58 protein-coding genes, 3 pseudogenes, 1 riboswitch and 1 other annotated feature (1 of these 63 only partly in view) are annotated in these 57,506 nt (G+C 40.9%); of the genes and pseudogenes, 15 read left to right on the top strand and 46 right to left on the bottom strand.

Annotated features, from left to right (window positions below; genetic code table 11):
• Positions 1-196: 196 nt before the first annotated feature.
• Together AUO94_RS11180 and AUO94_RS11175 are read right to left on the bottom strand one after the other, a co-directional pair.
• Positions 197-916 (bottom strand): YebC/PmpR family DNA-binding transcriptional regulator, encoded by a 720-nt coding sequence (locus AUO94_RS11180; protein WP_058384287.1) that lies wholly within the window; start codon positions 914-916, stop codon positions 197-199.
• Between the two features lie 162 nt (positions 917-1,078).
• Positions 1,079-2,184, bottom strand: a pseudogene (locus tag AUO94_RS11175) (nitric oxide synthase oxygenase).
• 138 nt (positions 2,185-2,322) lie between these two features.
• Here AUO94_RS11175 and AUO94_RS11170 point away from each other — a divergent pair.
• Positions 2,323-3,111: an HAD family hydrolase gene (locus tag AUO94_RS11170; protein WP_058384286.1), complete on the top strand. Its 789-nt coding sequence runs from the start codon at positions 2,323-2,325 to the stop codon at positions 3,109-3,111.
• A gap of 138 nt (positions 3,112-3,249) precedes the next feature.
• On the opposite strand, the gene serA is transcribed toward AUO94_RS11170, so the two are convergent.
• Positions 3,250-4,836, bottom strand: a complete 1,587-nt coding sequence (serA, locus tag AUO94_RS11165) for a phosphoglycerate dehydrogenase (RefSeq protein ID WP_058384285.1) — start codon at positions 4,834-4,836, stop codon at positions 3,250-3,252.
• On the bottom strand, positions 4,837-5,997 hold the full coding sequence (locus tag AUO94_RS11160) for a pyridoxal-phosphate-dependent aminotransferase family protein (protein ID WP_058384284.1): 1,161 nt from the start codon (positions 5,995-5,997) through the stop codon (positions 4,837-4,839). It abuts the gene before it with no gap.
• Positions 5,998-6,090: 93 nt separating this feature from the next.
• Positions 6,091-6,315: a binding site (T-box leader), on the bottom strand.
• Positions 6,316-6,550: 235 nt separating this feature from the next.
• On the opposite strand from AUO94_RS11160, the gene AUO94_RS11155 reads away from it, so the two are divergent.
• Both AUO94_RS11155 and AUO94_RS17850 read left to right on the top strand, forming a co-directional pair.
• Positions 6,551-7,984: a M20 family metallopeptidase gene (locus AUO94_RS11155; protein WP_058384283.1), complete on the top strand. Its 1,434-nt coding sequence runs from the start codon at positions 6,551-6,553 to the stop codon at positions 7,982-7,984.
• 17 nt (positions 7,985-8,001) lie between these two features.
• Positions 8,002-8,175 (top strand): annotated as a pseudogene (locus tag AUO94_RS17850) (IS5/IS1182 family transposase); the annotation flags it as partial.
• 212 nt (positions 8,176-8,387) lie between these two features.
• On the opposite strand, the gene AUO94_RS11150 reads toward AUO94_RS17850, so the two are convergent.
• The 12 genes from AUO94_RS11150 to AUO94_RS11095 form a co-directional block, all read right to left on the bottom strand.
• Positions 8,388-9,686, bottom strand: a complete 1,299-nt coding sequence (locus AUO94_RS11150; protein WP_269465411.1) for an amidohydrolase — start codon at positions 9,684-9,686, stop codon at positions 8,388-8,390.
• Positions 9,687-9,715: 29 nt separating this feature from the next.
• Positions 9,716-11,245: an AbgT family transporter gene (locus AUO94_RS11145; protein WP_179946120.1), complete on the bottom strand. Its 1,530-nt coding sequence runs from the start codon at positions 11,243-11,245 to the stop codon at positions 9,716-9,718.
• 124 nt (positions 11,246-11,369) lie between these two features.
• A complete protein-coding gene (locus AUO94_RS11140) occupies positions 11,370-12,536 on the bottom strand; it encodes a M20 metallopeptidase family protein (RefSeq protein ID WP_058384281.1) in 1,167 nt (388 codons plus the stop codon).
• A 643-nt stretch (positions 12,537-13,179) separates the two neighbouring features.
• Positions 13,180-13,758: a TerD family protein gene (locus AUO94_RS11135; protein ID WP_058384280.1), complete on the bottom strand. Its 579-nt coding sequence runs from the start codon at positions 13,756-13,758 to the stop codon at positions 13,180-13,182.
• A gap of 18 nt (positions 13,759-13,776) precedes the next feature.
• Entirely contained in the window at positions 13,777-14,859 is a 1,083-nt protein-coding gene (locus AUO94_RS11130; RefSeq protein WP_058384279.1) for a toxic anion resistance protein, read from the bottom strand.
• Between the two features lie 20 nt (positions 14,860-14,879).
• Positions 14,880-16,493, bottom strand: a complete 1,614-nt coding sequence (locus AUO94_RS11125) for a YceG family protein (protein ID WP_058384278.1) — start codon at positions 16,491-16,493, stop codon at positions 14,880-14,882.
• Positions 16,494-16,517: 24 nt separating this feature from the next.
• A complete protein-coding gene (locus AUO94_RS11120) occupies positions 16,518-17,333 on the bottom strand; it encodes an HAD family hydrolase (protein ID WP_058384277.1) in 816 nt (271 codons plus the stop codon).
• Positions 17,330-18,439 (bottom strand): cysteine protease StiP family protein, encoded by a 1,110-nt coding sequence (locus AUO94_RS11115; RefSeq protein ID WP_058384276.1) that lies wholly within the window; start codon positions 18,437-18,439, stop codon positions 17,330-17,332. Before AUO94_RS11115 ends, AUO94_RS11120 begins: the two co-directional genes overlap by 4 nt.
• Positions 18,436-19,719, bottom strand: a complete 1,284-nt coding sequence (locus AUO94_RS11110; RefSeq protein ID WP_237150109.1) for a phosphoribosyltransferase domain-containing protein — start codon at positions 19,717-19,719, stop codon at positions 18,436-18,438. Before AUO94_RS11110 ends, AUO94_RS11115 begins: the two co-directional genes overlap by 4 nt.
• 19 nt (positions 19,720-19,738) lie before the next feature.
• Positions 19,739-20,884, bottom strand: coding sequence for an HpcH/HpaI aldolase/citrate lyase family protein (locus tag AUO94_RS11105; RefSeq protein ID WP_058384274.1), 1,146 nt, complete (start codon positions 20,882-20,884; stop codon positions 19,739-19,741).
• A gap of 108 nt (positions 20,885-20,992) precedes the next feature.
• Positions 20,993-21,571, bottom strand: coding sequence for a TerD family protein (locus AUO94_RS11100; protein WP_058384273.1), 579 nt, complete (start codon positions 21,569-21,571; stop codon positions 20,993-20,995).
• Positions 21,572-21,585: 14 nt separating this feature from the next.
• The gene (locus AUO94_RS11095) at positions 21,586-22,200 is read right to left on the bottom strand and encodes a TerD family protein (protein ID WP_058384272.1); all 615 of its coding nucleotides are present in this window, start codon (positions 22,198-22,200) and stop codon (positions 21,586-21,588) included.
• Positions 22,201-22,511: 311 nt separating this feature from the next.
• Between AUO94_RS11095 and AUO94_RS11090 the strand changes: the two genes are divergently transcribed.
• The 5 genes from AUO94_RS11090 to AUO94_RS11070 all read left to right on the top strand — a co-directional run bounded on the left by AUO94_RS11090 (position 22,512) and on the right by AUO94_RS11070 (position 28,347).
• Entirely contained in the window at positions 22,512-23,450 is a 939-nt protein-coding gene (locus AUO94_RS11090) for a glycosyltransferase family 2 protein (RefSeq protein ID WP_058384271.1), read from the top strand.
• Positions 23,440-23,835 carry a GtrA family protein gene (locus AUO94_RS11085; RefSeq protein ID WP_058384270.1) on the top strand — a complete coding sequence of 132 codons (396 nt, stop codon included), beginning with the start codon at positions 23,440-23,442 and terminating at the stop codon, positions 23,833-23,835. Before AUO94_RS11090 ends, AUO94_RS11085 begins: the two co-directional genes overlap by 11 nt.
• 20 nt (positions 23,836-23,855) lie before the next feature.
• Positions 23,856-26,459, top strand: coding sequence for a YfhO family protein (locus tag AUO94_RS11080; protein ID WP_058384269.1), 2,604 nt, complete (start codon positions 23,856-23,858; stop codon positions 26,457-26,459).
• A gap of 229 nt (positions 26,460-26,688) precedes the next feature.
• Positions 26,689-27,324, top strand: a complete 636-nt coding sequence (locus AUO94_RS11075) for a superoxide dismutase family protein (RefSeq protein ID WP_058384268.1) — start codon at positions 26,689-26,691, stop codon at positions 27,322-27,324.
• Positions 27,325-27,471: 147 nt separating this feature from the next.
• A complete protein-coding gene (locus AUO94_RS11070; RefSeq protein ID WP_058384267.1) occupies positions 27,472-28,347 on the top strand; it encodes an SDR family oxidoreductase in 876 nt (291 codons plus the stop codon).
• Between the two features lie 50 nt (positions 28,348-28,397).
• Here the strand turns inward: AUO94_RS11070 and ytvA are convergent, their stop codons facing one another.
• Positions 28,398-29,249, bottom strand: coding sequence for a YtvA family blue-light photoreceptor (gene ytvA, locus AUO94_RS11065; RefSeq protein ID WP_058384266.1), 852 nt, complete (start codon positions 29,247-29,249; stop codon positions 28,398-28,400).
• Between the two features lie 103 nt (positions 29,250-29,352).
• Between ytvA and AUO94_RS11060 the strand changes: the two genes are divergently transcribed.
• Positions 29,353-30,057 (top strand): type 1 glutamine amidotransferase domain-containing protein, encoded by a 705-nt coding sequence (locus AUO94_RS11060; RefSeq protein WP_058384265.1) that lies wholly within the window; start codon positions 29,353-29,355, stop codon positions 30,055-30,057.
• A 54-nt stretch (positions 30,058-30,111) separates the two neighbouring features.
• Positions 30,112-30,315 carry a hypothetical protein gene (locus AUO94_RS11055; RefSeq protein WP_058384264.1) on the top strand — a complete coding sequence of 68 codons (204 nt, stop codon included), beginning with the start codon at positions 30,112-30,114 and terminating at the stop codon, positions 30,313-30,315.
• Positions 30,316-30,414: 99 nt separating this feature from the next.
• Here AUO94_RS11055 and AUO94_RS11050 read toward each other — a convergent pair whose 3' ends face one another.
• From AUO94_RS11050 to AUO94_RS11025, 6 genes are all read right to left on the bottom strand, one after another.
• Positions 30,415-31,608 carry a S1C family serine protease gene (locus AUO94_RS11050; protein ID WP_058384263.1) on the bottom strand — a complete coding sequence of 398 codons (1,194 nt, stop codon included), beginning with the start codon at positions 31,606-31,608 and terminating at the stop codon, positions 30,415-30,417.
• Between the two features lie 13 nt (positions 31,609-31,621).
• Positions 31,622-32,488, bottom strand: coding sequence for a peptidylprolyl isomerase (locus AUO94_RS11045; RefSeq protein ID WP_058384262.1), 867 nt, complete (start codon positions 32,486-32,488; stop codon positions 31,622-31,624).
• Positions 32,489-32,613: 125 nt separating this feature from the next.
• Positions 32,614-34,017 (bottom strand): sensor histidine kinase, encoded by a 1,404-nt coding sequence (locus AUO94_RS11040; protein ID WP_237150108.1) that lies wholly within the window; start codon positions 34,015-34,017, stop codon positions 32,614-32,616.
• The gene (locus tag AUO94_RS11035; RefSeq protein ID WP_058384260.1) at positions 33,998-34,678 is read right to left on the bottom strand and encodes a response regulator transcription factor; all 681 of its coding nucleotides are present in this window, start codon (positions 34,676-34,678) and stop codon (positions 33,998-34,000) included. The genes AUO94_RS11040 and AUO94_RS11035 overlap by 20 nt, the downstream gene beginning before the upstream one ends.
• Before the next feature lie 103 nt (positions 34,679-34,781).
• Positions 34,782-35,795 carry a GTPase gene (locus AUO94_RS11030; protein ID WP_082707538.1) on the bottom strand — a complete coding sequence of 338 codons (1,014 nt, stop codon included), beginning with the start codon at positions 35,793-35,795 and terminating at the stop codon, positions 34,782-34,784.
• 61 nt (positions 35,796-35,856) lie between these two features.
• On the bottom strand, positions 35,857-37,677 hold the full coding sequence (locus AUO94_RS11025; RefSeq protein WP_058384259.1) for an LTA synthase family protein: 1,821 nt from the start codon (positions 37,675-37,677) through the stop codon (positions 35,857-35,859).
• Between the two features lie 263 nt (positions 37,678-37,940).
• Here AUO94_RS11025 and AUO94_RS11020 point away from each other — a divergent pair, with 263 nt between their 5' ends.
• The gene (locus tag AUO94_RS11020) at positions 37,941-38,561 is read left to right on the top strand and encodes a flavodoxin family protein (RefSeq protein WP_058384258.1); all 621 of its coding nucleotides are present in this window, start codon (positions 37,941-37,943) and stop codon (positions 38,559-38,561) included.
• A 45-nt stretch (positions 38,562-38,606) separates the two neighbouring features.
• Here the strand turns inward: AUO94_RS11020 and AUO94_RS11015 are convergent, their stop codons facing one another.
• The 5 genes and pseudogenes from AUO94_RS11015 to AUO94_RS10995 all read right to left on the bottom strand — a co-directional run bounded on the left by AUO94_RS11015 (position 38,607) and on the right by AUO94_RS10995 (position 41,332).
• Positions 38,607-39,137: a histidine phosphatase family protein gene (locus AUO94_RS11015; RefSeq protein ID WP_058384257.1), complete on the bottom strand. Its 531-nt coding sequence runs from the start codon at positions 39,135-39,137 to the stop codon at positions 38,607-38,609.
• A 157-nt stretch (positions 39,138-39,294) separates the two neighbouring features.
• A complete protein-coding gene (ribH, locus tag AUO94_RS11010) occupies positions 39,295-39,759 on the bottom strand; it encodes a 6,7-dimethyl-8-ribityllumazine synthase (protein WP_058384256.1) in 465 nt (154 codons plus the stop codon).
• Between the two features lie 35 nt (positions 39,760-39,794).
• A pseudogene (ribB, locus tag AUO94_RS11005) lies at positions 39,795-40,403 on the bottom strand (3,4-dihydroxy-2-butanone-4-phosphate synthase); the annotation flags it as partial.
• A gap of 17 nt (positions 40,404-40,420) precedes the next feature.
• Positions 40,421-41,050, bottom strand: a complete 630-nt coding sequence (ribE, locus tag AUO94_RS11000) for a riboflavin synthase (RefSeq protein ID WP_058384255.1) — start codon at positions 41,048-41,050, stop codon at positions 40,421-40,423.
• On the bottom strand, positions 41,051-41,332 hold the full coding sequence (locus AUO94_RS10995) for a hypothetical protein (protein WP_058384254.1): 282 nt from the start codon (positions 41,330-41,332) through the stop codon (positions 41,051-41,053).
• Positions 41,333-41,394: 62 nt separating this feature from the next.
• A riboswitch (FMN riboswitch) is annotated at positions 41,395-41,565 on the bottom strand.
• A gap of 157 nt (positions 41,566-41,722) precedes the next feature.
• On the opposite strand from AUO94_RS10995, the gene AUO94_RS17095 reads away from it, so the two are divergent.
• Positions 41,723-42,046: a CHY zinc finger protein gene (locus tag AUO94_RS17095; RefSeq protein WP_082707536.1), complete on the top strand. Its 324-nt coding sequence runs from the start codon at positions 41,723-41,725 to the stop codon at positions 42,044-42,046.
• A 66-nt stretch (positions 42,047-42,112) separates the two neighbouring features.
• Here the strand turns inward: AUO94_RS17095 and AUO94_RS10990 are convergent, their stop codons facing one another.
• The 7 genes from AUO94_RS10990 to msrA form a co-directional block, all read right to left on the bottom strand.
• Positions 42,113-42,601 (bottom strand): GNAT family N-acetyltransferase, encoded by a 489-nt coding sequence (locus tag AUO94_RS10990; RefSeq protein ID WP_058384253.1) that lies wholly within the window; start codon positions 42,599-42,601, stop codon positions 42,113-42,115.
• Positions 42,602-42,713: 112 nt separating this feature from the next.
• Positions 42,714-43,538 carry a metallophosphoesterase gene (locus tag AUO94_RS10985; protein WP_058384252.1) on the bottom strand — a complete coding sequence of 275 codons (825 nt, stop codon included), beginning with the start codon at positions 43,536-43,538 and terminating at the stop codon, positions 42,714-42,716.
• Between the two features lie 61 nt (positions 43,539-43,599).
• Positions 43,600-43,986: a VOC family protein gene (locus AUO94_RS10980; protein WP_058384251.1), complete on the bottom strand. Its 387-nt coding sequence runs from the start codon at positions 43,984-43,986 to the stop codon at positions 43,600-43,602.
• Positions 43,987-44,065: 79 nt separating this feature from the next.
• The gene (locus AUO94_RS10975) at positions 44,066-44,851 is read right to left on the bottom strand and encodes an ABC transporter permease (RefSeq protein WP_058384250.1); all 786 of its coding nucleotides are present in this window, start codon (positions 44,849-44,851) and stop codon (positions 44,066-44,068) included.
• Positions 44,848-45,729, bottom strand: a complete 882-nt coding sequence (locus AUO94_RS10970; protein ID WP_058384249.1) for an ABC transporter ATP-binding protein — start codon at positions 45,727-45,729, stop codon at positions 44,848-44,850. The genes AUO94_RS10975 and AUO94_RS10970 overlap by 4 nt, the downstream gene beginning before the upstream one ends.
• Positions 45,726-45,920 (bottom strand): PLD nuclease N-terminal domain-containing protein, encoded by a 195-nt coding sequence (locus AUO94_RS10965; protein ID WP_049693140.1) that lies wholly within the window; start codon positions 45,918-45,920, stop codon positions 45,726-45,728. The genes AUO94_RS10970 and AUO94_RS10965 overlap by 4 nt, the downstream gene beginning before the upstream one ends.
• A 98-nt stretch (positions 45,921-46,018) precedes the next feature.
• Complete coding sequence (gene msrA / locus AUO94_RS10960; RefSeq protein WP_058384248.1) at positions 46,019-46,699, bottom strand: peptide-methionine (S)-S-oxide reductase MsrA; 681 nt, start codon at positions 46,697-46,699, stop codon at positions 46,019-46,021.
• Positions 46,700-46,858: 159 nt separating this feature from the next.
• Between msrA and AUO94_RS10955 the strand changes: the two genes are divergently transcribed.
• Together AUO94_RS10955 and AUO94_RS10950 are read left to right on the top strand one after the other, a co-directional pair.
• Entirely contained in the window at positions 46,859-47,443 is a 585-nt protein-coding gene (locus AUO94_RS10955; RefSeq protein ID WP_082707534.1) for a protein-L-isoaspartate(D-aspartate) O-methyltransferase, read from the top strand.
• 201 nt (positions 47,444-47,644) lie between these two features.
• Complete coding sequence (locus AUO94_RS10950) at positions 47,645-48,340, top strand: Na-translocating system protein MpsC family protein (RefSeq protein ID WP_058384247.1); 696 nt, start codon at positions 47,645-47,647, stop codon at positions 48,338-48,340.
• 90 nt (positions 48,341-48,430) lie between these two features.
• On the opposite strand, the gene AUO94_RS10945 is transcribed toward AUO94_RS10950, so the two are convergent.
• The 3 genes from AUO94_RS10945 to AUO94_RS10935 form a co-directional block, all read right to left on the bottom strand.
• Complete coding sequence (locus tag AUO94_RS10945; RefSeq protein ID WP_058384246.1) at positions 48,431-48,634, bottom strand: hypothetical protein; 204 nt, start codon at positions 48,632-48,634, stop codon at positions 48,431-48,433.
• A 265-nt stretch (positions 48,635-48,899) separates the two neighbouring features.
• Positions 48,900-50,099, bottom strand: coding sequence for a MalY/PatB family protein (locus AUO94_RS10940; protein WP_058384245.1), 1,200 nt, complete (start codon positions 50,097-50,099; stop codon positions 48,900-48,902).
• A 126-nt stretch (positions 50,100-50,225) separates the two neighbouring features.
• Positions 50,226-52,334 carry a type IA DNA topoisomerase gene (locus AUO94_RS10935; protein ID WP_058384244.1) on the bottom strand — a complete coding sequence of 703 codons (2,109 nt, stop codon included), beginning with the start codon at positions 52,332-52,334 and terminating at the stop codon, positions 50,226-50,228.
• A 136-nt stretch (positions 52,335-52,470) separates the two neighbouring features.
• Between AUO94_RS10935 and AUO94_RS10930 the strand changes: the two genes are divergently transcribed.
• Positions 52,471-53,148: an NAD(P)H-binding protein gene (locus tag AUO94_RS10930; protein WP_058384243.1), complete on the top strand. Its 678-nt coding sequence runs from the start codon at positions 52,471-52,473 to the stop codon at positions 53,146-53,148.
• A 40-nt stretch (positions 53,149-53,188) separates the two neighbouring features.
• Here AUO94_RS10930 and AUO94_RS10925 read toward each other — a convergent pair whose 3' ends face one another.
• From AUO94_RS10925 to AUO94_RS10890, 8 genes are all read right to left on the bottom strand, one after another.
• The gene (locus AUO94_RS10925) at positions 53,189-53,965 is read right to left on the bottom strand and encodes a sulfite exporter TauE/SafE family protein (RefSeq protein ID WP_058384242.1); all 777 of its coding nucleotides are present in this window, start codon (positions 53,963-53,965) and stop codon (positions 53,189-53,191) included.
• 58 nt (positions 53,966-54,023) lie between these two features.
• On the bottom strand, positions 54,024-54,251 hold the full coding sequence (locus AUO94_RS10920) for a sulfurtransferase TusA family protein (RefSeq protein WP_049693148.1): 228 nt from the start codon (positions 54,249-54,251) through the stop codon (positions 54,024-54,026).
• Between the two features lie 43 nt (positions 54,252-54,294).
• Positions 54,295-55,419 carry an MBL fold metallo-hydrolase gene (locus tag AUO94_RS10915; RefSeq protein WP_058384241.1) on the bottom strand — a complete coding sequence of 375 codons (1,125 nt, stop codon included), beginning with the start codon at positions 55,417-55,419 and terminating at the stop codon, positions 54,295-54,297.
• A gap of 39 nt (positions 55,420-55,458) precedes the next feature.
• The gene (locus AUO94_RS10910; protein WP_058384240.1) at positions 55,459-56,016 is read right to left on the bottom strand and encodes a sulfurtransferase TusA family protein; all 558 of its coding nucleotides are present in this window, start codon (positions 56,014-56,016) and stop codon (positions 55,459-55,461) included.
• Between the two features lie 42 nt (positions 56,017-56,058).
• Positions 56,059-56,355 carry a rhodanese-like domain-containing protein gene (locus AUO94_RS10905; RefSeq protein WP_058384239.1) on the bottom strand — a complete coding sequence of 99 codons (297 nt, stop codon included), beginning with the start codon at positions 56,353-56,355 and terminating at the stop codon, positions 56,059-56,061.
• 14 nt (positions 56,356-56,369) lie between these two features.
• Complete coding sequence (locus AUO94_RS10900) at positions 56,370-56,735, bottom strand: rhodanese-like domain-containing protein (RefSeq protein WP_058384238.1); 366 nt, start codon at positions 56,733-56,735, stop codon at positions 56,370-56,372.
• A gap of 29 nt (positions 56,736-56,764) precedes the next feature.
• Positions 56,765-57,247 carry a DsrE/DsrF/DrsH-like family protein gene (locus tag AUO94_RS10895; protein WP_049693153.1) on the bottom strand — a complete coding sequence of 161 codons (483 nt, stop codon included), beginning with the start codon at positions 57,245-57,247 and terminating at the stop codon, positions 56,765-56,767.
• A gap of 140 nt (positions 57,248-57,387) precedes the next feature.
• Positions 57,388-57,506 carry the 3' end of a metal-sensitive transcriptional regulator gene (locus AUO94_RS10890; protein WP_049693154.1) on the bottom strand. It continues 142 nt past the right edge of the window, so 119 of the gene's 261 nt are visible here — the last part of the coding sequence; the start codon falls outside the window, past its right edge; its stop codon occupies positions 57,388-57,390.

Genomic DNA, 57,506 nt, shown 5'->3' with positions numbered 1-57,506 from the left:
AAGTCAAATTCCAAATTATCAGATTATAATCCGTAAAAAAGAAACACTTTGATTTTACTCAAAGTGTTTCCTTAGATCGTTAAACAAGGTAATACCTCACTCTTACTTATAAAAAGAAGATAAGAAGACTCGGTTCCAGCCTCGCGGAACCGTAAGATAAGCTTCGGAAAATATCGTTAACTATACTTTTTCAGAATTATCCATCTAAATCTACATTGTGATAAACTTGCTGAACATCTTCCAGGTCTTCAATTGCATCAATCATTTTCTCAAATTGTTCCTGTGCATCTTCCGTCAAGGGTAATTCGTTTTGAGCAAGCATTGTCAATTCAGCTACAGTGAATTCTGTAATGCCGGCAGTTTTAAACGCTTCTTGCACTAAATGATATTGATCAGGTTCTGCATAGACAATAACTCCGTCTTCTTCTTCCATAATGTCACGCACGTCAACGTCCGCTTCCATCATCAACTCAAGAACTTCGTCAGCTGTTTTGCCTTCAATACCAAATACCGCTGTGTGATCGAACATATAAGCAACTGAACCACTGACGCCCATATTGCCTCCGTTTTTGCCAAAAGCTGCACGGACGTCTGAAGCCGTACGGTTAACGTTATTTGTCAAAGTATCTACGATGACCATTGAGCCGTTTGGTCCAAATCCTTCATAACGTAATTCGTCGAAGCTTTCTTCTGATCCACCTTTAGCTTTGTCCACTGCTCGATCGATAATTGCTCTCGGAATGCTATACGTTTTTGCTCGTTCCAACACTACTTTTAAGGCTTGGTTTGATTCTGGATCTGGTTCGCCTTGTTTGGCTGCTACATATATTTCACGTCCGAATTTCGCGTAAATTCGGCTTGTGTTGGCATCTTTAGATGCTTTCTTTTCTTTAATATTATTCCATTTACGTCCCATTAAATTTCCTTCTCTCTATAATGTCTTACACTAGATGATAGTTACTAACTACTATTATAATACAAATCATTTAAATGTAACGTATTTCGCGGTTAAAAAAAGCAGTTTTTATCCATTTAAAGGATATCACTGCCCGTTCTAACGTATGGTTGTAGAATTTCTTTAGTTTATTTGATAAGGAGTTTGTTGATGAAAATAATTTGGTTTAACCACGTTGTTTCTGTAAGGTTTATGAAAAATGTGAGTTGTTGCTGGAGACATGGGCGGAATCAGCCAAGCCCAGTTGCCGGTTACATCTCGTCCTTCTGCTTGTTCTTTTTTCTCAAAATTTTTAAATTGCTTTGCTGCTGTATGATGATCGACAATGGTCACACCAGCTTTATGAAATGATTCCAATACCGCGATATTCAATTCAACTAAAGCCTTGTCTTTCCATAGAGAACGGTTTGACTGTGTATTTAAGTTCATCAATTTTGCTAGTTCTGGCAAGGCATTATACCGATCTTCATCCGCTAAGTTTCTCGCACCAATTTCTGTTCCCATATACCAGCCGTTAAAAGGCGCTACTTGGTATTTAATGCCTCCAATTTCAAGCAACATATCCGAAATAAGCGGTACTCCATACCATTTCAAACCGAGCTGTGAAAATGCTAAGATTTCTGGATGATCGATTTCAACTTCTTTAATCGATTGTCGTGGAATTTCTTTTAATGCAGGCTCACGGTTTGGCATTTCTATCACTAATGGCAAAATATCAAAAGCTGTTCTTTCTCCTTGCCAGCCAAGCTTTTGACATTGTTTAGTGAATTCTATCGAACTTGAATCTCCAATAATACCGTTTTCAGTTTCATATCCTGCATACCGAACGAGCTGATGGTTCCATAACCTCATCGGTTGCTCATTTTTTGTGGCCGGTCGAAAAATGGTAATGGCTGGACGAATCTTTCCATCGTTTGTTGCAAAATCAATATGGCGAATTAGTGCATCGAAAACACCTTCTGCAGATGTTTGATGTCGTTCATCAAAATTGTTAGTGAATTCCAAAATAACCTACCAATACAGCGATTGTTATTACGCCACGCCATCCGTGCACCGTGTTCTAATTCTTCATAACTGTGTGTATAAGTCCCCGTATTGGTGATTTCCATTTTGACTTCAAGCAATCTATCTGCTTTTTGGTGTTCACTCTTGCCCAGTTCATCAAAACAAATACTTATATAGTCAATGGCTTCTTCCCATAAAGACATAGTCAAATTGCTGATTGTCATTGTTTTCACTCCCTGCACATATAATAGCATCCACGCTTTGTAATGTTCAGTGACAGAATTCTGAACTCCCTATGTTTTTGTTCATTTTTCCAGTACACTTGAACAAACTAAAGAACTTGTCAGGAGGAGCTTACACTGATGGTCAAAGCGATTTTTTTCGATTTAGACGATACCTTGTTGTGGGATAAGAAAAGTGTTGAAAAAGCGTTCCAGGAAACGTGTAGTTTTGCCGAAGAACTAACTGGTCAAGACTGTTCCGGTTTGGAAACAGCGGTAAGAATGGTAGCAACTGAGCTTTACGCAGGATATGGTACATATGCTTTCACCAAAATGATTGGCATCAATCCTTTTGAAGGTCTATGGGGAAACTTTGACGATCAAGGTACAGATTTTCAACAGATGAAAACCATCGTGCCAACTTATCGCCAAGATGCTTGGACGCTTGGTTTACAGCATATTGGTATTGAAAACTGTGCTAAGATCGGTAGTCAACTAGCCGACTTTTTTCCGAAAGCACGTAAAAGAAATCCTGTACTGTATGAAGAAAGCTTAAAAGTATTGGCAGACTTGAAAGAACATTACCAATTGCTCTTATTGACCAACGGCTCGCCTAGCTTACAGCAGCTCAAACTTGAAATCACACCTGAAATCGCACCATTTTTTGACCACATTATTGTCTCTGGTGCGTATGGAAAAGGCAAACCCGATCCGAGTATTTTCCAGTATGCCTTATCGAAATCTAATGTTCTAGCCGAAGAAGTGCTGATGGTTGGCGATAACTTAATGACGGACATCATCGGTGCTGAAAAAGCAGGGATTCGCTCTGTTTGGATCAACCGCGAGCAGAAAGCGCCCCATGAAACAATCATTCCAACTTACGAAATTCAACATTTAGAAGAATTGCTTCAGTTATTAGAACAACTGTAATCAAAAAGCGAGAAATACGTGACTATTCATAACAAAGCGTTTGTTACACTAGCAATTAGCCGATCTTTCCAGGAATAGCAAAAGGGCTGTCACCAAATGTCATAAAAAATGACTTATGGTGACAGCCCTTTCTATTTATTATAAGTTGATAGCAGTAACGCCTTGGATTTCATCTAATTTTGCTAATTTCGCTAAACTACTTGTGTCTGCTGGTTTATCAATAGACAACATCATAATCGCATCTCCACCAATAATTGAACGCCCTACTTGCATAGTAGCAATGTTGACATCCTCAACGCCTAGTAGCGTACCCACGCGACCAATGACACCTGGACGGTCATTATGGCGAACGTACAAGAGATGACCTTCTGGCACGACATCCACTAAATAATCATCCACTTTAACGATGCGAGCTCCTTGTCCATTTAATAAAGTTCCAGCCACTTTTCTAACGCCATTCGCAGTCTTTACTTCTACTGTGATTAACGTCGTAAAGCCTTTTGATTCTGTAGTCTTTTGTTCAGTAACGACAATACCTTTTTGATTGGCAAGGTACAAGGCATTCACATTATTAACTTGTTTACCAAGATGACGCTTCAACATGCCTTTTAACATGTTACGCGTTAACGGCCTAACATCCATATTAGCTAATTCTCCAGCATAGCGTATGGTGACTTCTTCAGCAGTGGCACCTGTCAGATCCGTCAAAAAAGCACCCAATCGCTCTGACAAATCAAAATAAGGTTCAATTTTTTTCATAATTTCTTTCGGTACGGATGGCAAATTCACTGAATTCCGGACAGTTCCTGTTGTAAAGTAACTGACGACGTCCATACTGACATCCACTGCTACGCTTTCTTGCGCTTCAAACGTACTCGCACCCAAATGGGGTGTTGCAATAATTTCAGGCAAATCCAATAAACGAAAATCAACCATCGGCTCTTGCTCAAATACATCAAGCGCGGCTCCAGCCACTTTGCCAGACTTCACAGCATCAAACAGTGCATTTTCATCAATAATTCCACCACGTGCACAATTAATAATCTGGACGCCATCTTTCATAATTTCAAATGCTTCTTTATTAATCAAGTGCTTTGTATCTTTCAAAAGTGGTGTATGAACTGTAACAAAATCCGCTACTTTCAGTACATCCTCAACCGACCCAAAATCCACTCCAAGCTTTTCCGCTTTTTCAGCCGTTAGAAAAGGATCATAGGCAATGATGTTCATCCGTTGTCCTTTAGCGCGTGCTGCTACTTCCTGACCAATTCGACCAAATCCAACTACTCCAAGCGTTTTATTTTTTAGCTCGACACCTACGTAAGATTTACGGTCCCATTGCTGGTTGCGCAAGGCATGGAAGGCTTGCGGAATTTTGCGCGCCATCGACATCATCATGGCCATCGTATGCTCTGCAGCTGAGTTTGTATTGCCGTCCGGTGCATTAACGACGATAATCCCATGTTCTGTCGCAGCTTCTAAATCAATATTGTCTACGCCAACACCTGCACGTCCAATAATCTTCAAGTTAGACGCTTTTTCAATCAATTCACGCGTTACTTGCGTCTGGCTTCGAACAAGCAAAGCGTCAAACCCATCAATACGATCTTCTAGTTGTTCCGGCGTTAAGGTGGTTTCGATCACAATATTTACGCCGTTTGCCTGACGCAAAGGATAAATGCCTTCTTCGCTAAGTGGATCGCTGATTAGTATGTGAAAAGTCATTTAGTTATTCTCTCCTTCTGTCAAAAAGACTCGCTGTGCAGCGGCAATTCCTTTGCCAAGTTCGATTTTCTTGCCAATTTTCATTAAACCGATTTCCATTGCAGCCAATGTTTGCAACATGTCTGCCGGAGAACAATAGCCCATGTGACCGATTCGGAAAATCTTTTTCGCTAAATGCTGTTGGCCACCTGCTATTTCAAGAGCAAATTCTTTTTTCATCACGTGGCGGAATTGTTCTGCATCAAAGTCATCCGGCTTTACAGCTGTGACGGTTGGTGATGCATCTTTGTCAGAAGTCAGCAACGGTATGCCGAGTGCCTTGAATGCAGCACGTGTCATATTTTTCATCAGACGGTGCCTCGCATATACTTGTTCGAGTCCTTCCTCTTCTAACAACTCTAATACTTGCTGCAAGCCGAATAAAATCGACAGTGCCGGAGTAAATGGTGTTGTATCTTTTAATAGATTGTCGCGATGTTTTTGAAGATCTAGATAAAATCGTGGTTGCGGATTAGCTTTGATTTTCTTCCAAGCACGATCACTTGCTGCGATAAACGATAGACCTGCAGGTAACATAAAGGCTTTTTGTGAACCCGTCACCACAACATCGATTCCCCATTTATCCATTTCAGTTTCTGTACCGGCTACACAAGAGACGCCGTCGACGATAACAAGTGCGTCAGACACTTCTTTAACTGCAGCAGCTAACTCCTTGACTGGGTTCAAGACACCTGTTGATGTTTCACAGAAAGTCGAGAAAATCACTTTGATTTCAGGATGCTCCAATAAGAAGCTTTTTACTGCTTGTGGGTCAACTGCTAAGCCCCATTCCACTTCGAAAACATGAGTTTGAATGCCATATGCTTTACAAATTTTTGCAAACCGTTCTCCGAATGCTCCTGTTACAAGAACTAAAACTTCTTCGCCGGGAGCTACTGTATTAACAACCGCCGCTTCTAGTCCCGCGGTTCCGCTACCCGTTAAAATCATAACTTCCTGTTTGGTTCCAAAAACACGTTTTAATCTTGGTCTGATGTCGCTGATCATTTCGGATGTACTTTGTCCGCGGTGCCCGATCATTGGTTGAGCCATAGCGCGTTGCACGCTTGGTGGAATTGGCGTTGGTCCTGGGATTCGCAAAATATGTTGGTCTGTTAGCATAATAAACTCTATTCCCCTCTCGATTACCCAATATTTGGGCCAGTAATTGTAGAAAGACGACAAAAAAGACTCCTCGCCCCTCACATAAAAAATGTAAGGGGCGAAGAGTCTGATTCGCGGTACCACCCTAATTCACTGTCACAAAATAGACAGCCTCATTGGTTCACATGCGTAACGGACATGAAACGGATGGACCTACTGGGGTATTCAATCCATCTATTCAGGAGTGCTGCTAAATGTCGAAATCACTGATTCTCACCAACCATCAGCTCTCTTAAGATTTCTCTACACGAAGCGTATCTCCATCAACATAGTTATTCTGTATATTTGAATTGACTCCATCATATACAGGTGAAAATCCATTGTCAATATATAAAAAATAATTAGTTTTCTTTGGAAACGTTTCCATCCTATATAAACCTAGAAGGCACTAAGTGTAGAAAAAAGAAAATATTTTTATAATTCAACAAAATATATCAATTCAATTTTCATTTTAGATTTACATGTCTTTTTGCTATACTGAGTATAAATTTATTCCAAAGGAGATGCCGGCATGTCCACTGATTTTTCTGTTCATCAATATTTATTAACTAACAGAAATCATTTTGAATCAATTAGCCAATACATTTGGGAACATCCCGAAACACGCTATTTGGAATTTGAATCTGCTTCTTTTTTAGCTAATGAACTAGAAAAAGAAGGGTTTTCCGTTCAATATGGCGTTGGCGGTATTGAAACCGCGTTTATCGCATCCTATGGTAGCGGTAAACCAGTCATCGGGTTTCTTGGTGAATTCGATGCCTTATCTGGACTTAGCCAAAAAGCTAACTCAACAAAACAAGAACCCATAAAATTAGGCGGCATTGGCCATGGCTGTGGTCATAACTTGCTTGGAACTGGCGCTCTGGCAGCAGCATTTGCCGTAAAAGCGTTTCTTATCGATAATAATACTAACGGAACAGTGAAATTCTATGGCTGTCCAGCAGAAGAAGGCGGTTCCGGCAAAACTTTTATGGTACGTGAAGGAATATTTGATGATCTGGATATCGCTTTAACCTGGCACCCTTCTTATGCTAATTCCATCATGAGTTTATCGAGTCTTGCTAATTACCAAGTCTATTTCCGGTTCAAAGGTGTAGCTTCACATGCAGCTAACTCTCCACATTTAGGACGCAGCGCCCTAGACGCAGTTGAGTTGATGAATGTGGGCGTCAATTACTTGCGTGAACACGTCGTCCAAGAAGCAAGAATGCATTACGCCATTACCAATAGCGGCGGATTTTCACCAAACGTTGTTCAGTCAGAAGCGGAAGTACTATACTTAATTCGCGCGCCTAAAGTCGCTCAAGTTGATGATATTTATAAACGCATCTGTAAAATCGCTCAAGGTGCCGCATTGATGACGGAAACTGAAATGACCATCATCTTCGATAAAGCTTGTTCCAACTACGAACCAAATCGAAGATTGGAATTAATTCTAAACGAAAAATTACATGAAGCTGGAGCTATCCAGCCCACCGAAGAAGAACAGCAATTCGCCAAAGACATCTGGAAGACTTTATCTGAAGGCGAAAAAGAAAATTCCCTTGCTGGTATGAAGTCGTTTGGCTATAGCGGAGACAGTAGCGAGTTCAAGGGCAAATACCTGTCGGATATTATTTCTGAGTATATTCCTTCCGCTGAAGTTATGGCTGGCTCCACTGATGTATCTGATGTTAGTTGGGTTGTTCCGACTGCTCAATTAACGACTGCTACTTCAGCTATCGGTACTCCTCTTCATACTTGGCAGATGGTAACACAAGGCATTAGTTCATTTGCACATAGTGGCATGTTGTTATCATCTGAAGCTATGGCAAACACCGCCATTCATTTATTTACCCACCCTGAAGATCTTCAGGCAATCAAAGCCGAACATACGGAAAAGCGAAAAAAAGAACCCTATATTTGTCCTATTCCTAAAGACGTCAAGCCTTCTGCTGTGAAATAAAAAAAGAGCAAGCAGTCAAAAGCTGTCTGCTGAGAGAAGGCTGTTACAAAGAAAGAGCTAAAAGTAAGACCTATTCCATAACCATTAAATCAACCGAGTATGTAAATCAACTTGCATTCCAAGAAAGTGAATTCTTCAGGCAGACCGCCAAAGAGCGATATAAAACTGAAGCTAAGAACACTGTAATTGAAGAATTGGTATGGACATCGCACGTCATCCGAAGCTACACTCAACGGCATGACAATTTTACTGTGAAATTGAAATGAAGACTTGAGTTACTCAGCGCAAAATAAAAAAAGGAGACAGAAGACAGGATAATCTGCCAATCTGTCTTCTTTTTTTTGTCTCTCCTAGTTTCGAGAGAAGAATTTTCAGTGGCCTAGGAAATCCTGCCGTCTTTTCTTTATACCTTATTTAATTTCAATGCAGAACGGTATAGTATGTCGACGGCTGACAGCATCGACTTTTCATCAAAGTCAAACCGTTCATTATGATGCCCAGCTGCCAAATCACTACCCACGACACAATATGTGGCCAACCCTCCATTTGCTTTAACATGTTCCATATAATACGTTGCATCTTCGGAACCTGCCGAATCGGTAGACCAGTCAATTGTTTTAGTGAAATATGGTGAACTTTGGGCAACATCGTACAACATGTCGACAAGTTCTTTACTCGGAATGCTACTTTTGGCTTCCCCAACAACTTCTGTTGCTACTTCTACGCCGTACATTGCCGCAGCACCTGATAACACTGCAAACGCCTGCGATCGAATATAGTCATTAATTTCAGAAGTTTCTCCCCTCGTTTCAATTTTCATTTGAGCAGACCCTGGAATAATATTACGACCAGAGCCCGCATTCAGAACCCCGACATTGACTCGTGAAGCCCCTGCTGAGTGGCGAGGAATACCATATAAACCAAGAACTGCAGAAGAGGCCGCCATTAGCGCATTGCGCCCGTCTTCCGGTTTACCACCTGCGTGAGAAGTTTCACCTTTAAAAATAACATCGATTTTTGTAGTTGCTAAGAAACCCGAATTGCCTGCCACAAATTCACCTGTTGGAACTCCAGTACCAAGGTGCATAGCGATGAAGACATCAACATCGTCAACGACACCTGCCGCTACCATTGATTTTGCTCCACGTGTCCCTTCTTCTGCTGGTTGGAAAATCAATTTGATTGTACCTGTCAGCTTTTCTTTATTATTCATTAAGGTTTTCGCAAAGCCAAGCCCAATCGAAGTATGACCGTCATGTGCACAGGCATGCATTTTATCAGCGTTGACTGATTGGAAACCTTGATCGAATGGAAAATGACCTTCAGCCATTTCCTCCTGAATATCCAACGCATCCATATCAAAACGGTAAGCAATGACCGAACCTGGTTTTCCAGTTTCAAGCACAGCGACGACTCCTGTCATGCCATTCTTGAAGTTCGGCAACCATTCCAGATCGGCTCCATTTTGTTCAGCCCATTTATAATGCTCATCCAATTTTTGGGGACTTGGCATACCCATTCGCTGGTCAGCTTTCATCACTTCTTCAGCTATTTTTAGTGAATACCCAAGTTTGGACAGTTGCCTTGCAACAAGAGAAGCAGTGCGCATCTCTAAAAATCCAGATTCTGCATGCTTATGGAAATCACGTCTCCATTCAATCATATGTTCTTGCAGCTGGTCATCGATTACTATTTCTACCACTTATTATCCTCCTCATAAAGTAAATTTTTTTATAAATAAGGTGTGATTCCTGGGCCAAATTGCCATCCTGCATAGAAGAAAATTAGGAACATGATAATCCAAACAATAAGGAAAGACAGTGTATAGGGAATCATCAACGAAATTAAAGTTCCCATTCCTGCTTTTTTATCGTATTCTCTTACAAACGACAAGACGACGATAAAATATGGATTTAGAGGAGTCACAATATTGGTGGAAGAATCTCCAATCCGATAAGCCATCTGCGTGAATGCCGGATGATAACCCAATTGCATAAACAGTGGCACAAAAACGGGTGCTTCTAGAGCCCATTTAGCAGATCCTGAAGAAATCAGGAAATTCAGCATGGACGTAAAGAGGATATATCCGATAATGAGATATATTCCAGTGAAATTGATTTGAGTCAATAATTCTGCACCATTTACCGCGATCCATGTTCCAATATTTGTCCATGTGAAGTAAGCGATAAATTGAGAAGCTGCAAATATAAGTACAATAAATCCTGACATATCTTTAATAGATTCGCCCATAAAGTTTACTGCATCACGAGAGTTTTTAATGACACCAACGGTTTTCCCATAAGCAACACCAAGCACAATAAATAAGCCTAGTATAAACGGTACAATTCCAGTCAAGAACGGGGATGGTATCAATCCACCTTCTTCGTTACGCAAAGTTGAATCTGGCCATGCAATTAGGATGATTATCATCATAATATAAGCCAGTCCAGCTAATCCCGCGTTCCGCAATCCTTTATTGGCTTTCGGATTTTCTTCAGCACTGACATCAATTATTTTGTCGCCTTCATATTCCCCAAGTTTTGGTTCAATGATTTTTTCTGTCACTAAAGCCGCAACCACCGTCAGCACAAAAACTGAAACAATATTGAAGTACCAATTATCCGCTGGTGTAACAATAATCTGATCGTTAAGAATAGCTGCTGCTTCTGTCGAGATACCCGACAGCAACGCATCTGTTCCGACAATCAATAAATTCGCTGTAAATCCAGCTCCAGCACTGGCAAATCCAACGGCCAAGCCCGCAAGTGGATGACGACCAATCTTATAAAACACCATTGCTGCTAGAGGCGGTATTAAAATCTGAGCCGCGTCAGATGCGATATTCCCCATAATTCCTACGAATGCAATAGCATATGTAACGAGCGATGCGGGTGCTTTTAAAATAGTTTTACGGATTACGATTTCCAATAAACCCACTTTTTCAGCTAAGCCGATTCCAAGCATAATAGCCAATACAGTTCCCAACGGAGCAAATCCTGTAAAGTTCTCCAACATGGAAGTTACAATATATTGAAGTCCTAGTCCCGATAACAAGTTCTGAATAGCCAAGGTTTCTCCAGTTCCTGGATGGACAACAGAAGCATCGAATAAGCTAAAGATAAAAGATGCGATTATGACAACGACTGCTAAATACACAAAAATCATGAACGGATCAGGTAGTTTGTTGCCCAACTTTTCAATGATATTGAGAAAGCGGATGAAAATTCCTTGCTTGTCTCCATTTTGTACCTGTTTTTTCATAATAGGCCCCCTCTTCATCTAAAAACTTAATATTTTGAACATTATAGCCAAATAACGAACGAATAATCAAGTGTTTCCGGTAATAAACTTTTCCTAACTACTTATTATTGGCTCTCGAAAAAAATTATTTTTTCAATATATTTAGTGCATTAACTGTCACTTTCGTCATCGTTTCGACTCCAATTTCTAAAGCTGCTTCCTCAAAAAAGAATTCCGGATCATGCAAAGGTTTAGGTTGTTCCACGTCCTCCTTCGAACAACCAAGCCAATAAAAAGCTCCCGGTACTTTTTCTAGAAAACGAGAGAAATCTTCTCCGGCCATAGATGGATCCAACACAGGCAACGCATCATCTCCGTATAGTTGAGCTGCACTTCCGCGTACTAACTCTGCCCATTTAGGAGTGTTTATCGTGGCTCCGTAGCCATCGACATAATCAAAATCGATTTCTACTTCGTACGCAATTTCAAAACCTTTCACAAGATTTTCTAGACGACGTTTTACTGTCTCTTTAGCTTTCTTGCTATAGGTACGAACTGTCCCTTTTAAGACTACTTGATCTGCTATTACGTTGTAGCGATATCCGCCATTGATTGTGCCAATAGTAATTACTGCAGATTCTAATGGATTTACATTACGGCTGACAATCGACTGTAGCGATGAGATGAACTCTGCTGCTATAACAATAGCGTCTTTTCCCTGATGAGGCATACTGGCATGTCCCCCGGCACCTGTTATTGTGAAAGATAAGGTATCAGAAGCCCCCATCATTTCCTTATCACGCACGCCAATCTGTCCGACTGGCAGATCAGGCCAAACATGCTGTCCAAAGATGACATCAGGCTGAAATTCATCAAACAATCCATCTTCCATCATTGGTCTTGCTCCACCGATTGGTGATGTTTCTTCATTGGGCTGAAAAATAAGTAGAACACGACCAGACAATTGATCTTTCATTTCTTGTAGCTTAAAGGCAGTTCCGAGTAACATTGAAGTGTGCGCGTCATGGCCACATGCATGCATTTTGCCATCGACTTTAGATTTAAAGTCGATAGCCGTCTTTTCCAAGATTGGCAGGGCATCAATATCAGCACGTAATGCGACTGTTCCACCTTTGCTGCCACCTTCGATTACACCTAAAACACCCGTTTTTGCAAAACCTGTTTTGAATGAAATACCGGCTTTTTGCAACTCTTCTTGTATCAGTGTTGAAGTTGCCCACTCTTCTCCACCCAACTCTGGGTTTTCGTGAAGAGTTCGCCTGATTTCTCTGATTCGATCGATCGTTGCCATCGCTTGTCACCCTCTCAGTTTTATATCTTTCTTTTCGAGGATAGCATAGATAAAAAAACTTGTATCGAATATTCATAATTTAATGTTAATTAAGTTGCTGTAAGAGGATGATTTTACGTCAATGGACGTGTACACATCAATCAATCGATTGATAGTGAACATCAAAGGCTACGCTAAGTATGTACAGAATAAAAAGGAGATTGTAAATCGACCTAGTTGCTTACCTGCTGTTTATAAGGTAAACAAATGTTTCACTAAGAGTTTTGTGGAAAGCTCAATTTAGAGGATTTATTTGATGTAATGGACTCGACAGATAGAATCTTAGCCATGGCTGTCAAAAAAAGCCGTTAGTAATCCTTCATACGGGGAAGTCTGCTTTGGATTTTACATAAAATCGGCCTTTCTGTAACGATAGTATGGAAATTTTCACTTTAAAGAAATGAACGGTTTTTTTATATCCTGATTTAGGTTTCGAATGGCTGATGGGAACGGAGCGACGCGTGGTGAAGACGGCGTAGCCGGCTGAGGCCGTGCCCGCGGAAAGCGTCCGTCGAAATGGACATCAGCCTTTTCTCATAAATGTAAAATGGGGCTGTCCCGAAAAGTCATTTTTTCATGACTTTTGGGACAGCCCCATTTTCAATTAATTTAACCCAAAATCATTTACTAATGCCGCAAGGCCGCCTTGATAGCCACTGCCAATTGCGTTAAATTTCCATTCGTTGCCGTGGCGATACAATTCTCCAACCACTAACGCCGTTTCAATCGAAAAATCTTCTCCAAGATCATAACGGATTAATTCTTCGTTCGAGCTTTCATTCATAATACGGATAAAAGCATTGGAAACCTGACCAAAGTTTTGGCTGCGGCTATCTGCTTCATGGATGGTTACGGTAAACACCACTTTATGGATGTCTGCAGGAACGTTCGGCAAATCAACGATTACTTGCTCATCATCGCCGTCGCCTTCTCCAGTTAAGTTATCCCCCGTGTGGACAACCGAACCGTTGCCGCCTTCAAGATTGTTGTAAAAAACAAAATCTTCCGGTCCACGTGATTTGCCATTTTCGCCTACAAGGAAAATGGATGCATCTAAATCGAAGTCTCCTCCGCCGCTATATTTGTTCGTATCCCAGCCTAAACCAACGACCACTTTCGTGAGTCCTGGATTTGTTTTAGTCAAGTCGATCTTCTGTCCTTTTGAAAGGTTGATTGCTGACATTGTAATTTTCCTCCTCGATTAGTTAGCTTTACGTTGAGTATCTTCATACTTCTTCTGTAATTCTTCGATGCGGAGACGTCCTTCTTCACGCATTTTGCGATTTTCTTGCTCAATCTCGCGCGTGTCATTCATCCCTTGCATAATAGTCTCCCATGTCTGCTCAATGGTTTCAATCTTGATGCTCGGTTGACCGGACATTCTTGCAATGTCTACACTTTGACGTGAAATATCATTCGCGTTGTTGAGTAGCATTTCGTTCGTACGGCGATCTAATTCACTCATCGATTCAGCAACTAGGTTTTGACGTTTTGCCGCGATCGCATTAATTAAACCAGTTTTAAAAATCGGAATGGTTGTCACGAAAGCCGAGTTGATTTTCCCAATTAGTTTCGTATTACCACGCTGGAGCATACGGATCTGAGGTGCCGACTGGTAAGAAACTTGTTTCGCCATTTCCAGGTCGTAAACACGCTGTTCTAGAAGTTCAATCGCATTTTGCAAGGAGTTTAATTCCATCAAAGCCATTTGATCACCAGATTCCGCTTTTGCACGGACTGCTGGCTCTTGAGCTCTCAATTCCTCCACTTTAATGTCACCTGCTGCGATATATTTTTCCAGTTCCATAAAGTAATTAAAGTTTTGATTGTATAGTTCTTCTAAAGTCGTCGTTGACTTTTTCATTTCGCCTTCATACTTTGTAATTTCAACGTATACTTTATCGATTTCAGATCCCATCGTCTGATACTTGTTAAACAATTGTTCAATCACTTTATTTCCTTTATTGAAAATCTTACTCATGAAACCTTTCTTTTCGACAAAATCCTTTTTATCGAATTTATCCATGATTTTACCTAATTGTTTTAGTAACTCACTAGACTCTTCCATGCTATTTGCTTGAACAGAATTCAATACTTTTCCAGTAAAAGCTGAAATTTCATTCGCTGGTTCACGACCAAATTCCAGTAAAGCGATTTGGTTTTTGGGATCGATTTTCGCAGCCAACTGAAGAACTTCGGGATCTTTTTTCAGTTGAACCTTTAATTGGTTTTCATCTTTCATTACTAATTCCTGTTGTTCAATTTGTTCTGGCATATTGGTCATCGGTTTTCACTCCTTTTTGGCTATAGCCATTTTTTTAATATTTTTTTCACGACAGAAGGCTCTCGGTAAGGCTCGTTAAAGCTCCGTTCATCAAGCCAGTGTGTATCGAACGATTCGGAATCGATCCAGCGTTCAATATCTTGATGCCCCTGTGGATTGATGATAATGACGTCGAGTCCAAATATATGAATCAACGCAATCGCATTGGCGTCGGCACGGCTCAACTCACCGTCTTTTTCTTCGTTATAAAAGAGCATTGTGGGTACGAACTGCGGATAATCGAATAATTGAATCAACTGAATTACCGAATCTGGCAGCGACATCGATTGCGAAAAAGCATAAAGCTGCAATTCTTCAAATGATTCGCCATGTTGAGGCACGAGAATTGGCTTTTCCGCATGTCTCGCGATTGCTGCTGCAATTGCTGTCTGAACACCATCTGGCAATTTATTGTATTTCCACCAATGCGCAGCTTTTATTTTTTCCGGATCCAACAGTCCGTTTTTTCCAAGAGCAGCACGGTAATGGAATTGCTGATTGCCTTTTCGTTCTTCCGCAAAAGGAAAGCTTCGAACTAGTTTTGTGTCTTCCCGCTCAGTCAATTTATGAACATTGTCCCAAAAGCGTTTGCGGTCCTTTTCAATACCCATCAGCTTAGAAAAAACGACAGGAATGTTGACACTTCCACTTGCTACAGAAAAAGACGGCCGCACCATTGCACGTTCTTTAGCAAGCATGAAAGCTTCGTCCATCGTCGTTTTAAGTCGAACCGAGCGAGTCAAATACGATTTAAATTGGAAGGGTTTATAAAGTCCAGAATCATCGTGATGCAAAAGACGGTCTACTTCTTGAGTTGCACGATATGCGACCGTTCCCACACGTTTCGGCTTTTCATCTGGAAAAGGAAGAAGTGCTTCGGCGTTCACTTGAAAACTGTGGCTATGAAGCCCTTCAGCTCCAACTGCTTTTTCAAACCAACGCTCTCCTTTAGGATCATAGACAACGACATGGAAGCCAAACGCTGCCGAAAGCTTCAAAAACCAAGTTTCACTTTCTGAAACGCTGCCATACCATAAAAAGCCAGGCAAGCCTTTTTCCAACTCTAGCTTTTCAATTTCTGGTGCTATGTGATTAAACATCCACTTAACTAAGTCAGTCGTTACGCGACGAAAAGAGGAATGTGTTGTATTTCCTCCGGATTGCATTTGAAAAGCTTTCAAAATATCAATCAATACAAGTCGTAGACGTCTGTTCAAATCCGCGTCTTTTAATCTAGGTAGCAGTCCTTTGCCATCAAGAAACGCTACCATTCGATTGGGTGACAACCCATTTTCTTTTTTATTCATTTCGAACAAATCTTGAAGTGTCCGAAGACGATCCTGCTCAATATGTTTGTTCATTCGGTCAGAAAGTCGAATTATCCGTCCATCTGATGCTTCGATGACGTCATAAATAGACGCGAAATAGTCATCGGCATCAAGTGTCATCCCTATAACTTGTCCGAGTAGCTGTGGATACGTAATGCGGTCTTCTTCAATTTTCGTTTCGCTGTGATCCACAATCGGTTTTTTCAGCCACTCCCCGATTTTTTCTGGATCCCAGGTTTTAGCGGGGATTGGATTCAATTGAACCATCGGAATCTCTCCTTGCTTTGTTGCTTACTGACGCTGCAATGAAATCTCAGCAACACGAGCTAAGATTTCCTCTCCGACTTTAATGCCGTGTGTATCGGTCTTATGAATATGTTCGGACATTGAAACTCTACTTTTTACTGCTTCGCCGTGAGATGCCACCATGCCATAATCGGCACTTTCTAGTAAATCCAGATCGAGTAGCGAATCTCCAGCTGCCAGAACGTAACTGGCACCTATACGTTCCTTAATGTACAACGCGGCAGCTGCTTTCGTAATGCTTTCTGGCATAAAATAAAGCTTCCTACCTTGCAGGGACATTCCCCATCCAAGCTCTTTAAATACGGTTGTGTAGAAATCCAGCTTGTCTATTGGAAAACGTGCACGATCGACAATCAGATAAACAAACCACTCTTCCGCTTCTTTAACTTTCAGTACCCAGTCCTCCGAAAAATGACGTTCAATTTCCGGTAGCAATTCTGAAATAATGGTTTTCCGACTGACACACTGCTGGCGAATTTCTTCAGACCACTCTTTGATTGGTTTGCCGTTTTCCAAAATGACGGCGCCATTAGATACAATCGCAAACCGCGGTGCTTGCTGTCCGTTAAAAATACCCGTCACTCGCTCGTATTGAGCTTGTGTCCGTGTAGTCACGGGCAAAAAGAATGCCGAAGCAGAAATATGCCAAAGCGCTGATTGACTTTTTTTCGTCATAAACGACAGTGGTTTTCCCTCGTAGCGCTCTACTTCAACTAACTCTTTTTCCGTTACTTCCATCCCCATCGAATTGCGGGAATAAATTAGCGTCTGATCTAAATCACTAGCGAACAGTACCATCATATTTCTTTACCTGAACGAATCAAGCCAATCGCTCGGTAAAACAAGTCGGGAACAACTTCTACCGGCACCTTTTTCTCTTCCGCCAACATCAAAATGTGATGAACATCCGGGTTGTCTAGACTGTTAACCAAAATCTTCCAAGGGCTTCTGCGAAGCAGTACGCGCGTTGTCTCACCAACACCTGGCTTAATCAAATGAAAGTCGGTTTCACTATACATCTGCTGACCAATTGCTTCGACTTCCTTCATGCCCTGCCAAGTTCTTTCTGCTATTACAGGAGTTGAAACAGCCTCTTGTTTAACTTGTTCTTGCGTTTCCAAAAAGCAGGCAGTAATTTGATCAATAAAGTCATTCGATAAATCTTCATCAAGCAATTCTCCGTAAAACTTGGCACCGTGGAAATCATTTTCACCAATATACTGTTTGTTAAGGATTGTGCGGCTTACCAGACCTGACACGGTCGCATTTAGACAAGCACTTGGAATAAGGAAATCTTCACGCGTACCGAACAATACTGCGCATGCACCTGGATCGGCTAGCACTGCCATGTCATCATATAAATTCATGTTTTTTTCCTTATTGAGACTGTTAACTGCTTTAGTCAACTCTTTTTGAATAGCCCCTTTGCCGGTCCAGCCATCGACAAACTGAATACGGCTTGTCGGATGTGCAGCGCGAATTGAATCGATTGCTTTCTCATCAATTCCTTTATCGCGTAAAATAGAAACACTGTAATGCGGCCACTCCATCTTCATTACCTGCTCGGCGTATCGACGAATCAGAATACCGATTGGACTGCCGGCACGTGCTAGGGATACGAGCACAATGTCATCTGTTCCCGCATTCATGAAAATACGACGCGTTACGAGTCCAACCAAATAGCCTAATTGCTCTTTCGTCTTACCTACTGTTTCGTGATAAAGATTGGTATATTCATCAGAAGGACGATATTCCATTGGCAGTCGTTCTGCATAGTGTGCCCCGGTCTGAACCGCTTTTTCACGCTCTTCCAACGTACTTTCAGTAAATTCGTTGCTTACATCTTTCAATAGGAAGGTGATGTCTTCTTTCGGATAACTCGTTTTCACTAAACCGGTAGCTATCATTCGATTTCTTCACTCCTTTTAGTAGTTGTTAGAGAAATCCATTCTACTGGCGCTTTTTTCTCCAAGTATGTGAGAAGCGGCTGCCAATCGGATAGTGCAATGACGGATTCAGCTATCAAGTAAATTCGGTCGATTTCCAATTCATTTAAATTATAGATAAATTGGCTAACTCCGGATGCATCTGGTAGCTCAAACTTAACTTTTTCCTTAATCGGATAATCGACCATTGGCGAAGCAAAAATTGGACTGCGTGTCGTCGTTTGGACGAGTGCGTTTCCTTCTAGTGCTAAGGCAAAACGCAAAGGTAAGTACATATTCTCTCCTACTCCAATGACTAATGCCTTATCGCTTACACTCACAAGCTTTTCAACCGCAGTTTTTGCCCAGCTACCTATTTCATCGTGTTGCTCACTTGTAAGGCCAAAACGCCCTGTTTGCGAAATATATCGTTGTCCCGTTTTTGAGCCGATTGTTAATTTTTCACTGCCCAGTTCGGTATGTGGAGTTCTGCATCCATCACCACTCAACAAACCCATTTCTGATTCAGTAGGCGCTGTGCTGTGCAACAATTCAAATTGGCCCATCATTAATGATAAAACCTTCAAATCAATCTGCCGCTCAGCCATTATTTTATCTATTTTTTCCTTTTGGCTATCACTTCTCCAGTCAAGGATGGATAAAGACACGTAATTCTTTCCGGGAAATTGATCATCTAATGCACACACAAAATTTAACAAGGTGTTACCCGTAGAAATCTCGTCATCGATTAACACGATCGTCTCTGCTTGTTCAAGCATACCTGAAGGCGCATATACTTTATGGGACGTTGCGTGGGAGTGTTCTTCTTCAAAGACAAAAGATGGGGTAATGCCGATAACCTCTTCACGTGTTGTGTGAATATAAGCAGATTCCTCAAAATGTTGGAAAACCGAATGCCCAAGACCTGTTGCTGTTTCTGCCATGCCAATAAACACTGTTTTTTTGGGCATCGTTTTTTTAAATTCAAGCGATTGCAGAGTTATGTCGCGATTTACTACGCCCGTTTCAATCATTTTGACAAGAGCAGGCGTCTCTGGATATCCTCCAATCCCAACTTCTTCCATTAGCAAAGAAGCCAATAAAGTGCCTGTTCCAAGAGCTAAAGAAGGATGAACAGCTAGATGTTTAGCAATTAGTTTACTGACAAACAAAAATTGACGATTTTTATTCACACGCAAAGCGACAGAAAACAGCGATTCCGCTGATAAACCTTGATAAGCATAGGTAACTGAGATATTCATGTTTAGGTTATCCCATAATTTAGTATTGATTTGATACTTGACTGGCCCGGATATGATTGAGGACGTCGATTGGTTGATAGTTTTCATTGAGCACCCCGTAGACTTCCGCTTGAGCGGCAATTTTTTTCGCCCAACTCAAATGCGGCTTTACTTCGTTCATTTTATTGCGTTTAGGACTTTGCAAGACACCATTTCTTTTGCTGCTTTCGTTTAGAATTAGTTTAGCGTCTTCGTAAGCTTCAAGTGTGACGATATGACCTGTATTGACGATTGAAATTTGCGACGGATGAATACAGGTTTTTCCTTTAAAGCCATTTAGAATATCCAGTTGAACTTCTTCCCATAAGGTTTCTTCCGGTTTAGAAGAAAGCCATAGCCGCTCCCCACTTGAAAAATGTTCGTAGACAGGTCCAGAAACCGTGAATCCGTCTTCTGCACGCCCAAAACGGTTCAAGATAGCCATCAAACAGTCTCGAATAACATGAACATCGTAAATGGTCCGTTCCGCGGGCCGACGTAAGCCGTAGAGGCTAGAAAAATCAGTAGCTCCCACGCGAACCGTCAAAATTCGCTCTGCTTGTGATTGCATAATACTGTATAGTTCTGACAAAGTTTGTTCACGAGATTCACTGTACAGCACTTCTTTCGTTTCGAGCAAAGGCAATGCATACAGCCTTCTACCAGCCACTTCACTAGCACGGTCGAGCGCTTCAAAAAATGATGGCAACGTTACAGGTGAGCATTTCGGAAAAACGATTCCTGTCAATACACTCAATGCCGTTCCTGCATTTTTTACTAATTGGTCTAATTGTTCGGGTGTGCGAACCCGCAAAAACAAAGCTGGTCCAGCCATGAGTTGCTCTGCATTCGCTTGTTCCAGTTTTTTGAACTCGCCCACTGTATTTTTTTCTGCCTGTTTTAGTTCCGTATCAGCTACTGCATCTTCCAAACAGACGATTAGTGTTGTAAGACCAGCAAATACGCCGTTATTATAATCACCAGTTAAGATTTTCCGAGCAAAATCCACTCTAGAACCCGGTGTATAAAGCGCTGCACCCAACGCCAAGCTTAAGGTTTCCCGTTCCGTATCACGGTTAAATTCTGCCGGGGAATATTTAAAAAAAGTCTTTAAATCAGAATCGGTCAATCCGTTAAAATGTCTCATGCGTGATCCCTCCCGGCATGCTGCTAGCTACAGCCCGTTCAAATTATCATTTCGTATATGAATGGACAAAAAGCAAGGAGATAGTCTCCTTGCTTTTCCATCGTTAACTCAGCTGTTTAAGCCAAAGTCCTTCACAAGAGACTCTAAGCCGCCTTGATAACCGCTGCCAATGGCGTTAAATTTCCATTCTCCTCCGTGACGGTAAAGTTCCCCGACAACGACTGCAGTTTCAATTGAAAAGTCTTCACCTAAATCGTAACGGATCAACTCTTCATTTGTGTCTCCATTGATGATGCGTACATATGAGTTGCTCACTTGGCCAAAGTTTTGACTGCGTGATTCTGCATCGTGAATCGTGATGGCAAAAGTTGCTTTCTCAATTGAAGCTGGAATAGCTGACAAATTAACGTTTACTTGCTCGTCATCTCCGTCACCTTCACCCGTTTTGTTGTCACCCGTATGCTCTACAGCGCCAGCAGCACCCGTTGTATTATTATAGAAGATAAAATCAGCTTCTGAAGCCGTTTTGCCTTCGCTGTTTAAGAGGAAGACGGAAGAATCCAAGTCAAAATCTTGTCCGCCATCATATTTGTTTGTGTCCCAACCTAAGCCTACGATTACTTTAGATAAGCCCGGATTGCTTTTTGTTAAATCTACTTTTTGACCTTTTGATAAGTTAATTGCCATTTTCTCAACACTCCTTAAGAATATTTGTTTGCAATTGATCCGATATCAGGTTCGATTGCGCCTTCACCAATAGCTGAAAACTTCCAATCTGCACCTTGACGGTAAAGTTCGCCTGTAATTAACGACATTTTACCTGCATAATTATCGGTAAGGTTGTAGTGAACCAATTCTTCTTTCGACTGATTGTCGACTAAGCGAATAAAGGCATTTTCAATCATGCCGAAATCTTGTTTCTTCTGTTTAGCGTTATAGATATTCACAACAAATACTAAGCGATGAACAGAAGGTGAAATACGTTTCAAGTCGATATTGATAACTTCATCGTCGCCTTCGCCTTCTCCAGTTAAGTTATCGCCCGAATGAACTACGCTGCCATCTTTGCTTTTCTTGTTACCAAAATAAATTAAGTTTTCTTTGGCTGTCAGCTTGCCATTTTCGTCTAGCAATAAGACAGATGCGTCACAGTCCACTTCAGCACCGCCACCGCCGCCACCTAATAGGCCGCTTAAAAAGCCTCCGCTTTTTTTAGTTGCGACAGGATCCCATCCTAATCCAACCATTATGCTTGAAAGCGATGAACGTCCTTTTGTTAAATCGATTTTTTGACCTTTTACGAGATTGATCGCCATTCTTAACACTCTCCATTCATCAGTATGTATTCTATTTTAATAGTATTGGTCCGCCATGTAAAATTCAACGAATAGAACCTACCAGAAAACCCGAAAATTCAGGCATTGTCTTTTCAAATTTCACGTTCTGAAGTTTTACAGGTTGTAAGTTCACGCTGAATTTTCAGACAAATGCTTTCTTAAAACACCTGACGTATACTAATACGTATCTAACGCTAAGAAGTTTCATTTTCAGGCATAGTTCTTAATTAAGGTAGCCAATACTAGCTAAAAAATTATTTTCAAAAGCAGTTTGAAAGGAGCAACCAATAATGAAGCTTATCTCTATTGTCGTTCCGGCTTTTAATGAAGAAGCCAATATCGCTTCCATGTATGCCAAGTTGGCGCAGGAACTTGAGGCGCTTCCATATCGTTATGAGATTATGTTCATCAATGACGGCAGCAGCGATTCCACACTCCAAGAGATTTTAAAATTAGCCGAAGTGCATGAGAATGTAAAATACATTTCATTGACACGTAATTTCGGAAAAGAGTCTGCAATGCTCGCCGGCTTGAAGCGCATTAAAGGCGACGCCGCCATCGTTATGGATAGTGATTTACAACACCCTCCCACTTTGATTGGGGAAATGGTTACAGGCTACGAGGAAGGTTTTAACCAAGTTGTGGCGAAACGTTCACGCACGGGCGATTCTAAAGTTCGTTCGCTATTCTCTTCACTTTACTATAAGCTGATCAACTCGATTACTGATGTTGATCTGCAAGACGGGGAAGGAGACTTCCGGCTTCTAAGTCGCAAAGCCATTAATGCCATTTTAACGTTGAGCGAAAGTAATCGATTCTCCAAAGGTTTGTTTTCTTGGATTGGGCTCAGCAAAAAGACCATCAACTACGAAAATGTGTTGCGCACTGACGGCGACTCCAAATGGTCATTTGCTAGTCTCGTCAATTACGGCATCGACGGCATCATTTCATTTAATATGAAGCCTTTACGCGTTTGTTTTTACTCAGGCTTTTTGGTTTTGTTTCTGTCACTCATTTATATCTTTTTTACGTTATACAATATTATGCAAGAAGGTATCGGAGCTCCCGGGTACTTTACGACAATTACAGCAATCTTGTTACTAGGAGGCATTCAATTGATCAGTCTCGGAGTTATCGGTGAATATATTGGACGTATTTACAATGAAACCAAACAACGCCCACACTTTCTTGTAGATATTAGCAATGCGGATGAATACAATGAATCCTAAAGCGCTGAATACTGAATTTACTCGCTTCGTCTTTGTTGGGGTCCTTAATACCTTGAGTTATTACTCGATTTACTTGTTGCTTCACAATGTTTTCAATTTGCCTTACCTTCTGGCACATCTTGTCGGATTCTTAATCAGTTTGAACATCTCTTTTTTCTTAAACTGCTATGTCACGTATCGCATAAAGCCTACACTTAAGAAATACTTATACTTTCCATTAACTCAAGTCGTTAACATGTCGGTTTCTACTGTGTTAATTTTTATTTTCGTAGAATTTCTTCACCTCAATAGCAATATCGCTCCTTTTGCAGCCGTATTGTTTACAGTTCCAATAACATTTGTCGTATCGAGTAAAATTCTTAAAGATACGCCTTCTCCAAAATAAGAAAAAAAGACGGTGACTCTATGCAAAAACTGCGCCCTGCTCTTGTTCTATTGTTTTTCAGCTTGCTGCTGTCAGCAATCGGTCATACTGTTTTTCTCCGCCAATGGGCAAATGGGCATTTCATGGTAGGTATTAACGATGGACTCTCTCAAATGCTCCCTTTTAAGGATCTTCTATTTGAACAATATACACGGGGAGAGTTTTTCTACTCGTTTGATTTTGGATTAGGAGCTGGCACATTCAGCGAACTGTCTTATTATTTTTCTACATCTATTGTGTTCCTAGTTTCAGTAATGATCGTTGCCCTTTTAAAATTCGCGAATATTATCCAGACAACTGACGTCTTGTTTTGGGCAAATGCCGCTGTTTTCATCAGCATTATTCGTCTGGCCACTGTGCTATTTATCACTACTCGATTATTTATGTATATGAACATTTCAAAACCTGCTGCTTTTATAGGTGCTTGTCTTTATGGTTTATCAGGAATGTATTTCCGCCACGCTACGTATTGGGAATTTTTCGCAGATGCCTATTTATGGCTTCCACTGCTATTGTTTGGTGTCGAAAAAATCTTCCGCGAACAAAAGCCTGGTTGGTTTTTAGTAGCTATCGCCGTATCAATGATTGACAATTTCTATTTTGCTTATATCAATTTTTTGTTAACTGCACTTTATATTCTGTTCCGTCTGTTTATCCCACTCTCTACGAATGAACAAACCAAAAAGAAAAGTATAATGAGCTTTTTGATCGCCGGACTGATTGGTGCAGGTATCAGTGCAGTTTCTTTTGTGCCTGCTGTCTATGCCTATTTAAACAACCATAGACCCGATTTTAAGCAAGAAATTCTTTGGAAAAATGAACTACTTGATAATATTTTGTTCAGTAGCTCAATTATTGTCTTGCCTGCATTTTTCGTCCTCGTATTGTTTTGCTGGTTTCTGTATAACCATAAAACATTCCGGTTGTTTGCACTACTTGGAATCGTCGCGATAATTATGCACAATAGTCCGATGATTGGCAGTGCCTTTAACGGCTTTTCTGCTCCGCAATACCGTTGGGAATATTTTTTATCCTTAGTTATGGGCGGAGCCGTTGCGGTCGCATTTGATCAATTGCATAAATTTACACGATGGCGTTTTCTACTTCCAGCGATACTAACGATTTTAAGTTTTGTTTATTACGTTCGAAACGACGAGTATTTTGAAATGGACTCAGAGTTCTCAACGCTTGCGATTCGCGCGCTCATCATGACATTGTTGCTGCTAGCTCTATACGTAAATTTCAATAAAGATATAGTCAAATGGCTGTTAATGGCATCCGTTTTAGTTTGGACTTTGCTGTTTGCTAACCTTTATCAAACCGAAAAAATTCTGGATGAAGGTGATATCTCACAAGTTAGCGAAGAATTGATAACGGGAGTCGACTATGATGACCCTGAAATCAATACACTCATTGAGTTTATTCACACAAAAGAAAGCGACGAACTTTATCGAATTGATTGGATGGAAGGTGTCCGCAATAACACGCCAATCGTTCAAGACTTCCAAGGACTAAGTGCATATTCTAGTATTTTAAACAAAAACTTATTGTATTTTTATTTGTATGATCTTGAAATTGATATGGGACGTGAAAGTGTTAGTCGTTACGCCACACTCGGCAACCGCGCCAACTTGTACAGCATGCTACAAGGCAAATACGTGATTCGCTCGCGTGGAGACACCAATATTCCTTATGGCTTTAATGAGATCCATTCTTCCGAAAAGTATATCGTCTATGAAAACGACTACGTTTTGCCGTTTGCACGGTCGACTTCCACAGTTTACGAAGAACAGCAATTGGCTAAGCTATCTCCGCTAATGCGTGAACAAGCGATGCTGACTGGGGTTGTACTAGATCGCAGTCAAGATACGGCTTCTTTGCCAGAGTCGAATGAAAACATCCTTGCCTTTGACCAAGCTACAATTGGGGCTACTTATCATGACGATGTCCTAACAGTCGTAGAGAGAACAGGCGGCTTGAACTTAACCGTAGAAAACCTACCGCTATCCGGTGATGACTTATTTGTTTCTTTCCATTTAGAAACAAAGGCAGCCGATCAAGGCTTCCTACTTGAAGTGAATGATTACCAAACAACAAGAAAGTCCAATCAGTCTATTTACAAAACATTTGTAGACGACTTAACAATTCGCATACCTGCTGATGAATCCATTGAAATTCGTCTTCCAAAAGGACGCTATGACATAACCGATATCCAAGTTTATTCTGCTTCCTATGAATCCTTGCGCAAACAAGCTGCTCAACCAGACTTGTCTAGCAATCTATCAATTGATGGCAGTCAGGTTCGCTTGGATTATGCCAATAAAGACAACGATGACTTCTTAAAGCTATCCATTCCGTATGAACGCGGCTGGCAAGCACACGTAAATGGCAAAAAAGTACAGGTAGCAAAAGCCGACTTTGCCTTTATGGCAATTCCACTAGAGGCAGGCGATAACGACATTTCGCTTGCTTATCGACCGCCCTTTTTTAAGTCAGCTGCAGCTGTAAGTTTAGTATCTACCCTTTTTGGTTTTGCACTAGTTTTTCGCAAAAGAAAAACTAGAAAACCGACTGATTTCACCTAAATTTTTATCGATAAGTGCGATTTCTTTCACTACTGCTTTAAGTGCTCCACTTCTGACTTTCGTGATTAGTCAGAAGTGGAGCATTTTTTCATCTATTCCTCTTATAGAAAATGAGCTTCCCTTTATTGGAATTTCTTCTCCTACAAAAGAAGCTGTTTTGAAAAATTGCGTTTACTCTCTCTCTTTAACGTGTAAGAAAGAGTAAGACGATCTTAAAGGAGGAATTCAGATGAAGCGTTGGTTGTTGTTCGGTTTAATCGTAAGCTTTTTAGTCCTTTTAGCAGCATGTGGCAATGACACGACAGAAGATCCGCCTACGGAATCTGATGGCGCAACAGAAGAAACGAACGATGACAGCAACAGCAGTGAAGATTCAACTGAAGGAGCAGCTACCAATAACGATGGCGAAATCCTGATGGTAACCGTCGAATTAATGAACAGTGACGGTGATGCGATAGGCACTGCTGAATTGACTGAAGAAGACAGCGGTGTCGCAGTCGCACTTCAAGCAGAAAATTTAGAACAAGGCATGCATGGTATTCACTTCCACCAAGAAGGTATGTGTGAAGTTCCTGACTTCAAATCAGCTGGTGATCACTTTAACCCAGAAAGTACGATGCATGGTATGGACAACGCTGACGGTCCGCATGCCGGTGACTTGCCGAACCTTGAAGTAGGCGAAGACGGCAACGTCTCACAAGAATTTGTTGCCGAAAATGTGACGCTTGAAATTGGCGAAGAGGATTCATTACTCAAAGAAGGCGGAACTGCGCTTGTTATCCACGCAGGAGAAGATGATCAAAAAACCGATCCTTCTGGTGACTCTGGAGACCGCATTGCCTGTGGCGTCATTGCCGCAGAATAACGATCGCTTAAACATCGGCAGTGCCCTCTCTAAACGGGCACTGCCTTTTTTGAACTCTGATTAATCTAGTTCTGCTCTCCAGTGTTTAAGTGGATTACCAACGGGAATAATGCAACTAGTACTACTTAAACTAGAGGAGGATTTACAATGGCGAGAGATGAATTCGAAAAAATAGATGAACAAGTTGAACCTCAAGAACAATCTACACAGCCGGGGTCCGAGAAGCAAATGAACCCTGAACCGATTTATGATGACAAAGACTATAGAGGTTCTGGAAAACTTGAAGGAAAAGTCGCACTTATTACAGGCGGAGACAGTGGGATCGGTCGCGCAGTAGCAGTGGCCTATGCTAAAGAAGGTGCCAGCATCGCTATCGCCTATCTTGACGAACACGAAGATGCAAAAAAAACAATAGCAGCGATTGAGTCTTACGGAGCAAAGGCAATTAAATTTGCCACCGATGTCAGTGACGTTGAAAATTGCAATCAGCTTATAGTAGACATTATTTCTGAATTCGGCCAATTGAATGTGTTAGTGAACAATGCTGGAAAACAGTTTCCACAAGATGACTTTCTAGCGATTAGCCCTGATCAATTAATGGAAACTTTCTCTACTAACATTTTTAGTATGTTCTATTTAACTCAAGCTGCTCTCCCACATCTTCAAAAAGGAGACAGTATCATCAATACTTCATCCGTAACTGCTTACCGCGGTGCTCCTGGACTAATTGATTATTCGTCAACCAAAGGAGCAATTACAAGCTTTACTCGCTCGTTGTCTGCTAACATTGCAGAACAAGGCATCCGCGTAAATTCAGTTGCACCTGGTCCTATTTGGACACCTCTTATCCCCTCAACTTTTGATGCAGAAAAAGTCAAAAACCAAGGGAACGACACATTAATGGAGCGACGTGGGCAACCTTCTGAATTGGCGCCAGCTTACGTATATCTAGCTTCTAAAGACTCTACCTACGTAACAGGACAAGCGATTCATATTAATGGTGGAGATTATATTAGTTCGTAAAATACAACAGCCCCGGCATACGCCGGGGCTGTTTTTAGCAACTGTCGTCATTATTTATTTTGTCTCAAGCGACTTTTTCCACTTTCTTCTTGTGCAATAAAATTCAATGCTTTTTCAATTGTTGAAAATGTAACTAAGCGACTGTCACGATCTAAATTATTGACAAACTGCTGAGCAGCAACCGCAGAAATGCCTGTTACATAAAGTTTACTTCCCATAATTCGAAGTGCTTCGTAAATTTGTGAAAACCAATAAAGCGGTGATTTTTCGTTCCAAGTCAGACCGGTGATGTCGATAATTGCATATTCAATACGGTGCTGTTGAACATATTCGCAAATTTTCACCTTCAACATTTCAAAGCGCTGAATGTCCATAGTTCCAACAAGTGCAACGGTCGCAACATTTTCCTGTACGGACAAAATAGGGAGCATCAATTTTTCAATCTCGTCTTCGTTCGCCATAATCGCCTGTTGTTGAGCACGCTCTAACGTAATGTCCGTTTGCGTGCCGATAAAATAAAGCTTCTCGTCTATCCAGACAGGCTCAATTACTAGCCGGTTCCAGAATGGAGAACCGTCTTTGCGATAATTTAATAAAGTCACAATCACTTTTTCTTTATTGGCGATAGCTTTTTTCATTTTTTCAGTATCTTCTTTTGATGTTTCAGGTCCCTGCAAGAAACGACAGTTTTCCCCAATTACTTCTTGTTGCGTATATCCGGTCATTTCGATAAAGGTTCTATTTGTATAAATGATTGGATTGTCCTGCTGTGACGGATCAGTCACAATTGTCCCAACTTTGCTGCCATCGAGCATAGCTTCAAGCAAAGTCACTTGGGTTTTTTGGTTTAACTCTCTCAAGTGATCTACCTCTTCTCTCGTTTCATGTAATAATCCTAGCATATCTCCGAACTCAAATCCAAACACTCTGTATCCATTACGTTTCAGGATTTCTTTACAGGGTAAATGAAAGAACAAAGACTTTTCCAAACAGGAGGAAAAAAGAATGGCGAAAGTATTGGCAGTACTGTCAAATGGCTATATAAACGAAGAACATAATTACGTAACAGGATGGTGGGCAGAAGAACTTTTTGCTCCTGCACTAGAGCTTGAAAAAGAAGGACATACTGTCGGACTTGCTTCTATTGAGGGCGGTAAACCTACTGTAGATCCAATCAGTATAAGTAAAGATTACGATCCAGATGGTATCTACAAAAAGCAATACGAATCAGGTATGGCAGATAAGACGACACCGATAGTTGATGTTAAAGCTAGCGACTACGACGCCATTATGATCGTTGGCGGACATGGGGCGATGTTTGACTTAGCACACAACGAAGACTTACACGCTGTGATTAATGTCGTTTATGAATTGGGCGGTATTGTATCCGCTGTTTGTCACGGACCGGCACCACTGGTTTATACAAAGACTAGGGACGGTCGCCATCTTTTAGAAGGGCTGAAAGTAACCGGCTACCCAAATAACAAAGAACCAAAAGAGGTTGTCGAACTATTACCTTTTAGCCTTGAAGATGAATTAAAGAAGATTGGCAATTACCACGAAGAGAGCAATCACGACGCCTATGTGGTCTGGGGGAGCAAACAAATTCTAACAGGTCGCGATCCGCAATCTTCACAGCTTTTCGGTCGTGAACTGGCTCAGAAACTCACTCAACGTGAGTTGCAGTCAGAAGAAAAGTTCATGGATTGAACTTTTTCTTAACAGGGTAAAGAAAACTACTAGCACCTTCGAGGAGGCATTCAAATGAGCAACGACGACAAAAAGAAATACATGAAAGAGACCGAAGAAGAAGCAAAACGCCGTCCACCTGAAGATAAACAAGGATTACAAGAACCGAAAGTTACCGGTTACAAGCCATTGCAACTCGGTATTATCATCTTTGTTATACTAGTTCTCATCCTCATCGGCTTCGGAATTGGAACAGATTGGTTTGGCGTTTCTAACTAATTTTTTTATCAGGCAATTCAACTTATCCATAATAAAAAGGGGGTGCCCTCAAAAGTCATTGTTCATGACTTTTTGAGAGCTCCCCTTTTTCTTCGTGTTTTAGCTATTTTCCATTAATGTCAGCTCAAAATTTTGAAGCTCTCCGTTTCGATAAGCTTTCACTTTCAGCGTCTCTCCGACTTTCGTTTCGTTGTACAAGTATTGACGAAGTTCCAATACAGAATTCACTGGTTTTCCGTCTAGTTCAACAATGACATCATATGCTTCTAGCCCTGCTGTTGACGCTCCTGAACCTTCAACTACCGATTGAACGACGATGCCCCCTTCAACTTCAGCTGGCAAGTTCAATTGATTGCCGCGATATTGTGCAGGGACTTCTGCTAAGTCCAAAATCGCAACTCCCATTGATGGTCGGCTTACCGTTCCTTGCGTTTCCAGATCTGAGATAATTGGAATGGCTGTATTGATCGGTATCGCCAGGCCAATTCCTTCTACAGCACTTTGAGCGATTTTCATGGAGTTGATGCCAATTACTTGCCCTTGTGCATTAATCAACGCGCCCCCGCTATTTCCGGGACTAATAGCGGCATCGGTCTGAAGAACTTCTGACTGCCAGTCTTCTGTGCCGTCTTGGTTTATATCAATTGGCACTAAGCGCTCTGTTCCTGAAATGACACCTGTCGTTACTGACCCTGAAAACTGCAGGCCTAATGGATTACCAATAGCGATAACTGGCTCACCTGCTTGTAATACCGACGAATCTCCAAATTCTGCTACCGTTTTGATACTCGCAGCTGGAACTTTCAACACCGCCAAATCAGTCCAGACATCTGTTCCCAGTACTTCTGCATCAAGTTCTGTCCCATCTGATAACGTGACCTTCACTTTTTCTGCGCCTTCTACTACATGGTTATTCGTCACAACATATGCAGTGTCGCCATCTTTTTTATAAATGACGCCAGATCCGACACCCGCTTCTTGCGATTGCTCTTTTTCACTAGTTTGTGCAGCGAAAGGATCTTGTTGTGCTACTTGTAAATTGGAAACCCCGACCACTGCATCTGTTGTATTCTCAACAACCTTCGTTACATCTGAAGTGACAACTGAAGATGTTGTTTGCAAGCCACTGACCGCCTGACTGGTGGACGTCGGTTCAGTCCCTGCCACTTCTCCATCAGTCACACTCGGCAAAATGACTCCTACTAACAACGCCCCTGCAAGTAACCCTGTAAAGCTTGAAGCAAAATAGCCTTTTTTGTTTCCTTTAGGTTCAGATGAATTATAATACCCCATGTGTTCTCCTCCTCTATTTTGTTAAAGTATTGACGATATCGTATGATTCGATTTTTTCAGCTAGCCATTCAGCATATTTTGTATTTAATGCTTCATCAAATAGAGTTTCTTTTATCTGTTCTTTGCTGTCTTCTAAATTTGCATCTGCTGCATCTGTTTTTCCAGTCACTTGGATGATGTGGAAGCCATATTCCGTTTCTACAGGCTCACTGATTTCATCAACTTTCATACTAAATGCTGCTGCTTCAAACTCTGCTGCCATTTCTCCTGCACCAAATTCACCTAGTGCACCGCCATTGTCAGCATTGCTTGTATCTGTAGAATATGCTGCTGCTAGTTCGGCAAAGTCATCACCATCATCAAGCTTCGCTTTGACTTCGTCTGCTTCTTCTTGAGTGCCTACCAAAATGTGGTTTGCTGCAACTTTTGAAGGCTGTTCAAAAGACTCTTTGTTTTCTTCAAAATACGTACTGATTTGCTCATCTGTTATGTTAATATCTGGTCCGACGATTTTTTCAACTTTCAAGTAAATTTTCATTTCGTCTTCCAGATCTGCTATCGACATTCCGCTTGACGCCAGTGCTTGTTCAAGTGCTTCCGCCCCACCATAACTTTCTTCATAGACTGCCATTTCTGCGTCGAGCTCTTCTTGAGTCACTTTAATGTCTGCTTTATCCGCTTCTTGATTGACCACTTCGTTTGAAATCATCGCGTCGAGTGTCGCTGCACCAGCAGAAGCGACCATTTTGTCATACAAGGCTTCTTTGGTGATTTCTTTATCTCCTACTGAAGCTACTGAGTCGTCCCCTGAAAATGCAACCATCACAAAAATTGCGCTTGCCGCTAGTACGCCAATTCCAATGTATAAAAGTTTTTTCATACTTATTTCCTCTTTTCCTAAGTTGTTATCTCTAGCTTATCAAGCAATTATGAATAAACTATGACTAGAGTTTTAACAATCAACTATTTTTTTCAAAAAAATGACTTGAGACTGTTTGTCCCAAGTCATTTTTTATGTGGCAAGCGGATAATAAACTTCGTGCCTTGCTCTTTTTTACTTTCCACATCAATTTCTCCATCATGCAGCGTCACCAATTGCTTAACAATTGATAAGCCCAATCCAAATTGGCCACTTCCGCGCGATAAATCTGCTTTATAGAAACGACGCCAAATCAAATCAATTTCCTCGACATCAATTCCCACCCCGTTATCTTCAACAATAATCGACATGTGGTCGGGTTCAGAATGAGTGGTTAAGAAAATGGTACCTCCTTCGGTAAACTGAATCGCATTTTTGACGATGTTCATCAGGATTTGAATGAGACGATCCATATCGCCATAGATAATATCTCCTGGATTCGTGTGAATGACAATTGTATTGCCTTTATCTTTTGCCTGCTGATAAAGCTGTTCTTGGATAATTTCTAATAGCTCATCTGCATCAATTTCTTCTTTTGTTAGCACGACTTGATTAGATCTAATTTTCTCGTAATCCAAATTTTCATTAACGAGACGCATTAAGCGCTTTGTTTCTTCACTCGCTAGACGAATGCCTTTTTCCCGTTGGCTTTCTTCAATCATGTTGTTACGAAGCCCTTCCATGATGCCCGCAATGGTGGTCAGTGGTGTTCTCATTTCATGTGACACATCTGCCATAAATTGACGGCGACGATTTTCCAGCCGATCGATTTCTTCATTCGATTGCTGGAGCTTCGCAGCCATTTTGTTAAAGTCATGTGCTAAATCACCGAACTCATCAAAATTCGATTCAGGCAAATTGACATCATAATGACCTTCACTAATCATAGAAGTCGCTTTTTGCATTCGCTGAATTCGGCTAACATGCATTTTAGAAAGCCATAAACTAAACAACAAAGCAATCGCAAACGCAATTAAAATAGCAGTGGTCAAGGTTTTATTTAACTCAGCGATCATTTCACTTACCCCACTAACAGGGGAAGCAAGCAAGACGCCACCAGCCAATTGGTCATTTTCAAAATAAGGCATCGCTACAAATGTTACCGTAAAATCGAACCGCTCAACATCACGATTAACGATAAGAGTTTCGCCTTGTTCAATAACGTTCCATTCTTTTGGTGTCAGCTCAACAGGTGGAAAAGAGCCAGACACCGGATACAAAATACGACTTTGCTGATCAAAAACAATAAAACTGATATTTTGTGCTTTTAAGATTGAGACATATGACTGCAAGTTAGTGCCCGGTCGCTTGTGACCGAGCTCATCAATAATTTGTTCACCATAATTCTCCAATTCCTGTGCTTTTTCGTTATACGCAAAGTCATCTACATAACGAACGAACAAAACACTCAAAATCAAAAAAGCAATCAGCAAAATACTCATATGACTAGCAATCAGCTGATAGAAATATTTAATTCGCGTGTTCTTCAAATTTATAGCCCACTCCCCATACGGTATGGAATAGCTTGTCTCCGCCATTTATCTTTTTCCGAAGTCGTTTAATGTGAACATCCACTGTTCGTTCATCACCGTAAAACTGGTAGCCCCATACTTGTTCCAATAACTGTTCACGACTGAACACTTGTTTTGGATGTTGCAAGAAAAACACTAACAAATCAAATTCCTTAGGCGTTAAACCATCAACTTCTTGTGCATCCTTTAAGACACTCCGAGTTTCCTTATTCACAGTAAAATGGAGAGTTTCGATGAGATCCAAAGTGGCTTCCATCTTTTGAGTCCTGCGAGTAACTGCTTTAATACGCGCCATCAACGTTAACGGACTAAACGGTTTTGTGACATAGTCATCAGCTCCCATTTCAAAACCAATCACTTGATCAGATTCACTATCTTTTGCAGTCAGCATAATAATCGGAACTGCGCTTCCTTCTTCACGGATTTTGCGACACAATGAGATACCGTCCATTCCTGGAAGCATCCAATCCAAGATTAACAAATCGTGTGTGCCCTCTTTATATTTCTGGTAGCCTTCTAGTCCATCAGCTGCAAATTCACCTTGAATGCCTTCTTTCGAAAAGAACAGCTCCAGCATCGAACTAACACTTGGATTATCTTCTACAACCAATATCTTCATCCCGCACCTCCGCCAACCTTTCTTCTAAAGGTAAATGACAAATTCGAAAGACGCAAGCAAATTGAAAATCGCCCCTCTGCAGGAGAGGGGCGATTTTCAGTCATCAGGCTTTTTTCTCACGTTTTTTCAGCTTTACGAATAAGTCTCCGATCATGTCGTAGTCAATAGCCATGTTATTTTCATAAGCATACTTCACACCATAGCCAAGTGCTAGCGTCATGGACGAAGCAACTGTGCCCCCAATAATAGATCCTGCTCCCGGAATGAACTTTAATGCCTGCCGGTAAATCGTGTGACCGATTGTTTGTGTCGCGGTAATCACAATCATGTCTTTCGCTGCTTTTTTAGTTAACGGTTTGTCGTAAAGTTTCGATAACTTGATAATCAGCCCGACTTGTAAAGACGTTAGCGGTACTACATCTGATCCAGGGATAGGTGATGCTCCGATGACGCCTGCTGAAACGCCAGCACCGATAATCCAACGCGTAGCCGCAGAGGATTTTTCTTTCAAGCTTTTAGCGAAGAGCAAATCCTTCCCCTTCTTTTCGAGCAAAAAAAGAATTTCCTTTTTTAAAGTCTCCAAATTCTCTTCTGTTTTCGAGGAAATTGGAATGACTTTGTATTTATGACCTGTATGTCCTTGGATGAATTGAACGATGGATGGTATGTTTTCCGCCGCATCAATTTTATTTAAGACAATCAAAATGTCTTTATTGTGTTTTTCGATTTCATTAAACTTCTCTTTTTCGCTTTCAGAAAATACTGTTCCGGCAGCGTTTAAGAAAAACAGCACAATATCAGATTTCTGTACAAACTCTAAGGTTTTTTTAGGATTCTCGTCATTAGGATCATTCAATCCGGGAGTATCCATAAATTTAATGTTTTCCAACCCGTGAATGTTATAGGGATCCACGCTAACTGTTTCTCCAGGCATCGGATTGGTGCTCGCAACTTCTGCTCCAATAATCTTATTGATGGTAGAAGATTTCCCTGCATTCACTTCACCGATCAAGGAAATTAACAGATCTTGACTGAGTGAGTCATTGACTTTCTTCATTTCATTTTCAAACATCTTATCCATAGCGTGCATCACTTCTTTTTCGAATTCTTTCACCATAGACAGCCCCCCTCGTCTCTCATCTACTGACTATTATAATCTTTTTTTTAGACGAGCGAACTTAGTCCTTCATATAGTCTGTCAGCAAAGTATCTGCATAGTTCATCAAAGTTTCTGTATCTTTACGATGTTTTTTCGCATCACTATTTTTTCTACGTTCATCCATCGTTTTCAAATCGTGTAGTACACCTGGCAGTTTCGCGCCAGGCGCTTTGTACAATTGTTCAGACTGAATATAAGAACCTCCTGGCATGTAATAACGCATACCCAGTAAATTCTTTTTGTACTCAAACAGATTGTGTCCCATCACCGAGGCATTGTGTTCAATTCCGAGTAATGCTAACACAGTTGGCATAATGTCTGTCTGACCGCCCAAACGCGTCAGTTCTTTTTCTTCAAACAAGTTTCCCCCAGTAAAAATAAGCGGAATAGTAAATTGATCTTTTAATGAGTAGTCATGTCCGAGAAAGTCACTCAATAACTGCTGGTCTTCTTTAGTCACTAATGTACCATGCATACCTGAATGATCACCTAGAATAACAATTAGGGATTCGTCATAAATTCCACGATCTTTTAGTTCCTGAATGAAAAAACCAATCTGTTCGTCTGCGTAACGAATTGATTGCAGGTAATTTCCAACATACATGCCTTCGTATTCAATTGGCAAAGTTAGATGCTGCATAGATGATGGCAATTCAAATGGTGTATGACTCGTAACGGTTACAATATTCGCGTAAATGCGTTCATAGGTTTCGAGCTGGCGTGGAAGTTCATCTGCAGCAAAACGAAACAGCACTTCATCCGCAGGACCAAAACCGACATTTTTAACGTTCGGGATGTCATCAATCGAGAACACCTCTTCATAACCAAGAACCGGATAAAGAACGTCACGATTCCAAAAAGTCACATCATCTGCGTGATAGGTAGCAGAACCGTAGCCCTCTTTTTTCAATGTTCGTGCAAGTGAAGGTGCTTCCTTTCCTGAAAGACTATTGGCTGTAGGAATCATTCCTTGCGGATACAAACCAGTGTTAACAATCCATTCCGCGTCAGAAGTCGTACCAGCTCCTATTTGTTGGAAAACGTTTGAAAAATAAGCACTTTCACTTAACAGGTTATTAAGATTTGGTGTAATTTCTTGGCCATTCAACGTCTTGCCAATGACGAAATTCTGTAAAGACTCTACTTGAATAACGAATAAGTTTCGTCCTTCAGCCCTTCCAAAACTTTCTTGTTCACTCACTTTCACATATTTATTGCCTTTAAGTTCCTCCAGTTTTTTTTCCGATAACTTAGTCGAAGAGGCATGAGCCGTATCGGTCGAGCGATTATACAGTTGAACTACTTGAGATTGGAGAAAGCCGTTTTCTTTTGCGAAATAGGAAACGTCAATAACTGGCTGCTCGATAGCGTAACCAATTGATATTGCTGATATGACCGCCATGCTAATAGCTATATGTTTTATCGCCGGCAATTTCACCGGTTTTCTCCAACGACGAGCAAGGAATACGAGCAAAACAGCATCTAGGAAAAACAAGAAATCCCATGGAGTTGATAGCATCGCAATGGTATTGCTGACAGAGCTAGACTGAGTCGCTTGTTGTAAATCATAGTAAGAAGGAATCGTAGAATAATAGCGCAGATAAAGTGTGACAGTGAAGAAGATGATGGAGACCAATAAGTTAAAAATCCATACTGCTTGCCACAGTTGTTTATGAGCTACCAGTAATACCACTGACAGCAAGAAAGCCCATAGTGGAAATTCAACCAAAGCAATATGCCAAAAGGATTTCGCGTCAAAAATGAGCACGCGAAAAGCACTTATTTTAATAAACAATAAGAAAAAAATGAGTATATATGGCATGACAGCTGTTTTCTTCATTTAAAACACCTCATTTCTAAAGACGATCATTTAAAGTTGAATGTTGCATATAGTTAGTTAAAAAGGGAATAGTTAAATGTATATGCAAGGCAAGACAGACTTAATGATAAGCAGGCTCTTATTTTCTACAGTTGTTCAAGAAGATATCGTGCAAATTATTTTGATGCTTATTACATAAGCGTGGACTGATTTGCTTAACACTCTATCGGAAAAACGATTGTTAACTTATTTTTAGAACCTGACTACCTAAAGGGAGCGATACGATGCAAACATTAAAAGCACTTTTCATCAATACTTCACTAAAAAGTTCAAAGGACCCTTCTCACACAGAAGGTTTCATCAATGATGTTCAAGTTCATTACAATCAACTAGGAGTAGAATCAGAAATTGTCCGCTTGGCCGATTATGACGTTGCTTACGGTGTTCAAGAAGATATGGGTGAAGGCGATGAATGGCCTAAAGTATTTGAAAAAGTCATGGCAGCAGACATTGTCATTATCGGTACACCCTTATGGCTCGGAGAAAAAAGTTCATTGGCTACGCAAACCATTGAACGTCTTTATGGCAGTAGCAGCGTCACCAATGATAAAGGACAATCCGTTTTCTACAATAAAGTTGGCGGTGTTGCAATCACGGGTAACGAAGACGGCGCTAAGCATGCTGCTGCATCCGTTCTTTACGCCCTTTCTCATATCGGGTTTGTCATTCCACCGAACGTTGATGCTTATTGGGTTGGTGAAGCAGGTCCTGGAGCTTCTTATATGGATGCTGGCAGAGAAAATGAGTTTACTAAAGCAGCGATTCAACGACTTGCCTACAATACTTATCATTTGGCCGGTATGCTTAAGAACAATCCAATTCCGAATGAAGGCAATACACTTTAAACCTAAGCAGCCGGCAGCGAAAGTACTGCCGGTTTTTCTATGTACTTATTTCCACACGCGATGTGCAAAAAGGTGGCCATCTTTTATTATCACTTTATAAATATCAGGATTAGTCAGCTTTTGCCACTCCAAAAACCCATAATCGTCGTCAATTCGTTTTAATAGTAAGCCCAACAAATTGCCATGAGTTACCGCTGCAGTCATGTCATCCATTTCACTCAATGCTTCCATGGCACGGTCTGCTGCCTCTTTCCCTGATTCGCCTCCAGTGAATTTTACGTTGTCATCATTAAAAGACTCTTCTAATTTTTTCATCCAGTCTGGCAAATCTTCAGAGCTCAACACTCGTTCAGCCAAACGCTCATCAATTCGAATCGGTAAATCTTGTTGGTCTGCTGCCGGTTCAATCGATTGGATAGCCCGTGTAAACGGACTCGAAACAAAATGGATAATCTGTCGTTGTTGAAGAAATCTTGCTAATTCTTCTGCTTGCTTTTGCCCCATTGCAGTCAAGTCCGCGTCCGGTGCCTGTCCGGTTGCTTGGCAATGTCTAATTAAGTAAATTGTTTTTTCCATACTCATCATCCTCTTGTGATTTTCATTGGTTCGAATTCAAAACCTAGAATGTTTCGCTTCTTTATAACCATCATACACTTCCTTTACCTATCACATTCCCCAAATCTCGTCTTTTAACCTCAAAAAAACTCCTGAGCAAAAGCTCAGGAGTCATAAATTATAATTTTTTCATCAAGTTTGCCATTTCAATAGCACCTGCTGCTGATTCCCAACCTTTGTTTCCAGCTTTTGTTCCAGCGCGTTCAATCGCCTGTTCAATAGAATCTGTTGTTAAAACACCAAAAATGACTGGAATATCTGCATGGTCACTCGCTCTTGAAACACCTTTAGCGACTTCGCTGCAAACATAGTCAAAATGAGGAGTTGCGCCTCTGATGACTGTTCCTAACGTAACAATGGCATCAAAATTTCCACTCATCGCCATTTTTTTCGCTACAAGCGGAATTTCGAAAGCTCCAGGTACCCAAGCAATCGATACATCCTCTTCTCCAACGCCATGACGTTTTAAAGCATCTTCTGCCCCACTTAATAATTTACTTGTAATAAATTCATTAAAACGACCAACTACAATTCCAATTCGTAAACCTTCACCATTTAAATATCCTTCAAAATGTATCGTCATTTAAGTCCATCTCCTCTAGTAGATTAATAAGTTGTCATGTTTTGCTGTTCTTGTTGGTACGTTACTAAATCTTTAATCGTTAAAATACCAAGACCGAGACGTTCTGACACTTGTAACAAATCGTTAACACGCGCCATCGTTCCATCAGCATTCATAATTTCACATATAACTCCTGCTGGAGGTGAACCTGCAAGCTTCGCTAGATCTACTGCTGCCTCAGTATGTCCTGTTCGTTCAAGGACGCCGCCATCTTTTGCGATCAACGGGAAAACATGACCCGGACGTTTAAAGTCTGTTGCTTTCGCAGTTGGCTTGACTAAGCTTGTAATTGTATGAGAGCGTTCAAAAGCACTAATGCCTGTCGTCGTATCTTTATGATCCACACTGATTGTAAAAGCAGTACCATACTCATCTGTATTATGGTCCGTCATTAGACCAATTTGTAAGTTTTGGGCGATTGATTGGGCAAGTGGTACGCAGATCAAACCTCTTCCTTCGGTCGCCATCAAATTGACGATTTCAGGTGAAGCGAATTCTGCCAAAGCAACAAAATCGCCTTCATTTTCTCGATCTTCATCATCAATGACAATAATGGCTTTACCATTCTTTAAATCTTCAATGGCTTTTTCTACCGTGTAAAACATCTGTGTTGCGCCTCCTTTTAAAATCCGTTTTCTGCTAGCCAGCTTCTGCTGATTTTCGGTTCTGCTGTTTGAATTCGCTCGGTATACTTTGCCAATAAATCACATTCGATATTGACCTTTTCACCAATGCCTTTTTCTCCTAATAGCGAATCTTCTTGCGTCGTCGGAATAAGAGAAATCGTCACAGTATTATGGCTAACAGCAAAAATAGTCAAAGAAGTACCATCTACTGCGATCGATCCTTTTAGCATCATATACTTCAACAACTGAGGTTCAAGCTCGATTGTTTTAGTGATCGCATTTGCTTCTTTTTTCACAGATCGGATAACGCCGACGCCATCAATATGTCCACTAACAAAATGACCGCCAAAACGTCCATTAGCTGGCATAGCGCGTTCAAGATTTACCCGGGAACCTGCTTTCAATTCCTTCATCGTTGAAGATTTGACCGTTTCTGGAATCACATCAACTGTGAAAGTATTAGAAGTAAAGGTCGATACAGTTAAACAAACTCCGTTAATGGAAATACTGTCTCCGCGCTTAACGTCTTCTAAAATTAGCGCACAGGAAATGGTTAACTCCATTGCTTGTGGCTTAGAGCGAACTGAGGCAACATGTCCAAGTTCTTCAACAATACCTGTAAACATTTAGGCATACTCCTCCAATCTGTTCGCTAAAGTGTATTCAATTGGGGTCTTACGAGTTTTCGGGTGCTTTCCACCATGGGGCGTATGGGTGGTGAGGAAAGAATATTTCAGAAGGGTTTGAATCCATAACACAATGTGCCCTGCTTCTTTATCAAGTTGGCCAAGTAGACGGCCATTTTTCGTACCTTGAAGAAGCTCGTTTTCCACTGAGAGAATGAGCAGGGTTAAAGACCGTTGACTTGTATTTCCAGAGACTACTCCCTGATAAAGGTGTTTGGTCATACAAATTCCTCCTTTCAATTTCAACACATTGAAAAGAAGAGGCACATAACGAAGCCGATCTCTAAATTCTTCTCCCATCCAGACTGTAACTGTCGGTGCCGGAATTTCACCAGCTCCACCGTTTGGACGTTTAAAACATAGTGGCCTATGCTTGCCATCGTCCAACCGGGTCACGGACTTGCAGTTTCCTGCTCACCGCCGGTAAGGAATTTCACCTTGCCCCGAAGAATTAGATTCGTAGTTTCGTCTTTTTAATAGTAGCATAGAAAGAAACTGAACCATATAAATTTAGCTGATATTTCCGACGAACTCCAGCCAACTCGAATTCTATATCCCTCAAACAACTGTCTATTTTAAAGCATATCGCCATTTCAGAAAGGACGAGTTACTATGTCTCATCACCACACAGTGAAAGGCGTCAGCGTAGATGCGGAAACACGTTGTGCTCATTACCATTCAGCCATCGATCGAATTGCCATCAAGTTTTTTTGCTGTCAGCAATACTTCCCCTGCTTCGAATGCCACCAAGCTATAGGCTGTGGCAACCACCAAGTTTGGCCAAAAGACCGGTTCCAAGAAAAAGCAGTGCTGTGCGGGAGCTGTGGGCATGAACTTACTATCGATGAATATTTAGCCTGTGCATCTATTTGCCCTAGCTGTACTTTGCCTTTTAATCCAGGCTGCAACTTGCATAAGTATCTTTATTTCGGATAAAAAACTGGAAGCCCTAGAAACGTGATTCTTTTAAAAAATCAATAAAGCCAAGTGAGAAACGATATCTCACTTGGCTTTATTGGTGTATAAAGACATTACAAGTTGCTCTCCTTTAGAGCGCATAATTCGTCTACCTGTATCTTCGAATCCCGCTTTTTGATACAAGCGTTGTGCAGGGATGTTACGCGCATTGACGCCTAGCACCACTTGATCAAAATCTGGAAACTCCATTTCCATAAACTCTGGCAGTGCATAGATAGACCCTGTCGCAATTCCTCGCCCCTGATATTTTGGATTCACAGAAAACCCTCTCAACAATAAGGCTTTTGGGTTGTTCGAATATTTTTTACGGTCTTCCGATTCATCCAATTCGAAAAAACCGGCATCTTCTCCGCGTGCTTTAATAATAATAAAATGCTTTAACGGATCGTTGGCATCTTTTTCAATAATTTCTATAGGCAATCGTGTAAATTCCAGCTGATGTGTTGGCAAATCGTAACCGATTGATCGTTTGGAGGAGTAGCGGTGCAATGTCACTTCTCTTTTTTTAATCACGTTAAGTAGACCTCCTTGTTTGCGTTCATTATCTCAGACTATCAGGCATCTCTAGATTCAAAAAGATGGTCAGATGATTATTGAAGAAAGAAAAGCTGCGTCGACTTTTGCTTTACTCTTTCTTCAATGTCACTACGACAATTTCAGGCAGATTAAAAATACGAACGGGAAAAGTACTATTGCCAAGGCCACGGCTAACAACCATTTTCGATTGATCTTTGTCAAAGATCCCTTCCGTTACTTTCGGAAACCAGCCTTGTCCTGGAGCAACTAAACCGCCAAGGCCAGGAATTCGAATTTGTCCGCCGTGGGCATGTCCTGAAAACACTACATCTACTCCAGCTTCTGCATAAATCGGAAAATATTCAGGACGATGTGCTAGCAACAAGGTAAAATTGTCAGTCAGTTGCGCATGCTCAAGACTCCCCTGTGTAGCTTCGTCTTCGTGTATCTCAGGCTCTGTCAAAGGATCGTTAATTCCTGCAATCTGGATTGACGATTGTGCTTTTTTCCATTCAACTTGCTCATCTTCCAAAACCACGACGTCCCGTTTACGTAACGCAGCTGTTATTTCCTCAATCTTATTGGAAGCCACTTCGTGGTTTCCCGTCACGTAATACACTTTACTCATCTCCACAAGCGCATCAACTAACACCAAGCTAGCCTCCAAATCATAACGATTACTATCGATAAGATCGCCCGTCAAAAAAATGACGTCCGGATTGGCTGCCGATACCTTTTCAATCAGTGAAGATTGATCTTTTCCGAAGGTGGCATTGTGCAAGTCCGATACCTGAACAACAGTTGCTCCATCAAAAGCAACTGGCAACTCTTTAGAAGCTACCGTGTATTCCGTAGTTTGCACCCACTTGTTACTGACCCAAATGCCACTCCCCACTAGTAACACTAACAACATAAGTCCGATCATTTTTTTCATAAACTAACCTCTATTCAATTCTCATTCGAACAATTGGAGTCGGCTCCATCTTTTAATCTACTTAAATCGGTGCTACAATTTCGATTTTCAAACGATCAGGTCCCTCTAGAAAAACTGCATAACAATTTGGTCCACCTGCATAGGGATGAAGGTCTTCGTATAAAATTCGCACACCCAATTGTCTCATTTTTTCAGTCATTTCGTCTACTTGCGCACATGAAATTGCATGAAACGCCAAATGATTCAATCCGGTTTTTTTGCGATGAAAAGACGTTTGTAAGAATTCCTCTTGTGTTTGAACAAAAACAAGATAGGTAGGACCTGATTTGTAGCTGAACCCTTGTTCCCACTCCTGAAATAATACATAGCCCAGTAGTGGTAGCAGTTCGCTATAGAATGACCTAGCTTCAGTTAGATTTGAAACATTGAGTTCTACATGATGTAGCATTTGTTCCCACTCCTTTAATCCATGCTACTCGTTGTACTAAAAAACGTGCAAGTTTCTCAGTAGATTGGTGAGTGGCAACTCAAACTTTGGTCTTGGCTTTATTTTTTCGTGCTGCCACACTACCTAAAACGCTTAAAAGAAAAATACATAAAATAGCTATCCCTATAGCTCCTACGAGACTACCTCCATCGGAAGATCCCGTTAACCAAGCCGCTCCGTACTGTGGGATTTTCACCGGTGAAATCGACCAAGTCGTACCGAATAAGCTATCCGTTAATTGCAAGATCAGGTATATTGCAAATGCAACCGCCGCTGCAATTCCACCATTTGGTGAAACGGCGCTTGCTGCTAAAACAATCGTTAGAATGAGCACTACCCAAATGCTATAAGTTCCCATTAGTTGAACAAGCTTGCCAAATCCAACTTCTCCAAAAAAAAGGAATGTGTAGTAATAGCCCGCCAGAAAGCCAAGCCAGACACTAACCAAGGAAACAACAGATGCGACTGACCATTTGCTTAGAAAATAAGCTGAAAAAGAAAGTGGTCGAACATACAGCAAAGTGGCTGTCCCGCTTTTTCGTTCTCCAGCTATGCTTCCCATATAAGCTAAAATCAGTACAGCTATACCAATCGTTTGAAATTGTTCCATGACTGCTATCAATAGTTGTTCTGGCATAAGTGTTGGTAATTCTAACACTGCGCCATCTGGTAAACCGCCGGAGGACTCCAAGATTTGAGGAAGGAAATAATTGACTACAGGCTCGGTAATCCCTAAAAGAATGAAAACTGCGGGTATCCAGAAAATTTTATAATTCCGTATATTTTCCAAACACTCTTTTTGCGTTAAAATAAGAAATTGCTTCATTTGGCAGCGACCACCTTTAAAAAGATTTCTTCTAGCGAAGCCGCTTGTGATTCAACCCCTATAATGCCCTGTTGTTCAGAAGCCAGAATACGAAGAACTTGCTGCATGTTTGGATAGTTTTCATGAACAGGCAAAAACACAAAACTCTCTTTCACCTCAGATTCCCATGACTGTCTCCTAGCAAAGTCTAACGCTTGAGTCTGATTTTGAAACTGTATGCGAATGTGCGGGGCGGCATGCCGATTCTTGACTTCGCTTAGAGATCCTTGCTCAATCAAACACCCATCTTTCATAAACAACAACTGGTCAGTCATTTCTTCTGCATCATTTAAAATATGAGTAGAGTACAGAATTGTTGTGTCCTGCTGTAGTGATTTCAATAAATCCATGATTTCACGTCGTCCCGTCGGATCTAGAGCTGAAATCGGCTCATCCAACAAAAGAAGTTGCGGCTGATGGACAATAGCCTGCGCAAGGCCAAGGCGTTGTTTCATTCCCCCTGAAAAAGCGCCTGTCTTTTTATTCATTGCCGTCTCAAGTCCCACAAATTCCAAGGTGCGAGTTGCTTGCAATTTCGCTTTTCTCGCTTCAATCCCACTTATTTTCGCAGCCATTTCCACAAATTCTAACGCTGTCAACCACGGAAAAAATTGAGGATACTGAGGAAGGAAACCGATGGTCAAATTTTCAGCTAGTGTAATTGTTCCATTTGAAGGAGACAGTAAACTGGCTAACATCGACAAGGTTGTCGTTTTCCCTGCTCCATTCGGACCGATTAAAGCGGTAGCAGTGCCTTTTTCTAATACAAAAGAAAGTTGCTTCACAACCTCTTGTTGTCCGTAACGCTTTGTTAGTTTTTCCACTTCCACTATATTCAATAGTTTCTCCTCCCGATTACAAAGTAAAGAATCGGTCCTAAAATATTGACGATCACAATCAGGATTCCCCACATCCATTTCGGACCATTCGGATTGGGGTTTTTTATCAAATCGATTAAAGCAAAAATCATTAGTGCAAATTGAATTACGACAATTGGCAGTAAAGCTAACAGCAATGTTGTTTGATCCACTAGGCATCTCCTACTTTTCTCTTTTCTTTCTATTATATGGGTTAGCGCTTTAATCTCCTACAGTTTCTGACAAAATCCAATCTCAGGTAAAAGCCCATCTACCATTTCAACTTCAAAAAAAGATCAGTCAACCATTTTTTTTCAACGGTTCCGATACGCCACTGCGCTATGTCTTCTCGCACACTGTCTTTTGTTCCATAGCCTTTTACAAAACCGTTTAGCCGAGCAGCAAAAGTCGAGTCTGTTAATAATTCCTTTTCAGGAAAAAGTTCTGCCAGTTGCTCTAAAGCCTTTGGGTACCGTTTCAAATAATATTTTTGGTGGCGTTCTTCAGCTAACGTAAATTCACCAAAAGGTGCAATTTCCGTTTCAATTGGCTCACGGAGTTGTGTTTCCATTTCTTTTCGAATGTTTTCAATCGTTTTGCGCTGCTGCTCTGTATGGTAATGGACTAAAGAAATATATTGTCTCCCTTTATAATTATCGCGATTTGGGTAATGATTTTGCCAGAATTCTCGAAGGATAGCTTCATAGCTGATGACTCGTGGATCAAAACTGATATGAACTGTTTCCGTGTGATCGCCCATTTGCCGGTACGTAGGCGTTGGTGTTGTTCCGCCAGTAAAACCCACACAGGTTCGGACCACTCCTGGCATGCTACCAAAGCGTGCTTCCGGTCCCCAAAAGCAGCCCATCCCAAAAGTAGCAAGTTCCAATCTCTGATCATTTTGATGAATACCTTCTTCAATTGACCTCATAACCATTTGTTGAAAACCCATACGAATCGCCCTCTCTTTTTCTGGATAAATTCCAGTCTACTTCCTATACAGCTTGCTCGTTTTTCATTAAACTCAATGTAACAAGACTGTTCAGAAAATGCATGACTCAGCTATCGCTTTGTTTACTAAAAACACAATACGAGAAAGGGGGTGAACGTGATGAGCGAACGAAGAAAAGAAATCATCACCTATTTCAGACAAATGGATCGCAGCTTTTTCATGGATACCAACAAAGACCTTGCTACATTTGACTATGCCTTGCCTATTGGATTTGAACAAACAATCTCACAACCATCGCTCGTGCTCGAAATGACACTTGCACTTGACCTTGAACCCAGCCAAAAAGTATTGGAGCTTGGAACTGGATCGGGTTTTCAAACCGCGCTACTTGCTACTTTCTCCAAAACTGTATACACAATCGAAAGAATTGAGGAGTTGCATCATCGTTCAAAAGACCGGTTAGCCCAATTAGGTCTTGATAATATTCATTTTAACTTAGGGGATGGCAGCGCGGGCTGGAAAGAGCATGCTCCCTTTGATCGGATAATGGTTACCGCTGCAGCTACTGAAGTTCCGAAAGAACTACTTGAACAACTAAATCATGGAGGGAAAATGGTGATTCCAGTAGGAAGTTCTGCTAGCCAAGAACTTCAACTGATTGAAAAAGATGCTGAAGGCAAAATTCACAGCACGCTTTTAAACCACGTGCTATTTGTTCCACTAAAAGGAAAATATAAAATGTGATCTTCTATTAAACTAATAACCTTATATATTTCTGCGTATGTAACTCTTTTTTATTCGCTGCAATCGTTTTGTACACGACAACGCAATTGCCGTATAATAAAGCACACTAGACAGACTACTCTTTTTCCATCTACTTTTAATTAGATGTATGAAAGAAAGATTGTCGTTTATATTGCTACAGCTAAAAAAGGAGACTACGTCATGCCTACCGAAAAAACAATTCATACTGAAGTTGGCAGCTACATTTCCACTTTATTGCGTAATCATTTCGGAAAAGGTCCTACTTCAGTATTCGTAACCGTCAAGCCGCCCTTTATCACGATCCACCTGCGTGGATTTTTATCTCCTCCTGAAAAAATTCTACTGAACCAACAAGAACATCGCAGAGTATTAGAAACACGTGATCTTTTGATGAATCAACTGGCTGTAGATATAAAAGTGGATTTATGGCAAATTGGTGCATTGGATATTGAAGATGTCTACGCAGATTGGAATTTAGATGATCAGACGGGAATGATTCTTGCTGTCATGACCGATAAATCGCCAGCAGCCGACTTTGAGTGGGATTCAGCTGTTCAAGTGGAAAGTGTTCTCGAGGAAGTGGAGGAAGCTAGTCGAAAAGCACAAAAAACTCCTGAAAAAACGGATTTGTACTGGCTCAACAACCGCACATTATTGATCGAGCGTACCGGAATTTTTGTCGAAATTGAAAAAGAACTCATTCGTGGAGGATTTACTGAAGAATTGAAGTTAGTTAAGCGTCCTTTAGAACGGCGCTTACTGTTACAAACTCGGATTGAAGCCATTTTGAAGCAACCTATTTCAGAAGTGTTTCTTGATTGGAACTTCACCACTGATAAAGGCTATACTTTGTTATTACTAGAACCTGCCAAATAACAACTTCCAACTTATGAAACCATAGACAAATTCAGGTAATCTGGACTTGTCTATGGTTTTTTGTCTGGCTTATTCATAAATACGGCCTTTCTAGCTACTAATGCTTTGAGCTTGCTGGCAATATTTACACATTTCGTATAAATCTTTATTCTTCAGCTGTTGAACATATTCGACTTGGTCAGTAAATTCCCTTTTTTCTACAGGTGTCTCCACAAAATCGCACCGATCTCCAGCAAACTGTCGTTGGTGAATCTTCTTTTTCTTATGATCTACAAAGTAATAAATGATGACCACTTCCTTTCTTTTTCAGAAACTAGAAAAGCCGAAAAGAATTGCCTCTGTTTCAAGGCATTCTTTTCGGCTTTTACTTCAGCTCTATTGTCTGAACTATTTAACCAAGATATAAAGATAGCGATAACATGAAAAAAGCACCGTTGCTAGTTGAAACTACATCTTAGATTAACACGCTCTTATTTCTCAAGTACCCTCATCATACTAAATATCGTGTTAAAGATAAAGAAATCAGCACCCACTTATGATTTACTACGGGGTTGCCTCGTTATCTTTTTCCAGAAATGTCTTCAAATTCTTTTGCTATTCTTTCCAAAGCTTCCTCTATCAGTGGGCGCGGAGAAGGGGTACAAATCCGTTGATAGAACTCTCCTTCTTCACCAAACATACTGCCATCTTCAAGTAGGACGTTGGCTTTATTGTATATGCGATCATGAATTTCTTCAGCTGTTATGCCGTAACCACTAAAATCTAACCACATAATATAGGTTCCTTCAGGAATAGCTACTTTTACTTCTGGCATGCGCTCAGCCAAAAACTCTTTGACATACGTCATTGTGTCATCGACATAGTCAGTCAGCTGATCCAACCAGTCTTCTCCTTCGTTATAAACCGCAATCAAAGCCGCAATCGCAAAGGGAGATGCCAATTGCATACCCATTTCAGTAGCGAATTGAGTACGAAGCTCTTCGTCAGAGATAATGACGTTGGTGCAATGCAACCCAGCCACATTGAAGGTTTTGTTAATTGCTGTGCACGTAATAATGTGGTCAGCATGGTCAGCCGCTTTCACCATAGGAATAAACTCATTGCCGCGACGCAATAGATCTCCATGGATTTCATCGGCTACGATTAAGACATTATTGTCATGACAAATCGCTGCCATTTTATTCAACTCTTCGTTATTGAAAACTCGACCTGTTGGATTATGCGGATTGCATAAAATGAACATTGTCGTATGGTTAGCCTTTGCTTTCGCTTCAAAATCCTCGAAGTCAATCGAATAATAACCTTCTTCATCTACGTGTAGTGCATTATTGATGACTTTCCGGCCATTCCCTTCAATTACAGAAGTAAACGGCGGATAAACAGGACGCTGAATGATGATGCCATCTTCTAGTTTAGTAAATGCTTTTACCGCAATGTTCAGCGCATGAACTGTTCCTGGACTGTAAACGATGTGTTCTTTTTCCACTCTCCAGTCATGCCGTTTTTGTAACCACGATTGAATCGCACCGAAATACTCATCCGGAAAAACAGAATAGCCATAAATTCGGTGGTCCACTGTTTTGTGCAAAGCATCTACTAAAGGTTGTGGAACAGGTAAGTCCATATCGGCGGTAAACAATGGAATGGTATGTTCATCGTATCTCTCTGTTAATCCGAATTGCTTAATCAACTCTTCTCCGTCCCACTTTAAAGAGTAGGTGCCTCTTCTATTAATGATTTCATCAAAATTATATTTCATATGAAACTTCCTTTCCTGCTGATGTCTGGCTTTTTCTTTAGTATTCATTATTAGATAAAGCGCTAATTCATTGCAACCAATCGAACTTTCCGATTACGATACGAGTTGAATTAACGAAACAGGTTTTCAAAACTCCATTTTCAACTTACCTTCTTCTAATACCAACTTAGCGTTAAATTTCTTACCGTTTTTTGAAACAAACCCTTTAATAACTGGCGTCTTGCCTCTCGTGCACAAGTATTCAATTTGTTTAGCAGTTAACCGCTTTTTCAAGAACGTTGCGGGAAATGATTGCTTGCAACCAGTAGCGTATTCGGTACAATTGTACGAACCTCTTCGCGATACAATCATGCCAGTCTTGCATCTTGGACAAAGAGCAATCTCATCTTTGGCATCAGGTGTTGCTAGCTGTTCAGGCAATCCGTTTTTCAACATTTGTCCCGGCACTTCGTCTAGCAGCTTTTGGATAAACTTGCCGATGGTTGCCAGGAACACTTCCGCTGAGCCTTCACCTTTACCGATTTTCTTCAGATAAGTTTCCCATTTAGCGGTCATTGATGGACTCGACAATAAATTCCCTTCAATGGATTGACAAAGAATACGACCTTTTCCAGTAATCGAAACAATATTTTTGGTGACTGAGATGTATTCATGCCGTTTGATTGTTTCAATGATGCCACTTCTCGTTGCTTCTGTCCCAAGTCCTTCAATTTCCTTTAAAATTTCAGTATCCCCTACATCTTCTACAAACTTCCCACACGTTTTCATCATGGCGATTAGCTGTCCTTCAGTGTACGGCTTTGGTGGTGTTGTCATGCTTTCTTTTATATCGACTTTACTTTTAACTCGCTCCTGCTCACGTAATTCAGGAAGAGACGATTCTTCTTTCGTTTCTTTGGCAGAAGGAAATAGCTCTTTCCACCCTTTTTCAAGCTCTGTTTTTCCGGTGGTGAAAAACGCCAGCCCTTTAACATCTGTTGTCACCTTGGTTTCGGCATAGCGATAATCTTTGTGGAACATTGCCAACGTCGTCCGCAATACTTCCTCATATAAGTTGCGCTGGTCTGTTGCCAGTCCCGCTAATTTTCGGGCAGTCGGGATGGTTTTTGTCGGGATGATGGCATAATGCTCCTGAACTTTGGAACTGTCTACAAATCGCTTTTTCGGCGCTTTGGAAGCAATCGGAAATGGCGCTTCAATCAATTGCTGATATTTTTCGACTTGGCCTGCCAAATAACTAAATTCACCCGGTGTAATGTGCTGGGTATCGGTTCTTGGATAACTGACAAGTTTTTTTTCGTACAGCCCCTGCATAACAGACAGAACTTTAGCAGGACTGTATTTCCATTTCCGATTAGCCACTGCTTGCAAAGTTGATAAAGAGTGCAACTGGGGCGGTGGCGTACGTTTTTCTGTAGTTTTTACTTGTGTGATAACGCCTTCTTCTTTTGCAGCAACAGCATGTTTGGCCAATAGTTCTTCTGCTTCTCTTCTCTCCTTCGCTCTTAGTTTCACTTTACCTTTATAGCGTCCTTTTTCCGCATCAAATAGACCTTCAATTTCATAAAAAGGCTCTGGTACAAATGCTTCAATTTCTTTTTCACGCTGATAAATCAGAAAAACAGTAGGCGTTTGCACGCGTCCAATCGCAAACACTTCGCGTATGCCTTTTTCTTGAAGCAATAAGGAGTACAAACGAGAGCCGTTCATGCCGACCAACCAATCGCTAATTTGACGCGCTTTCGCTTCTTGGTACAACAACAGATCTTGCCGATTATCGCGCAGTTCTTGAAAACCTTTTCTAACTTCATCAGCTTCTAGTGAATTAATCCACAATCGTTGAATCTTTTTACCTTTAGCTCCCGTATGGTAATAGATACTATAAAATATATTGGATCCTTCCCGGTCAACATCACAAGCATTGATGACCGTATCGGTTTGAAAAATCAATTTTTTTATAATGGCAAATTGCTGCGCCTTACCTCTTGCTACTTGAAACTGGTAGGTGTCTGGCAAAATCGGCAGTGCAGCCAGTGACCATTTCCCCCATTTCGGATTATAAGCCTTTGGTTCTTTTAATTCGACGAGGTGTCCGATGCCCCACGTGATATAGGCACCTTCTGGGAAAATCGCATCCGGTGTAATTTCAATAAAGCCGTCACGTTTCGTGGTTTTGAACGCTTCTGCGTAGGCCTTGGCCTGACTTGGTTTTTCAGCGACTATCACTGGTTTCATGCGCTTCTTCCTCTCCGTTCATTCTTAATCTCATTGTACTCTTTTAGCTAAAGATTCAAAGCAAAAAGACAATTCTCTATATATTGGGGTATAGTAGGTTCTAAGCGAAAACACATAGACAAAGGAGTCGTTTACGATGAACAATAAAACTGCTTTACTAGCAGGAGCCAGCGGACTGGTTGGCAATGAATTGCTCCATATCCTTTTAAACAGCTCACACTACAGCCAGGTAAGAATTTTGGTGCGCCATCCACTCGAACTAATACATGAAAAACTTGAACAGATTATTACCGATTTCGACAAACTGGATGACTATGCCGACTATTTTACTGTCGAAGATGTTTATTGTTGTCTCGGTACGACAATCAAAAAAGCCGGATCACAAGAGGCATTCAAAAAAGTTGATTATGACTATCCCCTTAAAATGGCTGAATTGGCAAAGTCTCATCAAGTAAAAAACTTTTTGGTTATTACCGCATTAGGAGCCGACTCCAACTCAAAAGTTTTCTACAGTCGCACTAAAGGACAGCTACAGCTGAATTTGAAGAAAACGGGCTTGACTGCCTTGCATATATTCCAGCCTTCTCTGTTGCTTGGAGAACGTCAAGAATTTCGTTTAGGTGAAAAAGCCGCTACTCTTCTAAGCCCTGTCATTAGCAAAGTACTAAAAGGCAAAATGAAAAAATACAAACCTGTTGAAGCGAAAGACGTAGCAGTCACTATGTATGAAGTGGCCCAGATTGAACGTACCGGTAACTACACCTACCCATCCGATCGAATCGAAATCATAAGTGCTCAAAGCACTGAAAAATAGAAAAAGAGGATGCCTTTTGAAAAGGCATCCTCTTTTTCTATTATAGAATATCTGTCCAAATTTTAATCGCTGTACCTAAAATCAGTAAAGCCAAAATCCATTGGAGATACTTCGTATTCATCTTTTGACCGAGCTTAGCTCCAAGTGGTGCTGCGAGTATACTTGCCACAATCATCACAGCCGCCGGACCGTATAAAATCTGATCTGTGACAATTTTACCGATTGTCGCACCAATCGACGACAAGAACGTAATGGCAAGCGATGTTGCAATGGTCATCCGTGTTGGTATTTTCAATACAATTAACATAATGGGCACTAAAATAAAAGCACCTGCTGCTCCTACAATTCCGGCAGCAATTCCGACAGCAAAGGCTAATCCTGCAGCTAGCCATTTGTTAAATGTCACTTGATCAAGCGGAATGTCATCGACGCCTTTTTTGGGCATGAACATCATTACGACAGCAATCGTCGCGAGGATAGCGTAGACAATATTAATCGCTTGCTCTGATAGTAGAGTAGAGCCAAAGCCACCGATAAAACTACCGACGAGAATGGCACCACCCATATAAGCAATTAGAGTTTTATTTAAATAACCACTACCACGATATGCCCATACCCCAGCGATGGTCGCAAAAAATACCTGTATGGCACTGATCCCTGACACTTCGTGAGCACTAAAAGCCGTATATCCTAGCATTACTGGTATATAGAGTAACATGGGATACTTGATAATCGAGCCACCGATTCCTACCATTCCGGAAATAAAGGAACCTACAAAGCCGATGATAAATATAACAACGATAAAATCTATGCTCATTTAAATCACCTTTCTAATAGGGAAAAGGGTATCGTAACGATACCCTTTGATCCAGCTCTTAGCCTTTCTTGATCCAGAATTTAAAGACGTCGCCTTCTACTTGAGATTCCATTAATTCATGTCCACCTGACTTTGCCCATGCAGCTAAATCTGCTTGTGCACCTTTATCAGTAGCCAAAATTTCAAGAACTTCTCCGCTTTCCATATCTTTCATTTCTTTTCTTGTTTTTACGATTGGCATTGGGCATGCTAATCCTTTCGCGTCTAATACTTTAGTTGATTTCATCAGTATCTCTCCTTTAGGTTGTTTGTAATTTTTTTGTTTTTACTTAACGTACTGCGCAGCGATTCGGTCCAATTTCCATTTCACGCTGTATTTCTTCATCTGGTGTAATCTGACCCATATTTGTTTTGCGAATATCTTGATATGCATTCGGCTGTGGCGGTAAGTTTTTCGTAACCATATCACGGAATTCTTGTTCGTCCGAAATATTCAATCCGTGGTTTTCTTTAAATAAGTCGCCAAGTTTTTTAGCTACACTACCGTCTTCATTTAATTCATCAATAATCATGAAATGAGCTGGAAGAACAATAAGTTCGTTTGCTAGATCCTGATAACGTGAGTAAAGAGATTCTCTCAAATCCCCTACCCAGTCCTCAGCAAGACCTGCAAGATCTGGTCGTCCAATTGAATCGATAAACAAAATATCGCCAGTCATCAAATATTTTTTGTCTACAATAAACGAAGTAGAGCCGATTGTGTGACCTGGTGAGTAAAGTGCTTCAATTTCGAGTTGCGAGCTTCCAATTGCCACTTCTAGACCATTTTCTAAAGCCGCATAGTCAAACACGACTCCTTCTGCATCTTTTGCTGGCAAGTAATACGTTGCACCTGTTGCTTCTGCAATCGCTCGGCCCCCAGAAATATGATCAGCATGCAAATGCGTATCGAAAACATGCTTGATTGTTGCGCCTTTTTCTTGCGCGAAGTCCAAGAAGATTGTTGCCATGCGAGTTGCATCAATTACAGCGGCTTCTCCTTCAGAAATGACCATGTAAGAAAGACATCCCTTGCCTAGACGAACAAATTGATACAATTCGCCGTTGCTCAAATCTCCGACTTTTACAGGTTCCAGGTGTTCACTCCAGGCTTTCATACCGCCTTCAAGATACGCTGCAGAAACGCCTTCTTCTGACAGCATTTCCGCTACCATAACCGAAGATCCTTCTTTTGCACACACTACCAAGATATCTCTATCTGTTGGCAATTCTGAAACCACTTCTTCGACGCCGTCCAACAAATCAAAATAAGGGATATTCAAATACTGGATATTGCCACCTTCGATTTTCCAATCTGCAAAGGCATCGCCATTTCGTACATCTAAGATAAATAATGGCTGATTATTTACTACTTTTTTTGCTACTTCACTTGCTTTCATTGCTGTTACCGTCATGCGAAATTACCTCCAGGGGTATATTTTTAGTTAAAATTTTTATACAGTTTTCCCTGTCCAGTCTCTCATGCCAGGTACTACGTTATATAGGCTATTAAAACCATTTTTAGTCATCATATCTCCTGCAATACCACTTCTTCTACCTGAATGGCAAATAATGTAGATAGCCTCTTCTTTTGTTAGTTCGTCCATTCGCGCTTCTACTTCCCCTAATGCGATATGAATTGCTCCGGGAATATGAGCTTCTTCGAATTCATCTTTTTCTCGAACATCCAAAATCGTTATCGCTTCATCGTTTTCAACTTTCCGAGTGAAATCTGCCAATGAAATTTCAGGTATTGTAATGGTTTCTTCAGGAGCTCCTGCACCATCTTTTCGGAGGAAATGATGTAACACATCGCCTTCAATTTCAGTCCCGATGTACTGATGTCCAGAACTTTTTGCCCATGCTTGAAAATCAGCCGTTGAACCTTTATCTGTTGCTTGAATTTCAAGTACTTTACCTGAATCCATATTTTTCATCGTTTTTTTTGCTTTGACGATTGGCATCGGACATGCTAATCCTTTTGCATCTAATGTTAAATCTGTTTGTACCATTAAATTTCCTCCTTGAAATTCTGCCAGTTCTTCAGCAGACGATTAGTTTGTTTCGCCGTTCCAATCCAACATTCCGCCGTCCATGTTTGTAACGTTATAGCCTTGATCTTCAAGAAAACGAGTAGCTTGTCCACTACGTCCGCCAGATCGGCAAACCATGATATATTCTGAAGATTTGTCTAGTTCACTCATGCGGAATTCCAATAACCCCAACGGAATATGAATAGCGCCAGGAATTTTCCCTGCTGCAACTTCGTCTGTTTCGCGAACATCGATTAAGTGAATCGCTTGGTTACTTTCTACTATTTTTTGAACTTCTTCGGTTGTCATTGTTTTCATTGTGAATTTCTCCTTTATTTGCGGTAACTGCTCATGCCGCCTCTAATATTTGTTATCGTAGTAAACCCACTTTTCTTCAATAATTGACTAGCTTTGCTGCTGCGCATTCCGCTTTGGCAAATAACCAGTACTTCTTTTTCTTTTGATAGTTCAATCATGCGCTTTGGCAACTCATTTAATGGAATGTTTTTAAAGCCTTTGATATGATTCCCTTTAAATTCTCCTGGAGTTCGCACGTCAATATACTGTTTATCTTTCTTGCCGAGTTGCATTTTCATTTCTTCTGTAGAAATCGTTTGAACTCCTTTAGTAGGTGTTGTGAATCGATAAACTAACCAAAGGACAGCTGCTCCAACTAAAAGCCATGTAATCCACTCCATTTTTCATCTTCCCCTCATATTCAATTTGATTAGATGAATAAGTTAACGTTTCCGTCTTCTGCATCTCCAAGATAAGCCGCAACACCTGCGTATTCAATTCCATCGAGCAATTCTTCTTGTTGTAACCCCAGAAGATCCATTGTCATCGTACAGGCGATCATTTTCACGTCTTGCTCTGCTGCCATTTCAATTAGTTGTGGTAAAGATAATGCATTGTGTTTTTTCATAACTTGTTTAATCATTTTAGGTCCCATTCCACCAAACTGCATATTTGATAAACCGAGTTTATCTGCACCTCTTGGCATCATTTTACCGAACATGGCTTCTAGACGACCTTTTTTCAAAGCTGGTGGATTTTCTTTTCGTAATGCATTCAATCCCCAAAATGTGTGAAAAATTGTTACTTCGTGATCATATGCTGCAGCACCGTTAGCAATGATATAAGCTGCCATCGCCTTATCATAATCACCGCTGAATAATACGATCGTCGTTTTCTTTTGCTCTTGTGCCATTGTATTGCCTCCATTTTTTAAATTACCCGTAGGGGTATATTTTTTCTCCAAAAAAAATAACGTTTTATAGTGACGCCGCACTCTCTTGATACCCTATAGGGTATATTAAAGCAACTCTCTGTGAATGTCAAACAAAATTTTTATCTGCTTTTCACTAGTAAGTCAACAGCTTCTTTTACCATATTCTCTGTGCTTTCGCCCTTCTCTATGCTTTCACGTACGCACGTTTCAAGGTTATCGCTAACAATAACGCCGATAG

Source organism: Planococcus kocurii (assembly GCF_001465835.2).
Taxonomy (GTDB): Bacteria; Bacillota; Bacilli; order Bacillales_A; family Planococcaceae; genus Planococcus; species Planococcus kocurii.
Note: the sequence above shows the minus strand (reverse complement) of the source record. Positions and strands in the feature narration are given on the sequence as shown.

Excerpts from the sequence above, each read along its gene's own strand:
- AUO94_RS11180 (WP_058384287.1), bottom strand. The coding sequence starts at position 916 with ATGGGACGTAAATGGAATAATATTAAAGAAAAGAAAGCATCTAAAGAT.
- AUO94_RS11170 (WP_058384286.1), top strand. The coding sequence starts at position 2,323 with ATGGTCAAAGCGATTTTTTTCGATTTAGACGATACCTTGTTGTGGGAT.
- serA (WP_058384285.1), bottom strand. The coding sequence starts at position 4,836 with ATGACTTTTCACATACTAATCAGCGATCCACTTAGCGAAGAAGGCATT.
- AUO94_RS11160 (WP_058384284.1), bottom strand. The coding sequence starts at position 5,997 with ATGCTAACAGACCAACATATTTTGCGAATCCCAGGACCAACGCCAATT.
- AUO94_RS11155 (WP_058384283.1), top strand. The coding sequence starts at position 6,551 with ATGTCCACTGATTTTTCTGTTCATCAATATTTATTAACTAACAGAAAT.
- AUO94_RS11145 (WP_179946120.1), bottom strand. The coding sequence starts at position 11,245 with ATGAAAAAACAGGTACAAAATGGAGACAAGCAAGGAATTTTCATCCGC.
- AUO94_RS11140 (WP_058384281.1), bottom strand. The coding sequence starts at position 12,536 with ATGGCAACGATCGATCGAATCAGAGAAATCAGGCGAACTCTTCACGAA.
- AUO94_RS11135 (WP_058384280.1), bottom strand. The coding sequence starts at position 13,758 with ATGTCAGCAATCAACCTTTCAAAAGGACAGAAGATCGACTTGACTAAA.
- AUO94_RS11130 (WP_058384279.1), bottom strand. The coding sequence starts at position 14,859 with ATGACCAATATGCCAGAACAAATTGAACAACAGGAATTAGTAATGAAA.
- AUO94_RS11125 (WP_058384278.1), bottom strand. The coding sequence starts at position 16,493 with ATGGTTCAATTGAATCCAATCCCCGCTAAAACCTGGGATCCAGAAAAA.
- AUO94_RS11120 (WP_058384277.1), bottom strand. The coding sequence starts at position 17,333 with ATGATGGTACTGTTCGCTAGTGATTTAGATCAGACGCTAATTTATTCC.
- AUO94_RS11115 (WP_058384276.1), bottom strand. The coding sequence starts at position 18,439 with ATGATAGCTACCGGTTTAGTGAAAACGAGTTATCCGAAAGAAGACATC.
- AUO94_RS11110 (WP_237150109.1), bottom strand. The coding sequence starts at position 19,719 with ATGAATATCTCAGTTACCTATGCTTATCAAGGTTTATCAGCGGAATCG.
- AUO94_RS11105 (WP_058384274.1), bottom strand. The coding sequence starts at position 20,884 with ATGAGACATTTTAACGGATTGACCGATTCTGATTTAAAGACTTTTTTT.
- AUO94_RS11100 (WP_058384273.1), bottom strand. The coding sequence starts at position 21,571 with ATGGCAATTAACTTATCAAAAGGTCAAAAAGTAGATTTAACAAAAAGC.
- AUO94_RS11095 (WP_058384272.1), bottom strand. The coding sequence starts at position 22,200 with ATGGCGATCAATCTCGTAAAAGGTCAAAAAATCGATTTAACAAAAGGA.
- AUO94_RS11090 (WP_058384271.1), top strand. The coding sequence starts at position 22,512 with ATGAAGCTTATCTCTATTGTCGTTCCGGCTTTTAATGAAGAAGCCAAT.
- AUO94_RS11085 (WP_058384270.1), top strand. The coding sequence starts at position 23,440 with ATGAATCCTAAAGCGCTGAATACTGAATTTACTCGCTTCGTCTTTGTT.
- AUO94_RS11080 (WP_058384269.1), top strand. The coding sequence starts at position 23,856 with ATGCAAAAACTGCGCCCTGCTCTTGTTCTATTGTTTTTCAGCTTGCTG.
- AUO94_RS11075 (WP_058384268.1), top strand. The coding sequence starts at position 26,689 with ATGAAGCGTTGGTTGTTGTTCGGTTTAATCGTAAGCTTTTTAGTCCTT.
- AUO94_RS11070 (WP_058384267.1), top strand. The coding sequence starts at position 27,472 with ATGGCGAGAGATGAATTCGAAAAAATAGATGAACAAGTTGAACCTCAA.
- ytvA (WP_058384266.1), bottom strand. The coding sequence starts at position 29,249 with ATGCTAGGATTATTACATGAAACGAGAGAAGAGGTAGATCACTTGAGA.
- AUO94_RS11060 (WP_058384265.1), top strand. The coding sequence starts at position 29,353 with ATGGCGAAAGTATTGGCAGTACTGTCAAATGGCTATATAAACGAAGAA.
- AUO94_RS11055 (WP_058384264.1), top strand. The coding sequence starts at position 30,112 with ATGAGCAACGACGACAAAAAGAAATACATGAAAGAGACCGAAGAAGAA.
- AUO94_RS11050 (WP_058384263.1), bottom strand. The coding sequence starts at position 31,608 with ATGGGGTATTATAATTCATCTGAACCTAAAGGAAACAAAAAAGGCTAT.
- AUO94_RS11045 (WP_058384262.1), bottom strand. The coding sequence starts at position 32,488 with ATGAAAAAACTTTTATACATTGGAATTGGCGTACTAGCGGCAAGCGCA.
- AUO94_RS11035 (WP_058384260.1), bottom strand. The coding sequence starts at position 34,678 with ATGAAGATATTGGTTGTAGAAGATAATCCAAGTGTTAGTTCGATGCTG.
- AUO94_RS11030 (WP_082707538.1), bottom strand. The coding sequence starts at position 35,795 with ATGGTGAAAGAATTCGAAAAAGAAGTGATGCACGCTATGGATAAGATG.
- AUO94_RS11025 (WP_058384259.1), bottom strand. The coding sequence starts at position 37,677 with ATGAAGAAAACAGCTGTCATGCCATATATACTCATTTTTTTCTTATTG.
- AUO94_RS11020 (WP_058384258.1), top strand. The coding sequence starts at position 37,941 with ATGCAAACATTAAAAGCACTTTTCATCAATACTTCACTAAAAAGTTCA.
- AUO94_RS11015 (WP_058384257.1), bottom strand. The coding sequence starts at position 39,137 with ATGGAAAAAACAATTTACTTAATTAGACATTGCCAAGCAACCGGACAG.
- ribH (WP_058384256.1), bottom strand. The coding sequence starts at position 39,759 with ATGACGATACATTTTGAAGGATATTTAAATGGTGAAGGTTTACGAATT.
- ribE (WP_058384255.1), bottom strand. The coding sequence starts at position 41,050 with ATGTTTACAGGTATTGTTGAAGAACTTGGACATGTTGCCTCAGTTCGC.
- AUO94_RS10995 (WP_058384254.1), bottom strand. The coding sequence starts at position 41,332 with ATGACCAAACACCTTTATCAGGGAGTAGTCTCTGGAAATACAAGTCAA.
- AUO94_RS17095 (WP_082707536.1), top strand. The coding sequence starts at position 41,723 with ATGTCTCATCACCACACAGTGAAAGGCGTCAGCGTAGATGCGGAAACA.
- AUO94_RS10985 (WP_058384252.1), bottom strand. The coding sequence starts at position 43,538 with ATGAAAAAAATGATCGGACTTATGTTGTTAGTGTTACTAGTGGGGAGT.
- AUO94_RS10980 (WP_058384251.1), bottom strand. The coding sequence starts at position 43,986 with ATGCTACATCATGTAGAACTCAATGTTTCAAATCTAACTGAAGCTAGG.
- AUO94_RS10975 (WP_058384250.1), bottom strand. The coding sequence starts at position 44,851 with ATGAAGCAATTTCTTATTTTAACGCAAAAAGAGTGTTTGGAAAATATA.
- msrA (WP_058384248.1), bottom strand. The coding sequence starts at position 46,699 with ATGGGTTTTCAACAAATGGTTATGAGGTCAATTGAAGAAGGTATTCAT.
- AUO94_RS10955 (WP_082707534.1), top strand. The coding sequence starts at position 46,859 with ATGAGCGAACGAAGAAAAGAAATCATCACCTATTTCAGACAAATGGAT.
- AUO94_RS10950 (WP_058384247.1), top strand. The coding sequence starts at position 47,645 with ATGCCTACCGAAAAAACAATTCATACTGAAGTTGGCAGCTACATTTCC.
- AUO94_RS10940 (WP_058384245.1), bottom strand. The coding sequence starts at position 50,099 with ATGAAATATAATTTTGATGAAATCATTAATAGAAGAGGCACCTACTCT.
- AUO94_RS10935 (WP_058384244.1), bottom strand. The coding sequence starts at position 52,334 with ATGAAACCAGTGATAGTCGCTGAAAAACCAAGTCAGGCCAAGGCCTAC.
- AUO94_RS10930 (WP_058384243.1), top strand. The coding sequence starts at position 52,471 with ATGAACAATAAAACTGCTTTACTAGCAGGAGCCAGCGGACTGGTTGGC.
- AUO94_RS10925 (WP_058384242.1), bottom strand. The coding sequence starts at position 53,965 with ATGAGCATAGATTTTATCGTTGTTATATTTATCATCGGCTTTGTAGGT.
- AUO94_RS10920 (WP_049693148.1), bottom strand. The coding sequence starts at position 54,251 with ATGAAATCAACTAAAGTATTAGACGCGAAAGGATTAGCATGCCCAATG.
- AUO94_RS10915 (WP_058384241.1), bottom strand. The coding sequence starts at position 55,419 with ATGACGGTAACAGCAATGAAAGCAAGTGAAGTAGCAAAAAAAGTAGTA.
- AUO94_RS10910 (WP_058384240.1), bottom strand. The coding sequence starts at position 56,016 with ATGGTACAAACAGATTTAACATTAGATGCAAAAGGATTAGCATGTCCG.
- AUO94_RS10905 (WP_058384239.1), bottom strand. The coding sequence starts at position 56,355 with ATGAAAACAATGACAACCGAAGAAGTTCAAAAAATAGTAGAAAGTAAC.
- AUO94_RS10900 (WP_058384238.1), bottom strand. The coding sequence starts at position 56,735 with ATGGAGTGGATTACATGGCTTTTAGTTGGAGCAGCTGTCCTTTGGTTA.
- AUO94_RS10895 (WP_049693153.1), bottom strand. The coding sequence starts at position 57,247 with ATGGCACAAGAGCAAAAGAAAACGACGATCGTATTATTCAGCGGTGAT.